The following is a 57,671-nucleotide window of genomic DNA, read 5'->3' on the forward strand; positions in this document are numbered from 1 at the left end:
CATGACTTCTTCGCGTCTAAAAATGAAAAGGAGTATCGCAAAACTACTTTTCAAGGTAGTTTTGCGACACCCCCTTTTTAAGATATAGTAACATAAGTAATAATAAAGGAGATGCGAAGATGTCTTTAACTCCTATGATGCAGCAATATATGCTTGTAAAAGAAAAATGTAAAGATTGTATATTATTTTTTAGATTAGGTGATTTTTATGAAATGTTCTTTGATGACGCAGAAATAGCATCTAGAGAACTGGAGCTAGTACTAACAGGAAGAGACTGTGGTCTTGAAAATAGAGCACCAATGTGTGGAATTCCCTTTCATGCGGCTGATTCTTATATAGGAAGACTTGTTAATAGAGGTTTTAAAGTTGCAATTTGTGAACAGTTAGAAGACCCTAGCTTAGCCAAAGGCATAGTTAAAAGAGATATAATTAAAATAGTTACTCCTGGAACTTATACTGATTCAACTTTTTTGGAGGAAAATACAAATAATTATCTTATGAGTATTTTCCTTAATGAAGATAAAATAGGAATTTGTTTTGCTGATATATCTACCGGCGACTTTTATAGCACAGAATTTAATTTAAATTATGAATTGGTGCTTGATGAACTTTCTAAGTTTTCTCCAAAAGAAATTTTAGCAGATGAAAAAATGGACAAAGACCTAAAAAATAAAATAGAAGAAAGATTCAGTATAATATTTTCTGAAAAAAACGAAGATTATTTTAAAGCAGGGTACCATGAGAAGCTAAAACAATTTAGTAATCTAAATGATAAAAATATCAGCTTGGTTTCAAAGTTTGCTGCAAACGGACTAATAACCTATATACAAGAAACTCAGAAGCTTAATTTAACCAATATCAACAAAATTGAGTATTATGATGTCTGCGACTATCTTAATATAGATATTAATACAAGAAGAAATCTAGAATTAACTGAAACATTAAGAGATAAAACAAAAAAAGGTTCCCTATTATGGGTAATCGATAAGACTCATACATCTATGGGAAGCAGGACTTTAAGAAAATGGGTAGAACAGCCTCTTTTAAACAGGCTTGCTATAGATAATAGGCTAAACGCCGTTAAGGAGCTTACAGAGAATTTATCTATATTAGAGGATTTAAAAATAGAGCTTAAAAACATTTATGACATGGAAAGAATTGTTGGAAAGGTTTCTAATAAAAGTGTAAATGCAAAGGAGCTTGTTGCACTTAAAAACTCTCTTGGTAAAATACCAGTTATAAAAGAAATCATAAATAATGTAGAATCAAGTAAACTGCTTGATATATATGAAAACTTAGATGAACTAAGAGATATATATGAACTGCTCAATTCATCCTTATTAGAGAATCCAGGACTTTCAATTAAAGAAGGAAATATAATTAAAGAAGGTTATAATTCCTTAATAGATGAACTTAGAGAAGCTAAATTTAAGGGAAAAGAATGGATAGCACAGCTAGAAAGCAGTGAGAGAGAACAAACTGGAATTAAGTCTTTAAAGGTAGGCTTTAACAAAGTTTTTGGTTATTATATAGAAATAACTAATGCCAATAAAGGTCTTATCCCAGAAGGAAGATATATTAGAAAACAGACCTTGTCAAATGCAGAAAGATATATAACACCTGAGCTAAAGGAAATGGAAGATAAAATCCTTGGTGCTGAGGATAAATTAATAAACTTAGAGTATCAGCTTTTTATAGAAATTAGAGATAAGGTTGAAAATGAGATAGATAGAATGAAAAAAGTTGCCTCAAATATATCTCAGCTTGATTGTTTAAGTGCCTTAGCAATCACAGCAATGGAAAATAATTATTCTAGGCCAAGAATTACAGAAGATGGAATTATTAATATAGAAGAAGGAAGGCACCCAGTTATCGAAAAAATAATACAAACAGGAAGCTTTGTTTCAAATGATACCTCAATTGACACAAAAGAAAACATGCTTCTTCTTATAACAGGACCCAATATGGCAGGAAAGTCAACTTATATGCGGCAGGTTGCTTTAATTACACTTCTTGCACATATAGGAAGCTTTGTACCAGCTAAAAGTGCTTCTATTTCAGTTTGTGATAGAATTTTTACAAGAATAGGTGCATCAGATGATCTTTCTGCAGGAAAAAGTACATTTATGGTTGAAATGTGGGAGGTTTCAAACATTTTAAAATCCGCAACAAATAAAAGTCTGGTATTACTCGACGAAGTAGGTAGGGGGACAAGTACCTATGACGGACTGAGCATTGCTTGGGCTGTAATAGAGTATATCTGTAAATCTTCAAAAATAAAATGCAAAACATTATTTGCAACACATTATCATGAACTAACAAAGCTAGAAGCATCTATTAAAGGGGTTAAAAATTACTCAGTAGCAGTTAAAGAAATAAATAACGAAATAGTTTTTCTTAGGAAGATCGTAGAGGGCGGAGCAGATCAGTCCTATGGAATTGAGGTTGCAAAACTGGCAGGGTTACCTGAGGAACTAATAATAAGAGCTAAGGAACTATTACAGGAACTTGAAAATAAAGATAATATAAAAATAAATGGGAATTTTGATATTAAGGAAGAACATTTAAGCTTAGAAAACAAAAAGAATCAAAGAGATAGAAGTCATAAAGAAGCAGCAGTAGATTCCTTAGATAATATTATGCAGCTTAATTTTCAGGATATTTCAAAGAATAATTTAATTAAAGAAATACAAGACCTTAATATATTAGAGCTTACTCCTATGGAAGGCTTTAATAAGCTTTATGAAATTATAAACAAGGCAAAATCCTTGTAATTTTAGATTAATTAAAAGAGACAGTAGTACTCTTAATGAAGCGATGGGCTAATTTAGTACTGAGAGAGGTGATAAATTGAAACGAATTAATGTCTTGGGTATGGAAACTTCAAACAAAATAGCAGCAGGAGAAGTAGTTGAAAGACCCTTTTCCGTAGTTAAAGAATTATTAGAAAACAGCTTAGATGCTGGTGCTGAAAATATTACTATTGAAATATCTGAAGGGGGACATAAGTTAATTAAGATTATAGATGATGGTTATGGTATTCACCCGGAGGATATAGAAAAGGCTTTTTTACCTCATGCAACAAGTAAAATAAATGAAATTGAAGACATTTATAAAATAAACACCTTCGGCTTCAGAGGAGAGGCACTTGCAAGTATTGCAGCTGTTTCCAAGGTAAGACTTATAAGTAGATCGGAGGCTTTTCAGTTTGGTAAGGAGATATCAATTGATGGTGGTATAATAAATTATATAAAGGATGCGGGTTGTAATGTAGGTACTACTATAGAGATAGAGGATTTGTTTTATAATGTTCCTGCAAGACTTAAATTTCTAAAATCACCTCAAAGGGAAGCGGCATTGATAAATGATATTGTTGAAAGACTTGCACTAGTAAACCCTAAGGTCTCCTTTAAAATACTGAATAATGGAAGCAAAGTATTAACTACTTTTTCAACAAATGAAATTAAAGATACTATAAGGGCAATTTACGGAAAGAATATTTGTGAAAATATAATAAACTTTGAAAAGCACGTGGATATTGCCTCTGTTTATGGATATATTGGAAATGCCGAAATAAGCAGAGGCAGCAGAAACAATCAAAGTATATTTGTTAATAAGAGATATATTAAACATAAATCCATTACCTCAGCAGTGGAAAATGCATTTAAGTCTTTTTTAACTATTAATAAGTTTCCTTTTTTTGTTTTATTTATTGATATCTATCCGGAGCTTATAGATGTAAATGTACATCCTACTAAATCTGAAATTAAATTTAGTGATGATAGGTTTATTTATAAGCTTGTTTTCGACACTGTCCATGAGGCATTAAGACAAGGAGTAAAGGATACCTTTAATATACCAGTTCAAAGTATCTTAAGCATTAATGAGAGAAACTATGATGAAAAGACATCTGTTCAAATACCTATTGATTTAAAAGTAAATAAAAGTGAAGATATGCTATTACCATCAGGTGGAAATAGTATTAGCAAGGATTCAAGGGTAGATATTTATGAAGATATAGGCTTTTTTAATGAGAACAAAAACTTATATGAAGCTCAAACAATATCTAAACCTAATAACATCATAAAAGATTCTCCTACTAAAGAGGCAAAGTTTCCTTACCTTGAGGTAATTGGACAATTTAATAACACCTATATCTTAGCTCAAAAGGGCGATGAGCTATATATTTTAGATCAGCATGCTGCTCATGAAAAAATATTGTTTGAAAAATATAATAAAAGCTTAAAAGATAGAGAAGTAACTGCACAAGTATTGGCTGCGCCAATAGTTTTAGAATTGAATTTTCAAGATTACTTGATTTATGATGAAAATAAAGAAATATTTAGGAATGCTGGTTTTAACATTGAAAAATTTGGAGAGAATACTATAAATATAAGAGAGATTCCAATAATTCTAGGTGAGATACAAGTTAAGAATTTGTTTTTAAATATTATTGATAATTTAAAGACTATGGGAAGTGGGGAAGCCTCAGAGGTAAAATATGATAAAATAGCAAAGCTTGCTTGTAAGGCAGCTATAAAAGCCAAGAATAAACTTTCTTTGATTGAAATGAAGCACTTAATTGAAGAATTAAGGTATATTGATAATCCGTTCACCTGTCCCCATGGAAGACCGACAATCATTAAAATTACCTTAAATGAACTTGAAAAAAGGTTCAAGAGAATACAGTAAAAGATGGAGGTAATGGTATTGAAGGATTTAATTATAATAGCCGGGCCCACTGCAGTAGGAAAAACTTCTATTTCTATAAAATTAGCTAATAAATTAAATGGAGAGATTATTTCAGTTGATTCCATGCAAATTTATAAGTACATGGATATAGGCTCTGCTAAAGTAACTAAAGAAGAAATGGGTGGAATCCCTCATTATTTAATTGATATAATTGATCCTAAAATTAACTACAGCGCAGCACAATTTAAAAGGGATGCCGAAAAATACATTAATGACATTACTTCAAGGGGCAAGGTACCCATGCTAGTTGGCGGAACTGGATTATATATTAACTCACTTATCTATAACTACAGCTTTACTGAGGCGGTTAAGGATGTAAACTTTAGAAGAGAGCTAGAAGAATTAGCTCTTGAAAAAGGAAAGAATTATGTCCATGGATTATTAAAAGAAGTAGATACTGATTCTTATAATAGACTTTATCCTAATGACTTAAAGCGTGTTGTTAGAGCTCTTGAGGTACATAAGCTGACAGGAAAGACAATTGGTGAATTTAATAATAACGAAAACATATTTAATATTCCTTATAACCTGCACTATTTTGTTCTGACTATGGATAGAAGCATTTTATATGAAAGAATCAATACCAGGGTAGATATTATGCTTGAAAAGGGACTAGTAGATGAAGTTATTAAACTTAAAGAAATGGGATATACTTCAGATATGCAGTCAATGAAGGGTATAGGCTATAAAGAGATTCTATTTTATTTAGAAGGCCGGATTAGCTTTATTGAAGCCGTAGACATGATTAAGCAGGGGAGCAGAAACTATGCCAAAAGACAGTTAACTTGGTTTAGAAAAGATAATAGGGTCAATTGGATTGATAAGGGATCTTTTAAAAATGAGGATGATATAGTGGAGTATATTTTAAACTATATTCAATCAAAAAAGAATATAATTTATTAAAGGAATTTTAAGAAAAATATAGAATTAATAATTAAAAATATATTTACTGTAATAAGGAGGGGTATTTAATGAATAAAACAGCTAACAATCTTCAAGACATATTTTTGAATGGTGCCAGAAAGAATAAAATACCTGTTACCATATATCTTACAAACGGATTTCAAATTAGAGGCAGTGTAAAAGGCTTTGATAGTTTCACAGTTGTTTTAGATTGTGATGGAAGACAGATGCTTATTTATAAGCATGCAGTTTCTACCATTACGCCGCTTAAGCCAATATTGTTTAACAATCCACCTAGCGAAGAAGAGTCTATGTAACATAAAGTTCTAAAAATATTAAGAGTATGTCTAGCAAAAGGCATACTCTTTTACATGCCTTCATAATTGCCTATTTATTTTATTTGTGTTAATATTATTTTTGGACTAAACAAGAAAAAATATAGATTTAGTTTAATATATGTGCTTAGAAGCAAAACATAGGAAGATGCGTTTTGGAGGATAAAAATGTTAGAGGTTACAAAAGATTTAATTAAAAATAAATATAATATAAGTGATTATATTTTGGATTTATATGAAGGAGCTCTAAAAGAAGTAGAGGGACAATTTAAAAATTATGATGAGATAAGGGAATATAATCAGATTAAAGTTTTAAATGCGCTGCAGGAAGAAAGAATAAGCGATGCCCATTTTACAAATTCTAGCGGCTATGGCTATGGCGATATAGGTAGAGATGCTCTTGACAGAGTATATGCTAGAATTTTTGGAACTGAAAGTGCCCTTGTAAGGCCTCATTTTGTTAATGGAACACATGCAATTGGAGCAGCTTTATTTGGTAATTTAAGACCTAATGATACAATGCTATCTATTTGTGGTACTCCTTATGACACTCTTCATAATATAATTGGAATTAGTGATAATAGAAACATAGGATCCTTAATGGAATATGGTGTAAAATATAAGCAAATTGATTTAAAAGAAAATGGTAAAGTCAATTTGGAAGAAATAAAAAATCAATTAGAAAAGGATAGCAGTATAAAGCTTATACATATACAGCGTTCAACAGGTTATGGCTGGAGAAAATCCTTACTTGTATCAGAAATAGGAGAGATTATAACATTTATTAAAAAAATTAAACCTGAGATTATTTGTTTCGTAGATAATTGCTATGGGGAATTCATTGATAAATATGAACCAACTCATGTAGGTGCTGACTTAGTGGCAGGTTCTCTTATTAAAAATATTGGGGGAGGTATTGCTCCAACAGGAGGATATATAGCTGGTAAAAATGAATATGTAACTCAGGCTTCCTACAGGCTTACCATACCTGGAATAGGAGGTGAATGCGGTTCAACTTTCGGAGTTATGAGACAGTTATTTCAAGGATTATTCTTAGCTCCACATGTAGCTATGGAGGCTGTTAAAGGGGCCATATTTACTTCTAAAATAATGGAACTTGCAGGTTTTGAGGTTCTACCTAAATTCGATGATAAAAGAAGTGATATAATTCAAGCTATTAAGTTTAATGATAAAGAAAAACTAATCAATTTTTGCAAGGGTATACAAGCTGGTTCACCAATTGATTCCTTTGTACAATGTGAGCCCTGGGATATGCCTGGTTATGAAGACCAAGTTATTATGGCTGCAGGAGCCTTTATTCAGGGAGCTTCCATAGAGTTATCTGCTGATGCACCAATTAGAGAACCCTATATAGCTTACCTTCAAGGCGGACTAACCTTTGACCATGTAAAAATAGGGGTTTTAATTTCTCTTTCAAAAATTCTATAAAATATAAATGGCATCCATATGAGAAATTACTTATTAATTTATAAATAAGTAATTTCTCATATGGATGCTATTAATTTCATTAATATTAGTAGCTTCTATAAATTCCTGCAAGTTTGCCAAGTATTTGGCAGTCCTTCACGATTATAGGCTCCATTGTGCTATTTTCTGGCTGCAGCCTAATATGATCTTTTTCCTTAAAAAATCTCTTTAAGGTAGCTTCGTTTTCAATTAATGCAACTACAATTTCTCCATTTGAGGCAGTATTACATTTCTCAATTATAGCCATGTCACCATCGTAAATTCCAGCTTCAATCATACTTGTTCCTGATACATTTAGTATAAAAAGTTCGTTGTTATTTTTTATAAAATTTAGTGGTATGGAAAATGTATCTTCTATGTTTTCAACCGCTAGAATGGGAAGCCCAGCTGTTATTTTTCCTATAATAGGTATATCGATTATTTCTCTCTTTGTAACGCTTTCTTTCATTAATTCTATGGCCCTAGGCTTAGTAGGATCTCTTTTAATTAGTCCTTTCTTTTCTAACCTTTCTAGGTGACCATGAACTGTAGAGGTGGACCTTAAGCCTACTGCATCACATATTTCTCTTACAGAGGGTGGGTAACCTTTATTAAGTACTGAATTTTTTATGTATTCATATATTTCATGCTGTTTATTATTTTTACCTTCAAGCATATTTATCACCTCACAATCTTTACAAAGATTATATCATATCATTTTAACAATATCAAACTAGTGTTCTTTTTTATGGTTGATTTGTTAAAAATACTTTGATATAATTGCTACGTAAACAATAGTTAAGGTGGTAAATTTTATGAATAAATTATGTGTTTTTAATAAAGCCAAGGTCTGTGATGATTGCGGTGAGTGCGATATATGTGATTTAAATCCAAAGAAGAAATGTAATAATTGTGGTAAATGTCTAGAGCTAGAAGGCTACGACATGAAGGCCATTAATATTGATGAAATCTTTGAAGATAATAAGGAGCTTATGGATTACGAAGAAAATGATAAGCTTCATATTGAGGGAAATAGTGTTTCAGAAGATGAAATAGAGTGGGATTACATTGATGATATCAGAGAAATAAAAGATTTGATGGATGATGAAGAAACATTAGAAAGTTATGAGGAATTTCCTGGCTTCATTAATTTATCAAAGCATAAAAATTAAAGTAACAGAAATAAAGGGAGGGGAGAGTAAGAAAAAATCTTACTCTTCTGTATTTAAAGGGTTTAATTTTACAGCTTCCCTTAATTTTTCATCATCAACATGGGTATAAATTTGAGTTGTAGACACATTTCCGTGACCAAGTATCTTTTGAAGACTTCTAATATCAACATTTCCATATTTGTACATTAAGGTTGCAGCAGTATGTCTTAATTTATGAGGGGAATATTTATCATTATTAAGACCTGCTGCCTTTATGTATTTAGCGACTATAAGCTCCACAGATTTTTTATTTATTCTACGTTTCTGACTGCTTATAAAAAGGGCATCCTTATAGCCGGGTAAAATATCCATGGAATTTCTTTCGATTAGATATTGAGAGATTGCCTTTAAGCAGGCATGATTTAAATAAATAGTCCTTTCTTTATTTCCTTTTCCTATTACAGTTAATATATCATCTTTAATTTTAGATATATTAATACTACAAAGTTCTGAAAGTCTTAAACCGCAATTAAGAAAAAGTGTAATAATACAAAAGTCTCTCATAGGATATTTAGAATTCTCATCAATTGAAGCTAAAAGCTCCTTACTTTCATCTAGTGTAAGATATATTGGGTTTCTTCTATCAGTTTTTGGAGTTTCTAGGTCAGAAGCAGGGTTCTCATTTAAAATTTTAGTCTTTGTATTTAGATACTTAAAAAAAGATTTAATTGAGGCTACTTTTCTAGCTCTAGCATAGGCACTGTTATTTCTATTTCTTTCAACATAGGCTAAAAATGCATAAAGATCTGAAAGCTTTATAGACTTTATAAAATTATCATCAATATCACTTATTAGTATATCTTCTAAAGGTGTATCTTTTGGATAGAACTTTTTATAAATTTTTAAAAATTTAAGCAGGAGAGATAAATCTATTCTATAACCATCAATAGTATTATTGGATCTACCTCTAATTACAGATAAATAATTCAAGAATTCCTCAAGCCTTTCAGGTATTACGGTTTCATTTAAAATTACAGCTTTAGCTTTATATGGCAGTACAATTGTATTATCATTTCTATTTACAGAAATAAGCTGAGCTTCAGAATGATTTCTGTTTAGTCCAAGATTTTTTAATATAATCTGTATCTGCCTTGTACTTACTCCAAATATATTTGATAAATCAGTAGTATTGTAATTATTTTTATGAAATTTATATATATCCTCTATTACAGGGTAGAAGTTATTGCTTTTAAATTGAAATTTTAGCTCTTCTATTTTATCTACATCTTCTTTTAACAATTTTGTTTTGCTTAATATTTCTTTATCTTTGGAATTATATTCAATTAATTCATAGCGGTTTTTCATAATAAATCTCACCTCATGAATATTATACCAAATATTACTTCGCAAGTCTAGCTAATTTCGCTAAATATACATTTAGCGAAATTCGTTGCTACGAATTTCTCGACAAAAACAGATATATATCGTTAAATTTGATTCTATGCCATTATTCTCTATATACTTATAATATTGCTCAAAAAACATTATTGGTTGATTATAAGTGGTTTTAAGCTGTTTTAAAGCTATAAGCATATTTTTACATTATCTAACATATATTTTTATATCTATCAATTGACATACGTTATCATTTATCAAAGTAATTACCATTATCTGTATTATTTATTAAACAAAATAAATTAGTACAGGAAATGCATAAGTATACCATATTATGTAAATCACAACCTGTTAATTATTCTGGGTATAATTGTTAATTTATCAATCATTAAATGTTATAAAAAAAGAAGCTGAAACAACGTGCTCAGCTTCTAAAAATCTATTATTTTCTAATTTTATTTTTACTTTTTTTTAAACAGATATAACTGATGTTATACCTAATGCAGCTTTATTTTTTTCTAGAATTGGATTTATATAATGTGTTATAAAATCCTCAACTTGACCGGGAGCTCTACCTATAAATTTTTGAGTATCTAGTATTGACATAATTTCTTCTTCTGACATATTAAAAACAGAATCTGTAATTATTCTGCTAAGCAAATCATTATTTAGACCCTCTTGCTTTACTCTTTTTGAAGCTTCCATGGAATGGGTTCTAATTCTTTCATGAAGTTCTTGCCTATCACCGCCGCGTTTTACAGCTTCCATTAAGATATTTTCTGTTGCCATAAAAGGAAGTTCGTTATTTACATGGGAAGCTATTACTTTATCATATACCACCAAATTCTCAGAAACATTTATATATAAATTTAACACACCATCTAGTGCTAAAAAAGACTCAGAAACCGAAAGACGCTTATTTGCAGAATCATCTAAGGTTCTCTCAAACCACTGGGTTGAAGCTGTAATTGCAGGATTTAATGCATCTACAACTATATATCTTGCTAATGCACCTATTCTTTCGCATCTCATAGGATTTCGCTTATAAGCCATGGCACTTGAGCCGATTTGATTCTTCTCAAAGGGTTCTTCAATTTCTTTCATACTTTGAAGTAGTCTTATATCATTGCTGAACTTATAAGCACTTTGCGCGACTTCAGAAAGCGTGTTTAATGTAATTGAATCAACCTTTCTGGAATAGGTCTGCCCTGTAACTGGAAAGCTTTCTTTAAAGCCCATTTTTTCTGTTACTAACCTATCTAAGTTTTTAACTTTTGCTTCATCTCCATTAAAGAGCTCCATAAAACTTGCTTGTGTTCCTGTAGTGCCTTTAACACCTCTAAACTTAAGTGAATTTATTACAAATTCAAGATTTTCTAGATCCATTAATAGATCTTGAATCCATAAAGTAGCTCTTTTCCCTACTGTAGTTAATTGTGCAGGCTGCAGATGCGTAAAACCTAGTGTAGGTAATGACTTATACTTAAGAGCAAACTTAGATAGATTATAAATAGTCTTTATAATCTTATTTTTAATAATAATAAGAGCTTCTTTCATAACAATTAAATCTGTATTATCTCCTACATAGCAGCTAGTAGCTCCTAAATGAATTATACCTTTAGCACTTGGACATTGAACGCCATAGGCATAAACATGACTCATTACATCGTGTCTAGTTTCTTTTTCTCTATTTTCTGCTACTTCATAATTTATATTTTCAATGTTTGCTTTTAATTCTTCAATTTGTAATAAGCTTATATCAAGACCTAACTCTCGTTCTCCTTCAGCAAGAGCAGTCCAAAGCCTTCTCCAGGTTTTGAATTTCTTTTCGTCAGAAAACAAATAGGACATTTCTTTTGAAGCATACCTACTTGTCAAAGGTGAATTATATTCTTCTCTCATATTAAATTTTCCTCCTTTTAGTGGTCACACTGAGTAGATTAGCCCGCTCGCTCCCCTTCGGGCACTGGGTAACTTAAGATGTTCGCTGACCCTCACTAATTACCCGTAAAAGTCAATTTAGGACTTTTACCTCGCAAACTACTCGTATAAGGTCATTTAGAACTTTTACCTCCGTATAATAATAATATTACTAACAACAATATTCATATTATATCATAATAATATTTAATTTTATAGCTTTAATATTCGTAATTAATATTTGAATTTAATTATATAAGTATTATTTGTTAATTTTAATAATATAATTTACTAGATAATTATATTTGGAGGGAATTATGTATAAAGTAAATTTAATAGACAAGGTGTCATGTATACTTGTTATATTTGGGGCCTTAAACTGGGGACTCTTTGGCCTATTTGGGTTAGATTTAGTACGCACAATTGTGGGAAATCATCTGCAGTTATTGGCAAGAATAATATACATACTAATTGGTGTTGCAGGAATTGATATTCTATTATTTTTGTTAAAGACTAGAAAAAAGATAAAATAAATAAAGGCTCAATTGAGCCTTTATCTATTTTATATTATTCTTCTAAGGATTCTATTAATTTAACTACTTCTTCTGCAGCTAAGTTCTCATCATCGCCTGAAGCTATAACCTTTACATTTGAGTTTTTAGTCACTCCTAAGGATAATACGCCTATTAAACTTTTTACATTAGCTTTTCTTCCGTTAAATTCTATACTTACGTCAGACTTAAAAGAAGAAGCTTTTTTAACTAATAAAGTTGCTGGTCTAGCGTGAAGTCCTGTTGAATTTTTAACTATAACCTCTTTTGTTACCACTTTCATCACCTCTACCTAATTATAATACCTAACATTTCTATTATAGCATTTTTTTATAATTTTACAATGATAACTTTACTATTTTAAAGTAATGCAGAAAAAGGCAAAATGAATTAGCTGATTAATTTTACCTTTTTCTGTATTATATGATTTAAAATACTATTTTATTATTACTATATATAACGTTTTATTATATTTATAGGATGTTAAGAAAATGTTGAATTCTGTTTAAACCTATTTCAATATTATTTAAACTAGTAGCATAGGACAATCTAACATAATTATCAACACCAAAGGCACATCCAGGAACTACTGCCACATTTTCTTTTTCAAGTAGTATGTCTGAAAAGTTTAGTGAAGTTTCAATTAGCCTTCCATCAACTTTTTTATCTAATATCTTAGATATGTTTATCATTACATAAAATGCACCCTCAGGTTTTATACAGGAAATATATTTCATTTTGTTTATTTTATCTACCATGTAGTTTCTACGTTTTTTAAATTCTTCAATCATATGTTTCATAGAATCCTGATTCCCAACTAAGGCCTCATAAGATGCATATTGAGCAATAGAATTTGGATTTGAAGAATAGTGGCTTTGAATATTTGTCATTAACTTTATTATTTTCTCACTTCCGCAAGCTGCATAACCAATTCTCCAACCTGTCATTGCATAGGATTTAGATACGCCATTTATAGTAATGGTTCTATTATAAGCATCCTCTGATAATGCACCAATGCTTATATGCTGTATGTCGGAATTATAAATTAATTTTTCATATATTTCATCAGAAATAATAATTAGATCATTTTCTTTTGCAAACAGTGCAATATCCATCAATTCTTCTTTAGTATAAACTGTACCTGTTGGATTTCCTGGACTATTTACAATAATAGCTTTAGTATTTGGTGTAATGGCTTTCTTAAGCTTGTCTACAGAATATTTAAATTTATTTTCTTCAGTTGTTTCAATAAAAACTGGCACTCCATCTGCAAGTTTAACTAGTTCGGGGTAACTAACCCAATAAGGACATGGAATAATTACCTCATCACCGGGGTTTAAGATTGCTTGAAATGCATTTGCTAAGCATTGTTTTGCACCTGTTGATACTATTATTTGTGAAGGTTTATAAAACAATTTATTATCATCACCAAATTTCTTGCAAATAGCTTCCTTTAATTCTTTTATTCCAGAGGTAGGAGTATATTTTGTATAACCCTCTTTTATTGCCTTAATAGCAGCTTCTTGAATATTTAATGGAGTATTGAAATCTGGCTCTCCAGCACCAAAACCTATAACATCAATACCTTCTGCCTTCATTTTTTTAGCCTTAGCATCAATTGCCAGTGTTAATGAAGGTGAAATCTGCTCTGCTTTTTTTGATAAATTCATTGTAAAGCCCTCCCATGTTAAGTATACTTTAGTTTTAAAAATTTATTAGTTAATTCTTCACTTAATCCGCAGCTTCCAAGAAGAAGTTCCTTTTGATGTTCCACTCCGTGGCAGTCACTTCCCCCAGTTATAGCCAAAGAATATTTCTTTGCAAGATTATAAAATTTATTTGTTTGGGTAATTGAATGTGCAGGATGATACACTTCAAGCCCTTTAAGTCCATACACTTTAAATTCTTTAATTAAAGCCTCTATTTGTATACCTTTATAAACTTCCCCAGGATGAGCTAAAACAGGAACACCGCCGCAATTACAGATTAATTTTAAAGCATCCTTATAATTAATCTTGTATCGCTCTACATATGCTGGCTTTCCCTTTATAAGAAATTGATGAAAAGCTTCTTTTGTATTATTTACATAACCTTTAGCAACTAAAGCTTTTGCAATATGTGGTCTGCCAATACAACTATTATTTATACTTATTTCATCAAAGCTTATATTCATATTTAGCAGTTGTAACTTAGAAATAATATCTATAGCTCTATTTTTTCTATAAACTTTAACTTTTTCTAAATTAGATATCAAATCAATATTCTTATAATCAATAAAGTAGCCTAAAATATGAATTTCTCTACACAAATATTCCGTACTAAGTTCCACACCAGGAATTACTTTCACCTCAAAATTATCTGTTATATTGTCAATAGCATTTTGAGAGTCAATAGTATCGTGGTCTGTAATAGATATACATTTAAGTCCTTTATTATATGAAATTTTAATTATTTCCTCCGGCCATAATGCTCCATCTGAATATCTAGAATGAATATGTAAATCTGAAAACTGCATGATAAACACCTGTTTTTTAAAAAATGAAGGAATACTTTCACTTTATTATAATATACCATTTAGTATTCCTGTTGTAAATGATTTTTATAAAAAGCATCTTTAATTTTATTAATATGCATATAATATAAGCCACTGAAAAATTCAGTGGCCTAAAATTATATGTTTATTTTGCATATTCAATTGCACGAGTTTCCCTAATAACATTAACCTTAATTTGTCCAGGATACTCTAGCTCGCTTTCTATTTTCTTAACAATATCTCTTGCCAATTCAATAGAAGCTACATCATCAACTTCTTCAGGTTTAACGAGAATTCTTATTTCTCTGCCTGCTTGTATTGCAAAGGATTTTTCTACACCTTCATACTCGTTTGCAATTTCCTCTAGTTTTTCAAGCCTTCTTATATAGGCTTCTAAAGTCTCTCTTCTTGCTCCAGGTCTTGCAGCAGATATTGCGTCAGCTGCTTGAACTAGCACAGCTTCCATAGAAAGAAACTCCAAATCTCCATGGTGAGCACCAATTGCATTTACAATTATTGCGGACTCATGATATTTTTTAGCTATTTCTGCCCCTATTAAAGCATGTGGTCCTTCAACTTCGTGGTCTACAGCTTTGCCTATATCGTGAAGTAAACCTGCTCTTTTAGCTATATTAACATCCAAGCCTAATTCGGCGGCCATCAATCCTGCTAAATAAGCAACTTCAATGGAATGTTTTAAAACATTTTGGCCATAGCTAGTTCGATACTTTAGCCTTCCAAGAAGTCTTATAAGCTCCGAATGTAAACCGTGTATTCCAGTTTCAAAAGTTGCTTGTTCGCCTTCTTCTTTAATGCTGTTTTCAACTTCTTTTTTAGCTTTTTCAACCATTTCTTCAATTCTTGCAGGATGAATTCTACCATCTACAATTAATTTTTCTAAGGCTATTCTTGCTACTTCTCTTCTTATTGGATCAAAACCGGATAGAATTACAGCTTCTGGAGTATCATCGATTATTAAATCAATACCAGTCAAAGTTTCTAAGGTTCTAATATTTCTACCCTCTCTACCTATAATTCTTCCCTTCATCTCATCATTTGGAAGATTAACTACATGAACAGTTGTTTCAGCAACATGGTCTGCAGCACACCTTTGAATAGCACAAGTTATGACTTCTCTTGCTTTTTTATCCGCTTCTTCTTTTGCTCTTGTTTCAATGTCTTTAATCATAATAGCGGCATCGTGTTTCGTTTCTTTTTTAATTTCATCTAATAAAATTTGTTTTGCTTCTTCTGATGTTAAACCAGAAAGTCTCTCAAGCTCTTCTCTTTGCTGAGTGTATAGATTTTGAACTTCTGACTCTAAAGCTACAATTTCTTGCTGTTTCTTATTGAAACTCTCATCTCTTTTTTCCAGCATTTCACTTTTTTTGTCTAAAGATTCTTCACGCTGCATCAATCTTCTTTCGAGTCTTTGAATTTCATTTCTTCTATCTCTTGACTCTTTTTCAAAATCAGTTCTTAGTTTATGAGTTTCTTCTTTAGCTTCTAGAATAACTTCCTTTTTTAATGATTCGGCTTCTTTTGAAGCTCCCTCAAGAATTTGTTTAGCTTCTTCTTCGGCCTTTGAAATCTTCGCCTGAGATATATTTTTTCTTACATAAATCACAGTAAATAAAACTACTGCAATAGTGATAATAATGCCAAATATAGTCCCTTGTGATAATGGCATATTTAACACCTCCTTTGCTTTTTTTACATATAAAACTATGAAATAAAGCCTAAAAAGGTGTCATATTTATTTAATTGGTAATACTTTGAATGTGCTAAACCAGTATTTGTATTCTATTTTATATTAGTTTCAATATGATGTCAAGACAAATAAAATAACCTAAGCCTTCAAACATGCATATTAAATACACATAAAATGATTGCTATGCCTGCTGTTGCTTTTTATTGTTAGTAACCTTTTCTTCTTTTAGATCATTTGCTTTAGTACCAGATATTGGAAGATTATATTTTTCTCTAATTTTATTTTCTACTGTAAGTAAAATATCTTCATTTTCTTTTAAATATTGCTTTGCGTTTTCTCTTCCTTGACCTAGTCTTGTATCTTGGTAAGAGAACCAAGCCCCACTCTTTTGAATAATATCTTCTCTAACTCCAACATCTAATACATTTCCTTCTCTTGATATACCATGACCATACATAATATCAAATTCAGCCTGCTTAAATGGTGGAGCAACTTTGTTTTTTATAACCTTAACTCTTGTTCTATTACCGACAACGTCGTCTCCTTGTTTAATTGTATCAATCTTTCTTATATCAAGCCTTACAGATGAATAAAATTTAAGTGCCCTACCACCAGGTGTAGTTTCAGGATTACCAAACATTATGCCAACTTTTTCACGTAACTGATTTATAAAAATGGTTACACATTTTGATTTGTTTATGGATCCAGCAAGCTTTCTTAGTGCTTGAGACATAAGTCTTGCTTGAAGTCCTACATGGGAGTCACCCATTTCTCCATCTATTTCTGCTCTAGGAACTAAGGCAGCTACTGAGTCAATTACTATAACATCTATTGCCCCAGAGCGAATTAGAGCTTCAGTAATTTCAAGTGCCTGTTCTCCAGTATCAGGCTGAGATATTACTAGATTATCTATATCAACACCCAAAGCTTTTGCATAAGCAGGATCTAAAGCATGTTCTGCATCTACATAAGCTGCAGCACCACCATTTTTTTGTGCTTCTGCAACTATGTGTAAAGCTATAGTTGTTTTACCTGAAGATTCAGGTCCGAAAACTTCTATAATTCTTCCCTTAGGGACACCGCCTATACCTAAAGCGATATCTAAATCTAGACATCCTGTAGAAACGGCATCTAGATTCATAACATTATGTTCACCAAGCTTCATTATTGAACCTTTACCAAATTGTTTCTCAATCTGTCCCATAGCAATTTCAATGGCTTTTAATTTTTCACTATCCATATGTATTCCCTTTTGGGTTCACATCCTTTCATTTTACGAACATAAGTTCTGTTTAATTATATAATATAATTTATTTTTAGTCAACTCTATATAAAAAGTTCCTAAGTATTTTTTAGGAACTTTTTAAAATTATAACCAAGTTACAAAATATTAATCATTTATCTGTTCTAATTACATCTTTATTCTTAATAAAATAATCAAATCCTGATAATAAAGTGACAATTACTGCTAGATACATTATTAAATTAGAAATTTCAGCAAAATATAAACCCCTGTAATTTAAACTTATTAGTGCAAATACAATAGCAATTATTTGAATTACAGTTTTAATTTTTCCCCACCAGCTGGCAGCTATAACTATTCCCTCAGCTGCAGCCAATGATCTTAATCCAGTAACTGCAAATTCACGTGCAATTATAATTACTGCAACCCATGTTGGTATTAATTGAAATTCAACTAGAGATATTAAAGCAGCTGTAACTAGCAGCTTATCAGCTAAAGGGTCCATAAATTTTCCAAACCTTGTTATTTGATTCCTGCTTCTAGCTATGTAGCCATCAAGTTTATCTGTAAGAGCAGCAAGGACAAAAACAGCAGTTGCAATTATCTTGCCATAGGGTATAGAATTTACAGCTACAAAAACTAAAAATATCGGAATTAAAAATATACGTATTAGAGTTAGTTTATTGGCAAGATTCATTACATTCAACTCCCATTAAATCATATTCTTCATTTGAGGTTATTTTTACATTTGTAATAGTTCCAATTGTTAACTCATTATTACTCTTAAAATAAATCTCTCCATCTATATCAGGAGCCATTTCATAGCTTCTACCATGATAATATTCGCCGCTTTTACCTTCAACAAGAACCTCATAGTCTCTGCCTACTTTCTCACTATTTATGTGAGCAGAGATTGACTGCTGAAGAATCATTAATTCTCTTTCACGCGTAATTTTTACTTCTTCTAAAACTTGATCCTCCATTTTACTTGCCGGAGTATCTTCTTCTCTAGAATATTTAAAAACACCAAGTTTATCAAATTTAACTTTTTCTACAAATTCTTTTAATTCTTTAAACTCTTCTTCTGTTTCTCCTGGGAACCCAACAATTAAGGATGTTCTTAAAATTAAACCTTGTATGTTTCTTCTCATTTCAACAATACTTGTAATAATATCTTCCTTACGGCCTCTCCTGTTCATTCTCTTTAAAACATTATTGTTTATATGTTGAATAGGCATATCTATATATTTGCATACCTTAGGATTTGAAGAAATTTCATTAATAAGTTCTGGTGTTATTTCTTCGGGATAACAATATAATAGTCTTATCCACTTAAGTCCCTCAATTTTAGATAGTTCTCTTATTAAAACGTCTAAACACTTCTTCCCATAAAGGTCAATACCATACATTGTTGTGTCCTGAGCTACCAAAATAAATTCAACTACACCTTGGCTAGCTAAACTTGAGGCTTCTTTTAAAATATCTTCCACTTTTCTGCTTCTATATTTACCTCTGATTTTGGGAATAACACAATAGGTACAAAAATTGTTGCATCCCTCACCAATTCGTAAATAAGCTGTAGCTTTTCCAGTAGTAAGTACACGATCTCCCTCTGTAAGTGAACTATCACTATAATCAATTTTAAAGGTTTTCTCTTTGCTGGCTAAAAAGTCATCAATACTTTGAAGCAGGTTATCATAATTATTTACACCTAACATAATATCAATTTCTGGCATTAATGTAAATAGTTCCTCTTTATATCTTTGACTTAGACAACCAGTAACTATCAAAATGTCACATTTATGCAACTTCTTGTACTTTGCCATTTCTAATATGGTATTTATAGATTCTTGCTTGGACTTTTCTATAAATCCACAAGTGTTTACCAGTATAATATTTGCTTCTTTTGGGTCTATAACCAAATCGTATTTTTTACTTAATTTACTAATTGCCATTTCAGAATCAATTCTGTTTTTATCACAGCCTAAGCTTACCATTCCAAATTTTAGTCTTTCCACCACTTATGTTCCTCCCGAAAATATGATGCATACATAGTTATTTTAAATCTCTTTATTTAAATTCACAAGTGGTATATTATAAATATTTCAATTTTTAACTGTTTTTATTGATATAATCTCCATTTATGGCGCTTTCTTTATCAATTAATAATTGTCTTGGCTTACTTCCATCTTTTCCTGATATAATTCCTAATTGTTCCATTTGTTCTATAATCCTTGCAGCCCTATTATAGCCTATTCTTAATTTTCTTTGCAGCAGAGAAGTGGAAGCTTGGCCCAAATCTGCAGCAATTTTTACTGCTTCACTTAAAAGACTATCTATATCCTCACTGCCTTCATTACTAGTAGTTGTATTTAGTTCTTCCATAATTTCAGTGCTATATTCATGTAAGGTTTCTTGCTTCTTAATAAAGTTAACTACTTTCTCAACCTCTTCCTCAGATATAAAGGCTCCTTGAATTCTCATTGGTTTAGGAGCACCTACAGGGTAGAAAAGCATATCCCCCTTTCCAAGCAGTTTTTCCGCACCTGAGGAATCTAGGATTGTTCTAGAGTCTATTTGACTTGAAACAGCAAAGGATATTCTTGATGGTATATTTGCCTTAATAACACCTGTTATAACGTCTACAGAAGGCCTTTGTGTTGCTATAACAAGATGCATCCCTGCTGCCCTTGCCATTTGTGCAAGTCTGCCAATATAGTCTTCTACATCATTTGGGCAGACCATCATTAAATCTGCAAGCTCATCTACGATTATTACTATCCAAGGCAATTTATCCTGAAGTTTACCTTTGTCTACTAGTTCATTAAAGCCTTCAATATTTCTAACATTATTATCAGCAAACAGCTTATATCTTCTGGTCATTTCATTTACAGCCCAGTTAAGTGCTGCAGAAGCTTTTTTAGGATCAGTTACAACTGGTATAAGAAGATGTGGAATCCCATTGTATACGCTTAATTCTACAACTTTAGGATCTATCATGAGTAGCTTCACGTTTTCTGGGGAATATTTATATAAAAGACTTATTATAAGGGTGTTTATGCACACACTTTTACCAGAACCAGTAGCACCTGCTATAAGCATATGAGGCATTTTAGTTAAATCGGAAACTACACAGGCACCAGCTATATCTTTCCCTAAGGCGAAAGAAAGATTTTTATTAGAACCAGTAAATTCAGATGATTCTAGTACTTCTCTTAAAAATACAGGTGTGAGTTCTTTATTAGGAACTTCGATTCCTACTGCTGACTTACCTGGTATAGGAGCTTCCATTCTTACACCAGAAGCAGCAAGACTTAAGGCAATATCATCGGAAAGGTTAACAATTTTACTTACCTTTACACCTGCACTTGGTTGAATTTCGAACCTTGTAACCGATGGCCCCTTAGTAACCTGAACTACCTTAGCATCCACACCGAAACTATTCAAGGTCTCTTCTAGCTTACTTGCATTACTTATAAGTTCTTTTTTATCTTCTTTATTAAGCCTAGATAAAGTGTTTACATTAAGGAGATCTGTAGTAGGATATAAATATTCCAAATCAACATCTAAGGAATGTTTATTAATTTCGTCCTCTAGCTCACGGTTTAAGTTTTCAGAAGTGTTGTCTTCTACTGCAATTTCCTTAGGGCTTTCCACTGGTTCTTCAGAAGATTTCATAAAATCAATTATTTTAATTTTATTGTTTAGTTTTTTAATATAATTTTCTTTATTTGAGTCATAAGCTATTAAGGAATTAACAGCAGCCTCAGTATTATCCTTTGCAGGTCTCTCCTCCTTATCTTTTTTAATGATAGCTTTATCAAAGTTTAATTTTGTTATTATCTCATAAAGTGATAATTTCCAAATTAAAATAAAAGATACTATATATAGTGCAATAAATATTACATAACTTCCTATAAAACCAAACAACTTTATTAAAGGAATATCAATTATATAACTTATGATACCACCGTGCATAATACTGCCAGAATTATATATTTTAGAGATGCCATCCATAACATTTTCGGAATTATAGTAAGGTTCCATATTTGCTATTTGAATTAATAAGAGAGTATTTATTAATAGTAAAAGTATTCCATAAAACTTTTTATTAAAATTAATATTTCCCTTTTTTATAATTAGGCAAAAACCAATGAATATTATAAAGAAAGGAAATAAATAAGCACCTAAGCCTAACATACCAATCAAAAATTTTCTTGTAACTCTGCCAATTATACCTGCTGTATTAGACGAAAAAACACTAAATACTGAAAGAATTCCTATAGTAATATAAAATAAACCTAAAATATCATTGTTAATACTTGTCTTTGAACTTTTTTTAGCCAACTTATTCCCTCCTACCTGTACAAAACCTTTTCCTCGTTCCATATTTTATATTCTACATTATTTTTGATTTTCCTTTTATAGATTTTCTAAAAAAATAATCATAGGAGTAAACCTATGATTATTTTGAAGTTTCTTTTTTAGCATCAATTAATTCATCAAGTTTTTTTAACGCATCACTTATGCCGCCAACTTTGTCTATTAAACCATATTCAACAGCTTGATTTCCTATAAGAATGGTTCCCATATCATTTAATAAATTGTCAGTTTCACTCATAAGCTTTTTTAATGTTACTTTATTAATTTTACTTGTTCTAGTAATAAATTCATTTATTCTTTCCTGCATTTTATTAAAGTATTCGAAGGTTTGAGGAACTCCTATTATGAGTCCATTCATCCTAATAGGATGAACAATCATAGTTGCTGATGGAGATATAAAGGAAAAACTAGCTGATGTTGCTAATGGAACACCTATAGAATGACCTCCGCCTATTACTAAAGATACAGTTGGTTTAGTAATGCTGTTAATCATTTCAGATATGGCAAGACCTGCTTCCACGTCTCCTCCTACTGTATTTAAGATTATTAGAATACCTTCAACATTTTTATTAGTCTCTATGGCTATTAGCTGTGGAATAAGGTGCTCATATTTTGTGGCTTTGGTTTGGGGTGGCAGCATTTGATGACCTTCAATTTGACCAATTATAGGGAGTATTTGAATTCTTTCGTCATTCTTAGGAATATTTTGCACACCAAGATCCTTTATATTTTCTAATTCCTTATTTTCCATTTCTTCTGACATATACATACCTCCTAGGTTTAGAAATCCAATTATATGAAATATTTGTTCGTAAAATTTGGATATCCTTAAACTTAGTTTTACCTAGGAAACTCTATATATACATGTATTAATTTTATCCTAAATTAAATTCTTTATGGAGCGCGTTAATCGCATTTTCAGTATTTTTTGTTTCAACTAAACACCAAATTGTTGTATGAGAATCAGCAGTTTGTAGTACCTCAATATTAGCCTTTGTTAGAGCCTTTAACACTCTTGCCATAACACCTGGCACACCTCTGATTCTGCTTCCTATTAAAGCTATTTTACTGCATTCATTAATAGAATAAAACTTTAATTTATGATTATTCATTATATCGATGAATTTATTCATATCTTTTTTGTCAATAGTAAATATATTTTCGTTAGGAAATACATTTATTAAATCAATACTAATTAAATTTTGAGCCAGCAAATCTAGAATTTCATAGTATTTATCATTTAAATCATTATCTTGAAGTTTTACCTGAATTTGAACTCTTGAGCTCATATGTGTTATTCCAGTGATTATACCATCATCTTCTATTGCCCCAATACTATTAATTGTAGTTCCCTCACAGTTGTTTAAGGTGTTCTTTATGACTAAAGGTATATTGCCCTTCATAGCTATATTAACTGCCCTAGGATGTATTACTTTAGCTCCTTGGTCAGCAAATTGAAAAACTTCATTATAGCTAATTTCCTTAATTAAGGTTGCGTCTGAAACAATTCTAGGATCTGCAGTCATGATACCATCTACATCAGTATATATTTGAATTTCCTCAGCATTTAGAGCTACACCTAAAATTGAGGCTGTAACATCGCTTCCGCCTCTACCTAAGGTTGTTATATAGCCATCTTCAGTGCTTCCTTGAAAACCAGTTATAACTGGTACTTTCCTTTGGTTTAAAATATTTAAAAGTTTATTTGTATCTACTCTTAATAAATTGGCATTATTAAAATTTGAGTCTGTAATTATTCCAGATTGTCCACCAGTTAAAGGAATGGGGTCTAATCCGGATTTACTAAGTTCATCACAAAGTACAACCGAGCTTATTAGCTCTCCACAACTCATAAGTAAATCTAATGCTAAAGGATTTTTATCTCTAAAATCTTTATGAACTAAAGATAATAAGGTGTCTGTTGCATAGGGTTCACCAGCTCTACCCATAGCAGAAACAACTATTATAGGACTATAACCTTCTTCTATGGCACTAATTATCTTTTTAACTACTAATAATCTTCTTTCATGGGTTGATACTGATGTACCACCAAATTTTTGTATCAAGATTTTCATGTAAAACCTCCATTAAGCCCTCGTCTTTTTAAGTACACTTTCATCTACATCAATAATTATAGTTTTAGAGCCAATTTTTTTGACATAATCCCATGGGACTTCAATGAATTCATTTCCACCAAAAAAACCGAACCTTGTTTTAGAATCATTAAGAATTAGAAACTTTAGGTTTCCTTTCTCATCAATAACAATATCATTATTAGATAAGTAATTATACTTCTCACCATCATTGATGTTAATTATTTCATATCTTTCCATTTCACTATAGTATTTTATATTATCGTTCATTATAGTTCACCGTACCTTTCATCTTTTTAATAAAATATATGAAAGGTACGAATAGTTTATTACTATACTCCTGTAGAGCCAAAACCATTTGAGCCTCGAGTAGTTTCTGTAACTTCCTCAACAATTTCTATTATTGGCGTTACAATTTTATTAATGACCATTTGTGCAACTCTATCACCTTTATTAATTGTAAACTCCTCTGAACTTAAATTTATTAATATTATTTTTATTTCTCCACGATAATCCCAATCAATTGTTCCTGGGGAATTTAGGAGAGTGATGCCGTGTTTAGAGGCGAGGCCGCTGCGGGGTCTTATTTGAGCCTCATAACCTTTTGGAAGCTCTATGCATATTCCTGTAGGCAAGGTTACTCTTTCAAGTGTTTTTAATGTTATTGGCTCATCTATAGCTGCGTATAAGTCCATTCCTGCAGAACCTATTGTCATATAACTTGGAGTTGGTAAGTTTTTAAATTCTTTCACTTTTTTTATTTTTAAAAGCAATTGTATCACCTTCTATTTTATTTATGACTGCATCCATAGTTATCCCCTGACCAACAAAGGCAGAATTTTGGATACCTTTCGTAAATGTTTTATTCATAATATCCATAAGATCATTTATAGTTACAGCATCTATTTTATTAATAATATCTACTGGCTTATTAATCTTATTTAAAAATAATACGGATTTGCCATTACTAAACATCCTACTGCTAGTACTTTCTAGACCCAAAATATAATTTCCCTTTAACTGCTCTTTTAATTTTAAAAGCTTTTCTTCACCAATATCCTGTTTAGTAAAATTATAAAGCTCATCATTGATCAAATCTATAACTTCCAGCGCATATTTCGAATTTAACCCGGTGTATATGCTAAGAACACCAGTATTCATAAAAGATGAAAGATAGGAATAAATGGTATAGCATAGGCCTCTTTCTTCTCTGATCTTTTGAAATAAAATTGAAGAGGCACCGCCGCCTAACATATTGTTAAGTAAAAGCAGACCATAAATGTCTTCATTTCCAGTTTCTAAACCATGTAGACCAAGGCTTATATGAAGCTGCTCAATATCTTTGAACTTATATAGATGATTTCTATATATAGCTGGCTTTGAATAGTCAGTTATAAGGTGTGATTTATTATTCCAATTACCAAAAAACTTATCTACTAAGGATTCAGCATAATTTAAATTCACATTACCTGAAATTGAGATTACAGCTTTTTCAGGTATATAGTACTTCGAAATGTAATCTAAAATTTGTTCTCTAGAAAATGAGCCTACAGTTTCGGAGGTACCAAGTATTGGAAGCGAAATAGAGTCTTTTTCCCATATAGCCTCACTGTGTAAATCAGACAGCACATCTTCAGGCTGATCCTCACTCATATTTATTTCTTCAATAACAACGCCTTTTTCTTTTTCTATATCCTCAGGTGAAAATTTGCTGTTAAAAAGCATATCTGACAAAATATCCATAGAAAGTTCTAAATGAGAATCAAGTGCTTTAATATAAAAGCAGGTTGCCTCTTTTCCTGTAAAAGCATTTATCTGCCCGCCAACATCTTCTATTTCCTCTGCTATTTGCTTAGCAGTTCTGTTATTTGTGCCCTTAAAAAACATATGTTCTATAAAGTGTGAAATACCATTATTTATTAAATCTTCGTTTCTTGAGCCGTTTTCTATCCAAACACCAACACTTATTGAATTAACATATTTTATATCTTCAACTACAACTCTTAATCCGTTATCTAATGTAAAAATATTATACATCTTATCCTCCTGTTATTCCTCATGCTGGTATTTTTTATAGTCAAAATAAATAGTAATTTATTCAATTACTTGCAAAAAATAAAAAGGCAGTGATGCCCTTCTATTTTTCAACTTCAACTTCTTCGCTTTCTGAGTCTTTTATAGCATCTTTTCTTGAAAGATTTATTCGTCCTTGGTTATCTATTTCTGTAACCTTAACTAATATTTCATCTCCAACTGAAACAATGTCTTCAACTTTATTTACTCTAGCAAAGTCAAGCTTTGATATATGAACAAGACCTTCCTTACCAGGAAGTATTTCTACAAAACAGCCAAAGTTAGCAATTTTAGTTACTTTTCCAAGATAAATTTCTCCTGGCTTAACATCTCTTGTTAAATCATCAATGATTTTTAATGCTCTTTGAGCACTAGGACCATCATTTGACATAACAAATATCTTTCCATCATCATTTATATCTATCTTTACACCAGTTTCAGCTATTATCTTATTAATAGTCTTTCCACCAGTTCCAATAACATCCCTAATTTTCTCAGGGTCTATGGTCATAGTGTAAGCTCTAGGTGCATAAGGAGATAATTCTTTTCTAGCTTCAGGAATACAAGCATTTATTTTCTCTAATATAAATAGTCTAGCTTTTCTAGCATCATCTATAGCTTTTTTAATAACATTTTTAGAAAGACCATGAAGTTTTGTATCTACTTGTATTGCTGTAATTCCATTTACAGTTCCGGCAACCTTAAAGTCCATGTCTCCAAAGAAGTCTTCAATGCCTTGAATATCTGTAAGTATTTCTTCTTGTGATAAATCTTCGCTTGTTACGAGTCCCATAGCTATTCCAGCGGCAGGTCTTTTAATTGGGACACCTGCATCAAGTAATGCTAAAGTACTTGCGCAGATACTTGCTTGTGAGGTAGAACCATTTGAACTTAGCACTTCAGAAACTAATCGGATTGTATATGGGAATTCTTCTTCTGAAGGTATTAATGGCTCTAAAGCTTTTTCTGCTAAAGCACCATGCCCTATTTCTCTTCTTCCAGGTCCTCTTAAAGGTTTTACTTCACCAACACTATAGGAAGGGAAATTATAATGATGAATATATCTCTTAAATTCTTCATCACCAAGACCATCTAATATTTGAACTTCTCCAAGAGCGCCAATGGTTGCAACAGTCATTACTTGAGTTAAGCCTCTTGTAAAAAGACCTGTGCCATGAGTTCTTGGTAATAATGAAACCTCGCATCCTAAAGGTCTAACCTGATCAAACATTCTTCCATCAGGTCTTCTCTTATCATTAAGTACCATATTTCTTACTATTTGCTTTTGTAATTTGTAAGTTATTTCCGCTATATCAGCAGCATTATCAGGATACTTCTCAGAAAATGCTTCAGAAATCTTAGCTTTAGCTTCGTCTATAGCTAAGTTTCTCTTATCCTTATCAGTTATGTACATAGCTTCCTTTATTATTTCAAAGGAAAATTCTTTTACTTCTGTTTCTATATTTTCTGGTATTTTATAAAATTCTGGTACTTTCTTTTCTTTACCAAATTTCATTACGGCTTCTTCTTGGAAACTTATAACTTTTTGACATTCATCAAATCCAAATAAAATGGCATTATACATAACTTCCTCTGGTATTTCATCACCACCAGCTTCTATCATGATAACTTGATCTTTTGTACTGCAAACAGTTAAATTCATACTGCTTTTTTCTCTTTGAATAGCAGTAGGATTTGTAATGAAGTTCCCATCAATTAGACCTATTGAAACAGCGGCTACTGGATCAGAAAATGGAATACTAGACATGCATAAAGCTGTTGAAGCAGCATTTACTGCTAATATATCAGGGGTATTGTCTGACTCTACTGATAGAACAGTACATATAACCTGAACATCATTTCTATAGCCTTTTGGGAAAAGAGGTCTAAGAGATCTGTCTATTGCTCGACCGTGCAGTATTGCATTTTCAGAAGGTCTGCCCTCCCTTTTTATAAATCCTCCAGGAATTTTACCTACGGAATATAGTCTTTCTTCATATTCAACACTTAAAGGAAAAAAGTCTATACCATCTCTAGGTTTAGCAGAGGCATTTACATTTACAAGTATAACTGTATCGCCATAGCTAACAAGTAATGCGCAGTCGGATAACGCTCCAACCTTGCCATGATCTATTTTTAAAGTTCTTCCAGCAATTTTAGTTTCTAAAACATTACTCATATATTTACCTCCTTTCAAAGTTCACTAATATTAGTATTTACCTAAATTTATATATTATAAAATATTAGTCTAATAAATTTAAAATAATAGAGCGGAGTTGACCCGCTCTTCATTATCTTCTTAATCCAAGTTTTTCAACAATATCACGATATCTTTGAATATCTTCTTTCATTAAATAATTTAAAAGACCTCTTCTTTTACCTACCATCATAAGAAGACCTCTTCTTGAGTGGTGATCCTTCTTGTGCTCTTTTAAATGTTCAGTTAAGTGGCTGATTCTGTCTGAAAGAAGAGCTATCTGCACTTCTGGAGAACCTGTATCCCCTTCGTGTCTTTTGAATTTTTCGATAATTTCTAGTTTTGTTGCCTTTTCCATTATATACACCTCCAAAAATTAGGCCCTTTAATCCAGGCATTACGTTGGCAATTCGCAATTCATAGATTAAGGTTCACGAATGTTATTATAACAAATAAAAAATATATTGTAAATTATTTTTTAGCATTTATCTGTAAAATTTTCTATTTTTACGTTTTCTACAAAAGATCTATCCTTTGTAAGCTGCTCAATAAGTTCCTCTAAGGAATTAAATTTAATTTCATCTCTCATTCTTTTAATAAAATATATTTTTATGTCTTCACCATAGATGTTCTTATCAAAATCTAAAATATAAGTTTCAATAAATATAGTTTTAGTTTTCAGCTGAACCGTAGGATTTACCCCTACACTTGTCATGCCCTTATAAAAACAGTTTTTATATTCTACTAAAGTAGCGTAAACTCCATTTTTGGGCAGTATAAAACTTTCGTCATAATTAAGGTTTGCAGTTGGGAAACCAAGTTTTCTGCCAAGCTGTTTCCCTCTAGCAACAGTACCCTTTAACATAAACGGCTTTATAAGCATATTATTTGCTTCAGTTATTTTACCATCATGAATCAAGGTTCTTATTCGCGAACTGCTAACAACTTCATTTTCATAAGTTACTGAATCAATTACATAAAGCTCAAAACCCAATTTTTTGCTGTACTTTTTTAATAATTTAATATCACCAGTATTCTTAAACCCAAATCTATAATTAAATCCAACAATAAGTCCTTGAACATTATAATGCTTAATCATATTAATAATAAAGTCTTCAGGTGAAATTTTCATATAATCGTTATTAAAGTTTACTAGATTTACAATGTCAACCTGTAAACTTTCTAATAACTTTAGTTTTATATCATTATCCATTATTAACTTAGGTGCTTTTGATTTGCTAATAATGTTTAAGGGATGGTTTTTAAAGGTACACACCATACTTTTTACATTATTTTTTTTAGATAATTCAATAGTCTTATTGATTAGTCCCATGTGCCCCATGTGTAAACCATCGAAGCTTCCAAGAGCTATATAGGTTTTATAATTTAGCTTTATATTAAAATTATCTTCTATTATTATCATAAGTTAGGCTCCTAAACTAATAATTTTACAACTTTAAATCCAAATTCATCCCTTTTCCCTAGGCCTATAAACTTAGAATTATCTATATAAACTCTAAATAATTTATTAAAGTCAATTTTATCGATTATATAAGGATTATTGATTTTAACTCCATTAAGCAGCAAATTTTCATGTTTACAGGAGAATATAAGTTTATCATAGGATTCCAATGCTACATCTATAGGAGTAAGCAAGCTTTCTAAATTTTCAGAGGTTAATTCCTCTAAAGCATGGGAATTAACTTTTTTAAACTGTCCAGTTTGAATTCTCTCTAGATTCCACATGGTACCGCCTACCCCAAGCTTATCACCTATATCATTACATAAACTACGTATATAGGTTCCTTTAGAGCAGGTAACCTTAAACCTAATCAAGGGTAAATTTATATCTAAAATATTAAGATCATAAATACTTATAGGCCTTTTTTCACGTTCTACAACCATACCTTTTCTAGCAAGCTCATACAGCCTTTTACCATTAATTTTTATAGCCGAATACATTGGAGGCTCTTGCATAGTGTTACCTATAAAAGTATTTATTACATCTATTATTTCATCATTTGATAAATTAACTTCATTTTTTTTAAGTATAGTTCCTTCTCTATCATAGGTGTCAGTTTTAATTCCAAGCATTAGGTCTGCTACATACATCTTATTCTCAGACATAATATAATCAACTATTTTAGTTGCACGTCCAATACAAATTGGCAGCACGCCAGCTGCAAGAGGGTCTAAAGTCCCAGTATGACCAACTTTTTTCGTTTTAGCTAATTTCATAACTTTTTTAACAACATCAAAAGAAGTTACACCTAAGGGTTTATATACATTTATTATTCCATCCATTATACCAACTCATTTTCAACAGCATTTAATATAATTTTTTCAACCTCAGTTATATTTTTATCTATGGATAAGCCCGAAGCACGAGTATGTCCACCACCACCGAAGGCTTCAGCTATTTTTCTAACATCAACAATTGACTTTGATCTTAAACTAATTTTTACTCCTTCAGACATTTCCTTTAATAATATAGCTACTTCAACTGTATCTATTTCCATACCTATTGAAATAATATCTGAAGTATCAGAAGCTTTATTTGAAAAATCATTTAGTAAATCACTCGTAAGTTTCATAACACAAATTTTATCTTTATGTGTAAGGTACATGGAATTAATTACGCTGCCATATAGCTTAACTCTTTCATATTTCTTGTTTTCAAAAATTAATCTATGAACTTCACTAAAGTTAATACCGGTTTTAATTAATTCTCCAATGATATTGTGGGTTTCAGTAGTTGTATTAGAATATTTAAAACCACCAGTATCAGTTACTATGGAAGTATAAAGACATAAGCTTATATTTTCATCTATTTTTACCTTAAGTTCTTTAAGTATATTATAAACTATTTCACCTACTGCAGAGGCACGTGTGTTAACAAAATTTATGTCACCGTATAGTTCATTTGTTATATGATGATCCACGTTTATTAGATAGTAGTTTTTAGGGAATTCACTTAAGTTAACAGAAATCCTGTCATAGCTTCCACAATCTAAAATTATTATACAATCAGTACCATCTTTAATAGTGCTGGAGGCATTAATAATACTTTTAATACAAGGTAAATAGCCATATACTTCTGGTACTTTATCATCGCATAGGATATAAACCTCTTTATTAAGTTTCATTAAGCCTTGCATTAGTCCAAGAGAGCTCCCGATGGAATCACCATCGGGAGAGGCATGAAAGGATATACCTATTTTTTTGCTTTCAAGTATGGATTTAATAACCTTATTTATTATCATGAGAAGATTTCTCCTTTATACTTTCAAGCAGGGCATCTATATGCATGCCATGTTCTATTGTATTGTCAAGTTCTATAATAACTTCAGGTGTATGCCTTAGATTAACTCTTTGCCCAATTTCTTTTCTCATGAAACCAGTTGAGCTTTTTAAGGCAGTAAGTGTATCTTTTTTCTCATCTTCCTTGCCGAAAATACTTACAAATACTTTAGCATATCTTAAATCTTTTGTTACATCAACTTTTGTTACACTAACCATAGCAGTTAATCTAGGATCCTTAATGTCATCTCGAATAATATTACTAAGTTCTCTTTTAATTTCTTCATTAATTCTACCACTTCTATATTTAGCCATAAAACCATCTCCTACTTAATTATAATTGCTTTGGTTTTATTTCTTCCATTGTGTAGCACTCAATTATGTCTCCATCTTTTAGATCATTATACTTTTCAACACTTAAACCACACTCATAACCTTGGTTAACCTCTTTTGCATCGTCTTTAAATCGCTTTAAAGATGCCAAAGCAGATTCGAAAATTACAATTCCATCTCTAATTACACGTACACTGCTGTTTCTTACAATTTTACCATCTAGTACATAGCAGCCAGCAATAGTGCCTATATTTGAAATTTTATATGTCATTCTAACTTCTGCCTTACCCAAAATTAATTCTTTATATTCAGGGTCTAACATTCCTATCATTGCTTTTTTAATATCTTCAATAGCATCGTAGATAACTCTATAAGTTTTAATTTCAACCTTTTCTTTTTCAGCAAGATTAGCAGCATTTGTATCTGGTCTTACATTAAATCCAATAACTATGGCATTAGAAGCAGTAGCTAAGATAATATCAGATTCAGTAATTGCACCTACATCACCATGAATTAATCTTACCTTTACATTGTCTGTTGATAATTTTTCAAAGGATTGCTTGATAGCTTCTACAGAACCTTGAACATCTGCTTTTACTATTATATCAAGCTCTTTAACCTTTCCTTCTTGAATCTGGCTGTAAAGGTCTTCCAAGGAAACCTTATTTGAAGATTGCAAATGCTCAGCCCTTTGCTTTTGAAGTCTTTTTTCTGCCATAGCCCTTGCTGTTTTCTCATCCTTAGTTACATTAAACTTATCACCTGCAGCTGGAACTTCTGATAAACCTAGAATTTCAGCTGGTATAGATGGACCTGCAGATTTTATCTTTTTTCCTTTATCGTCAAACATAGCCCTAATCCTGCCGTAAGTATTACCTACAAGTATTGAATCTCCTACATGTAAAGTTCCGTTTTGAACCAGAAGTGTTGCTACGGCACCTCTACCTTTATCCAGCTTAGCTTCTACTACTGTTCCTTTTGCATTTCTATTTGGGTTACCAACAAGTTCAAGGATCTCAGCTTGTAAAAGTATCATTTCAAGTAAACTATCTATACCTTCTTTAGTATGAGCTGATACTGGTACACATATTGTATCACCGCCCCAGTCTTCAGCAACTAAGCCGTATTCAGTAAGTTCTTGCTTAACTCTATCTATATTTGCACCTGGTCTATCCATTTTGTTAATAGCTACAATCATTGGTACATTAGCTGCTTTGCAGTGGTTTATAGCTTCTTTTGTCTGAGGCATAACTCCGTCATCAGCAGCAACAACTAATACAACAATGTCCGTAATCTGAGCGCCACGAGCTCTCATTGCTGTAAAGGCTTCATGTCCAGGAGTATCTAGAAAAGTAATCTTTTCTTCATTAATAGTTACAGTGTAGGCACCTATGTGCTGAGTAATACCACCAGCTTCTGTTTCTGTTACTCTTGCCTTTCTTATAGCATCTAGTAAGGAAGTTTTACCATGGTCTACGTGACCCATAACTGTAACTATTGGCGGTCTTTTTACAGCATCTAAATCTTCTTCTATGTCTTCCTCTGCTTCAACTTTAACTAACTCTACTTCTTTTTTTATTATTGAAATATTAAACTTTTCGGCAACTTTTTCAGCTGTATTGAAATCTATCTCTTGATTAATAGCTGCCATTACACCACAAAATATAAGCTGCTTAATTACCTCAGTTGTAGGTTTATTAAATTTTTCAGCTAATTCTTTAACTGTAATAGTTTCGCCTATTTCAATTATTTCATCTGCTTCTTCTGCGCCTATTTCTTTTTCATCTTGGTCTTTAGACTTCTTTTTATTTTTCTTAACCTTAATCTTCTCTTCTGCAAGGTCTTCATATTTTTCAATTATATCTTCTTCAGTGTCTAAAGCGCCATCCTTAACTGATGATGCCTTCTTATTCTCTGCAAACAATTCCTTAATTAATTCAGCATCTTCATCTTCAATTACACTCATGTGATTTTTTACTGTTATATTAAATTCTTCAAAAAGTAAGGTTATTAAATCCTTACTGGAAATATCTAATTCTTTTGCCAATTCATAAACTCTTATTTTTGACATATATTCACCCCCAGGTTTAAATTGTACTTTGCTCTTTTAACTGAAGTATAAGATTATCACTCATATTTTTATTTGTTACTCCTAGTATATTAATTTCATCTCTTCCAACTGCATTACCTAATTCTTTACTATTATATGCCTCCACATAAGGTAGAGAACAATTGGTACAATGCCTTATAAATTTTTCTTTAGTATTACTCGAACAGTTCTCTGAAATAATTATAAGGAATAATTTATTACTTTTAATTATTTCCTCGCATTTATTATAGCCTTCAACTAAATTGCCAGATTTCTTAACGATGCCTAAAAATTGAAGAAATTTATCCCTCATAAGCTATTTCTTCCTTTAAATTATTATAAATTTCTTCGCTAATTTTAATTTCTAGATTTTTCTCTAATCTCTTGGACTTAAAAGCCTTATTTAAACATTCCTCATTCTTACATATATAGGCACCACGACCTGGCTTTTTACCGGTTAAATCTATAGATACCTCATTATCTTTATTTTTAACCACTCGAATAAGTTCTTTTTTAGGCTTCATTTCCATACAACCAGTGCACATTCTTTGAGGTATTTTTTTTACCTTCATAAAATCACCTACTCTTCTTGAGCTTGCAATTCAAGGGCTTGTGTTTTACTCTTTATGTCTATTTTCCATCCAGTTAATTTAGCAGCTAATCTAACATTTTGCCCCTCTTTACCAATTGCTAAAGATAATTGACTATCATCAACTATAACACGAGCAGATTTACTTGATTCATCAATGGAAATATCAATAACTTTTGCAGGGCTTAAGGCATTAGAAATATAAACTTCTGGGAGTTTGTTCCACTTGATAATGTCTATTTTTTCATTTTTTAGTTCATTTACTATATTTTGAACTCTAACTCCCTTAGGGCCTACACAAGCTCCCATAGCATCAACGGCTTCATCATTTGAGTTAACAGCTATTTTAGTTCTAAAACCAGCCTCTCTAGCAATACTCTTTATTTCAACGGTACCATTATATATTTCAGGTACTTCTAATTCAAAAAGTCTTTTGACAAGTCCCGGATGAGTTCTAGATACAACTACTTGTGCGCCTTTAGTAGTATTTTTAACTTCAACAATATATAATTTTAACTTATCATTAAAATTATAGTCTTCACCAGGCATTTGCTCATTAGGCCCTATTACAGCTTCTATTTTACCTAAATCTACAAAGACATTGCCTTTATCTTTTCTTATTACTGATCCTGTTATAATATCATATTCTTTGGTAATGAATTCATTGTATATGATATTTCTTTCAGCCTCTTTAATCCTCTGAACTACTACTTGCTTTGCTGCTTGTGCAGCAACTCTGCCAAATTTTTTAGGAGTTACTTCAATATCAACCATGTCATCTAATTGATATTTAGGATTAATAGCTTTTGCATCACTTAGTGAAATTTCTTCTATTTCATTTTCAACATTTTCTACTACTTTTTTTTGAGAGTAAACATGAATTTCGCCATTTTCCCTATTCATAGTAACTTTTACACTTTGTGTTGCATTTGTTACATAGTTCTTTTTGTAAGCTGCAACCAATGCATCTTCAATAGTTTCAAAAAGTAGGTCTTCACTAATTCCCTTTTCTTTTACAATTTCTTTAAGCGCTTCAATGAATTCTTCATTCATGACTTAAACCTCCTTACATATCCCCTTTTAAACTGATAGTTTTAATTTTATTTTTAGGTATATTAAAATTTTCATTTTCAGAGGTAATAATCACCTCTTGAGAATTATAATCCTTTAAGGTTCCCTCATAGATTTTTTTACCATCGAGTAATTTTAACAATTTTATTTGAACTTCACTACCTATGTATTTGGATAGATGGGAGTCAGTATATAAAATTCTTTCTATACCAGGAGAAGAAACCTCCAAATAATAGGGTTCATTTATAGGCTCTTCAGTATCTAACATATCACTAACAGGTCTGCTTACCTTTTCGCAGTCATCTAATGAAATTCCATTAGGACTATCAATATAGATTCTAAGATAATTTTCTCCTGATTCCTTTACATATTCAATATGATAAAGTTCTAAGTTTTTATCCATGACTATTGGAGTGATAAGTTTAATAAGTTTTTCTATTAAAGCATCATTATTCATGTTATTCCCTCCTTTATACCAATAAGTTAGCACAGCGTTTAATATAAAAGTCCTAAAATTAAACGCAACATAAGTTGCGTTTAAAAAGAAAAAGCGGGTTTTATGACCCACTCTTACGACGTAATTAACTGTGAAATAAACATAACAAAACTAACAAGCTTATATTAGCACAATTTATTAAAAAATTCAAGAAAAATTTGCTTTTTCTACTAAAATAGAGCTAATTAATTTGGTTTACTGTCTAAATTTATAAATGTCCATTTTTATAAGTTTTATACATATTTAATTAAAGATTTTCTATTTCTTTAATTAGTTCTTCTACTAAAGCTTCTTCTTTTACCTTTTTAATAATGGTACCATGCTTAAATATTAAACCTTCGCCATTACCACCTGCAATTCCAATATCTGCTTCTCTTGCTTCTCCTGGACCATTTACAGCACAACCCATAACTGCAACTTTTACATGTTTATTCAGATATTGTAATTTTTCTTCTACTTCTTCAGCTATTTTAACTAAATCAATCTGAGTTCTGCCGCAGGTAGGGCAGGATATGAATTCTACACCGTTTTTGTTGTAACCAGTTGCTTTTAATATTTCTTTACCTACTTTAATTTCTTCAATGGGATCACCCGTAAGAGATACTCTAATTGTATCTCCTATGCCTTCGCTTAATAGACTGCCAATACCAATGCTTGATTTTATTGTACCTCTCCAAATTGTACCAGCTTCAGTGACTCCTATATGTAAAGGATAATTAACCTTGCTAGAAACTAATCTGTAGCTTTCAATCATCTGGATTACGTTTGAAGATTTTATGGATATGACTATATCATTAAAGCTAAGTTTTTCTAATATATCTACATGCCTTAAGGCACTTTCTACCAAAGCTTCAGGACAGACCTTACCGTACGTCTTTAAAAGATCTTTTTCAACGGATCCAGAGTTAACGCCTATTCTTATGGGTATCCCCTTAGCTTTTGCCGCTTCTGCAACTGCTTTTACTCTTTCAATGTTGCCAATATTTCCTGGATTAATTCTTAAGGCTGATACTCCATTATTTATTGAATTCAAAGCCAGCTTATAATCAAAATGAATATCAGCTACAAGTGGAATATGGATTTGTTTAACTATTTTATAAAGTGCATCAGAAGCTTCCATATCTGGTACTGCACATCTTATTATTTCACAGCCAGCTTCCTCAAGCCCTAAAATTTGAGAAACCGTAGCTTCAACATTTCTTGTATCAGTATTAGTCATAGACTGTACAGTCACAGGTGAATCACCACCTATATATATATCACCAATTTTAAATTTTCTTGTATTTTTTCTAATCATTTTTCTCACCCGCATTCTTTATTCTGTAAGTAGCAAATATTCATGTTGCGCCACATGTATTCTTTTTTATGCTTGATAATATTAATTATAACGTCATCGCATTTCTTTTAGCTGTAAGTGCTTACACTATCAAGTACTAAAGTTTAATAGGATAAAATATATCTTTCATAAACACAAGCAGCATAAGTGCCATAAGAACTGCAAAGCCTATATAATTTACAATACCTATTTTATTATCATCTATTTTCTTACGTGTAATAATTTCAAATAACAATATGAAAATCCAGCCTCCGTCTAGTGCAGGAAATGGTATTATATTAAAAATTGCAAGCTGAACACTTAAAAGAGCAGCAAAGCCCATAAGAGGAATAATTCCTGCTTCTGCAGCTTTTGTAGAAACCTTTAAAATAGTTATAGGGCCACCTATATCGTTAGCTGAAGCCTTACCTGTAACTAAAGTTTTAAGTACACCAAAGGTTTGTTTAATTATGGTACCTGTTTGGGTAATACCATAAGTTAAAGATTTACCTATTCCTGGATTTTTTAAAACTTTAGGATAAATTCCAACTATATATCTGTTTTCTGTCTTATCCATAGCAGGAACCACATTTATTTCTTTTGTAGTACCATTTCTATCTATCAGAATGCTTAAATTTGCTCCGTTAGCCAAATATACCTCAGTAGAGAAATCGTCCCAAGTACTTATTTTTTTATTGTTTATACTAATAATTTTATCACCTTGCATAAACCCAGCGGTATAAGCTGGCTTATCCTGCTCTACCTTATCAACTACCGGTACAGCAAAACCGCTTATTGAACCTATTATTGAAAAAAGAACTATTGCAAAGATAAAATTCATTATTGGACCAGCGGCTATTATACTAAGTCTTCTTCCTGCTGATTTACTTGAAAAAGATCTATCATCATTAACTTTTTCCTCTTCCCCAAGCATTTTTACATATCCGCCTATAGGAAATGCTTTAACTAAATATTCAGTTTCCTTACCCTTTACTCCAAAAAGCCTTGGGCCCATGCCAAGAGAAAATTCTTCAACCTTCACTCCATTTAGTTTTGCCAAAGTAAAATGGCCAAGTTCATGAACTATTACTAGCATGCTAAAAGCTAAAACTGCGCCCAGAATATAAATAATAATCATAAAAATCCTCCTTAATCCCCGTATGTTTCTAAAATAAAGCTTTTTACTTTTTTATCAATTTCAAGAATATCTTCTATTTTAAAATTATTAACGTAAGTAAACTTATTCATACATTCTTCTATAATATCTCCTATATTTAGAAATGTTATTTTTTCCTTTAAGAATAAATTCACACAAGCTTCATTAGCCGCATTTAAAATAGCAGGCATTGTACCTCCTGTTTTACCAGCTTCATAAGCTAGTCTTAAACACTTAAAGGTATCAGTATCAGGTTTTTGAAAAGTCAGACTGCTAAGGTTGTAAAAGTCCAGCTTTTCAACTACCCCAATTTTTCTTACTGGGTAATTAAGAGCATATTGTATAGGAAGTTTCATATCTGTCGGTCCTAGCTGTGCTAATACACTTCCATCAATATATTCTACCATAGAATGTATAATACTTTGCGGATGTACTACAACCTGTATATTTTCATAGGATGCATTAAACAGCCAATGTGCTTCAATTACTTCCAAACCTTTATTCATTAGTGTTGCAGAATCAATAGTTATTTTGCTGCCCATTTTCCATTTAGGGTGATTTAATGCTTCCTTTAGAGATACATTTTGTAATTCTTTTAAGGTCTTTCCTCTAAAGGGGCCACCGGAAGCAGTTAGAATAATTTTAGAAACTTCCTTATCATTACTGCCACTCAGACATTGAAAGATAGCGCCATGTTCTGAATCAACAGGCAGTAATAAGACATTATTTTTTTTTGCTGCTTCTGTTACAAGTGATCCACCAACAACTAATGTTTCTTTATTAGCTAGGGCAATATGTTTTCCTGCATTAATAGCCTTTAAAGTAGGAATTAGGCCAACCATACCTACAACTGAAGTTACAACTATATGAGCTTCAGGAAGAGTAGCAATTTTATTAAGACCATCCATTCCAAAGGTTACTTCAATATCTAAATTGTTTGTCCTGCAGTAGTCTTTTACTTTACTAAAGGCTATTTCTTCCGTCATTGCTACAAATTTTGGATTAAATTCATTAATTATATTTATAACTTTATCATAGCTTTTATGTGCAGAAATTCCTAAAAGTTGAAAATCATTTCTGTTTTGTCTTAAAATATCAATTGTTTGTAAACCTATAGAGCCAGTTGCACCTAATATACTGATATATTTCAAATTATTATCCTCCTTAAATATATTATGAAAATATAAAATATATTAATATTGGACTATCTTATTTTAATTTTCATAAATATTGCTGTCTTTATTAATTAGCTAATATAACTATTATATTATAAAACAAATTAAGCAGCTATAATATGTTATTATTATACTGCTTAATTTGTTTTATATAAACTATTTACTAAAGTTTAATTATAAGATCAATGTAATAATATACAACAAGAGCGGCAAAAAGAATACTGTCAAATCTATCTAAAATACCGCCATGTCCAGGTATTAGGTTGCTGTAATCTTTAACATTAACTAACCTTTTAATAGATGAAGCTGTCAAATCCCCAAATTGGCAGAAAACTCCGCAGAGAGCGCCAATTAAAATATAATGATAAAGAGGGATGCTTACTCCAAAGTGAGTAAAGACAATCCCTAGTATACCACAGGCTATAGTGCTTCCAAGCAAACCACCTAAAGATCCTTCAATAGTTTTATTTGGACTTACCTTTGGGCACAGCTTATTTTTTCCAAAGGCTCTACCTACATAATAAGCTGTTGTATCACAAAGCCAGGAAGAAATGAAAACAAGCCATATAAGATAGTTTCCCTGACTTTTATAATTTATTAATACTAAGAAACTAAAAAATACTGCTATATAAACAAAGCCGAATAGTGTACATGAAACATCTATAAAATTGTATTTTGTATTTAAAACTGGAATACACAGCATTATAAAAAGAGCAGCTATAATAATTAAAAGAATTAAATGAAAATTGGTGTTATGATTTAAAAATATGTAATATAAAATACATGAAGTATAGGCAATAGATTTTAATGCATTAATATTTTTATTCTTAATAACATTAAAAAATTCATACATTCCAATTAGTGATACTAGCAAAGTGAAGTACTTTAAATAAACCCCACCAATAAAAATAAAAATAACTAAGGGTGACAATGTTAAAGCCCCTAAATACCGTTTATTCATAAATGCACTCCTTATTTAACTCCACCGTATCTTCTATCTCTTTGCTGATAATCGTATATCGCTTGGTGGAGATTCTCAACTTTAAAATCAGGCCATTTTATATCAGAAATCCAAAACTCTGAATATGCTGCTTGCCAGAGTAAAAAATTACTTAGTCTAAATTCACCGCTTGGTCTTATAATAATGTCTGGATCAGGCATTCCGGCAGTATACAAATATTTTGAAATAAGTTGTTCAGATATTTGGTCTTCATTAAGTTTTCCAAATTTAATGTCTTTATATATTTTTTTAAAAGCTGTTGTAATATCATCTCTACCACCGTAGTTTAAAGCTAGATTTAAAACAAGACCCTTATTATTTTTAGTATTAGAATAGGCCTTATCTAATTCTTTTTGGCAGACTTCAGGTAATTTTGATATATCACCTATTGAGTTAATAACTACATTATTTGAGTTAAGTTCTTCAAATTCTTTTCTTAAATATTCAACCAAAAGCTTCATTAAAGTGTTTACTTCTTCAATAGGTCTAACCCAATTCTCAGTAGAAAAAGCATATAATGTTAAATATTTCACTCCTAAATTGTTACATTCCTTAACTATATCACGGATTGTTTCAATTGCAGCTTTATGCCCCAATGTCCTGGGCAGATTTCGTTCTTTAGCCCATCTGCCATTGCCATCCATAATAATACCTATGTGTTTAGGAATCCTACTCATATCAAGGTTATGAGTTACATGAGTATTATTCTTTTTATTGGATTTTAAAAACCTGAGCATCATAATTACTTCCTTCTCTATCAATGTTAAGTCATATAATATATATTTAGATCGCGAAATTAAATTCAGTTATAAATATTATGATCTATCATATATTTACTAATATTCCTATTTTAAAATATTAGTTTAGAAATAAAACCTGCAATTGTGCAGGTTTTATTTGTATAAACTAAACTGACATAATTTCTGTTTCTTTTACTTCAATTATTCTATCTATTTCTTTAATAAATGCATCCGTTTTCTTTTGAATATCTTCTTCAGCCTTTTTCAAATCATCTTCAGGGATCTCATTATTTTTCTTTAAAGCCTTAACCTTATCATTGCTGTCTCTTCTTATTGATCTAACTGCAACTTTAGCTTCTTCTCCTGTTTTCTTTACGTTCTTAACAAGATTTTTTCTAGTTTCCTCAGTTAATTCTGCAATAATCAATCTAATTACAGTGCCATCATTTGAAGGAGTAAGTCCTAAATCTGATTTTAGAATAGCTTTCTCAATTGCCTTTAAAGTGCTTTTTTCCCAAGGTTGGATTAGGATCACCCTTGGTTCTGGGGCTGAAATATTTGCAACTTGATTTATTGGCATCATACTTCCGTAGTACTCAACTTCAATTCTGTCTAAAATTTGCGGATTTGCCCTTCCTGCCTTCATAGAAGCAAGCTCTTTTTTTAGTACTGTAATTGTTTTATTCATTTTATCTTCGGCAGCATTAATTATGTCCTTAATCATAGAAATACCTCCTTATATTATTTTGATACGATCGTACCAATTTTTTCTCCAAGCACTGCTCTTTTAATATTTCCTGGCTTATCAAGTCCAAAAACTATTATAGGTATATTGTTATCCATACAAAGGGATGTTGCAGTAGAATCCATAACTTGTAAACCACGTTCTAAAACTTCAATATATGTAAGCGCATCATATTTCACTGCACTCTGATATTTATATGGGTCTTTATCATAGACACCATCAACTTTCTTTGCTAATAAAATAGCATCGGCTTCAATTTCTGCAGCTCTAAGTGCAGCAGTAGTATCAGTAGAAAAGTATGGGTTACCTGTTCCGGCTGCAAAAATTACAACTCTGCCTTTTTCAAGGTGCCTCATAGCTCTCCTTCTAATGAAAGGCTCAGCAATTTCTCGCATTTCAATGGCAGTTTGAACTCTTGTATTTACTCCGATATTCTCTAAGGAGTCCTGTAAAGCTAATGCGTTAATGCAGGTAGCCAGCATTCCCATGTAGTCAGCCGTAGTTCTATCCATTCCAGCTCCGCTCCGACCGCGCCATATATTTCCACCACCAACTACAGCACCAATCTCGATTCCTAAATCTGCTAGCTCTTTAATTTCTTCTGCTATCCTTTTCGCTACATTAAAGTCTATCCCAAATCTATCTTGACCTGAAAGTGCTTCGCCAGAAAGCTTTAGTATTATTCTTTTATACTTTGCGGTTTCCATATAATTATACCTCCAATTTAGTAGAAATTACATAGTTTTATAATAATTTCTAATTTATAAGATTATTTTAAAAAAAGAGAACACAAGGTGTTCCCTTTTTTTATATTAGCCCTGTTGCATTTGTTTACGTACTTCTTCAGCAAAGTCTTCTACTTTCTTTTCAATTCCTTCGCCTTTTTCAAATCTTACAAATCTAGTAACAGTGATTGGAGCACCAATTTCCTTAGATTTTTCTTGTAAGTATTTTGTTATTGTATAATCTGAATTTCTAATCCAAACTTGCTCAATTAGGCAATTTTCTTTATAGTATTTTTGAATTCTGCCTTGAACCATTTTTTCAGCAATATTTTCAGGCTTTCCTTCGTTCATAGCTTGAACTTTGTATATTTCTTTTTCTTTTTCTAAAGTATCAGCATCTACTTGCTCTTTATTTAAGAATAATGGGTTCGCAGCTGCTACTTGCATTGCAATATCCTTAGCAACATTTAATACAACATCACTATCTTTTTCACATGCTACTTCAACTAAAACGCCTATTCTTCCGCCGCCATGAATATAGCTGTGAACTAAGCCTTTATCTATTGAAAATCTAGTAAATCTTCTAACAGCCATATTTTCGCCAAGTTTAGCTATTAAAGCTGTTACAGCATCTTTAATTGTAATATTATTATCAGCTATATATTTTTCTTCTACTAATTCTTCTACAGTTTTAGCATTAGTTGTTGATACTTGCTTAGCTATATTCTTGCTTAAGTTAGCAAACTCTTCGTTAGCTGAAACGAAGTCAGTCTCACAATTTATTTCAACAATGGCACCTGATTTATTACCTTCAGCTAAATAAGTCTCAACTAAACCTTCAGATGCAACTCTACCAGCTTTTTTAGCGGCAGCAGCTAATCCTCTTTCTCTAAGATTCTCTATTGCTTTTTCCATATCTCCATTAGTTTCAGTCAACGCTTTTTTGCATTCCATCATTCCAGCGCCAGTTCTCTCTCTAAGTTCTTTTACTGCTTGTGCGGTAATCATTCTCAATTCCTCCTATAAAACGTTAATTTAAAAGGTAAATGAAAAATAATTCACCTACCTTTTTATTCTTAGTAAATTAGCATTATTCAGCTAATTGTTCACCTTGTCTTCCTTCAATTATTGCATCGCAGATTTTAGCAGTTATTAATTTTACTGCTCTGATAGCATCGTCATTACCAGGAATAACATAATCTACTTCATCTGGATCACAGTTTGTATCAACTATTGCAACTACAGGTATACCAAGAATTTTAGCTTCAGAAATAGCATTTTTCTCTTTTCTTGGATCAACTACAAATAATGCGCCAATATTTTGTCCGTCCATATTTCTTATTCCACCAAGATTTTTCTCAAGCTTTTCTCTTTCATTCTTTAATTTTATAACTTCTTTCTTAGGAAGAACTTCAAATGTTCCGTCTTCTTCCATTTTATCTAATTCTTCAAGTCTTCTAATTCTTGCTTTAATAGTTCTGAAGTTAGTAAGCATACCACCTAACCATCTATTATTAACAAAATGCATTCCGCTTCTAACTGCTTCCTCTTGAATTGCTTCTTGAGCTTGCTTCTTAGTTCCTACAAAAAGAACATCTTTTCCTTCTTCAGATACGCTTTTTACAAAATCATATGCATCTTCAATTTTTCTTACAGTTTTTTGTAAGTCGATAATATAAATACCGTTTCTTTCTGTAAATATATATGGAGCCATCTTAGGGTTCCATCTTCTTGTTTGATGTCCAAAATGAACACCAGCTTCTAATAATTGTTTCATTGAAATAACTGACATAAATTTTTCCTCCTTGTTTTTTACCTCCACTATCTTCATATTTATAAATAGCCACTCAAGGAACCTATTATAAATTAGATAATGTGTGTATTTATTCCTAAAGTAGTATATCATATGTTTTATCCATATTCAACTAGAAAATAAAATATATTTAAAATGGCATCCGTAAGAGTAATAACTTATATTTAAATAAGTCATTACTCTTATGGATGCCATTAATATTATTTTATCTTTTTTAATTCATCGATTAATTTATCATTTAATATCTTAATATGTGTACCCTTCATACCTAAGGATCTTGATTCAATAACGCCAGCACTTTCAAATTTTCTAAGAGCATTTACTATTACAGATCTAGTTATACCAACTTTATCTGCTATTTTAGATGCAACTAAAAGTCCTTCATCACCCTCAAGTTCATTAAATATATGCTCTACAGCTTCAAGCTCAGAATATGAAAGAGTGCCAATAGCAAGCTGCACTACAGCTTTTTTTCTAGCTTCTTCTTCAATTTCCTCATTCTTTGATCTAAGTATTTCAATACCAATTATTGTAGAACTATATTCAGAAATAACTAGATCCTCCTCAGTAAATTCATTGTCAAATCTAGCTAGAAGCAAGGTTCCTAATCTTTCTCTATTTCCGTTTATAGGAACTATAGTGCTTAGTTTATTCTCAACATTACAATTTTTTTCTTCCTCGAAAACGCAAAGACCTTCATTTGGCAAATTAGCCATGGTTTCATGAACGTTTAATAATTTACTGTTATAATCTTCTGGAAATCTCATTTCATTGATAATTTTATTCTTTACTATATCACATTCAAAATCAGAAGATAAATTATAACCTAATATTTTGCCTTTTCTACTTATTATATACACATTGCATGCTAATACTTCGCTGAGTAAATTGCATATATCATCAAAGACTACAGGCTCGGTACCTGACTTTTGCAATATTTTGTTTAACATACGTGTTTTACTTAACAATGATGACATTTATTTTCCTCCTTACTTTCTTAATAAAACCAATTAGTGCTCTTTACTCTTACACACAATTGAAACCGTTAACATGGGTTAATTCTATTTTAAGATTTTTTTAAAAATTTAGAATTGTTTTATTAAATTTCTCATATATAATAACATATAAAAAAATATATTTCAACAAAATTTTTAAAATATTCGACATTTTATTTTATTATTAACTCATATCACCTTTAATTTCCTTATGTTTACATTCAGGATTTATACATTCATAAATTATACCCTTTGTTTTGGAATATTTTTTAACCATATTTCCGTTGCAGGAAGGACATTTCTCACTTACAGGCTCGAACCAGCTTACAAAATCGCAATTTGGGTAGTTGCTGCAGCCAAAAAACTTTTTTCCTTTTTTACTTTTCTTAACTAAGATATCCCCGCCGCATTTTGGACATTTAACATCAAGTTTTTCAACAATTGGTTTAGTGTTTTTACATTCTGGATAACCCGGACATGCAAGGAAATCTCCAAAGCGCCCATGTTTTATAACCATGAATCTTCCGCACTTATCGCATTTTACATCACTGACTTTATCTTCAATTGTAATTTTAGAAATCTCTTTTTCTGCAATCTCAATTGACTTTTTTATGGGGGTAAAAAAGCTATCAACTATCTTATTCCACTGTTCTTTTCCTTCTGCAACATTATCTAACTTATCTTCAATTTCTGCTGTAAACTCCACATCAACAATTTCCTTAAAGTAATCACTGACAATAGTATTTACAATGATGCCTAATTCTGTTGGAAATAAAGTTTTCTTTTCTCTATCAACATATTTTCTATCAAGTAAAACTGATATAATAGGTGAATAAGTACTTGGACGACCTATACCGTTATCCTCTAAGGTTTTTACTATTGTAGCTTCTGAAAACCTAGCTGGCGGCTGAGTAAAGTGCTGTTTTCCTTCAATAACTTTATCTTTCATTTCTAAAACTTCACCTTCAGTTAAGTCTGGTATATTAATGGAACCTTCTTCCTCTTCTGATAGGTATTCATATAATTTCATAAATCCATCAAATTTAACACTTGAACCATTGGCTCTAAATTCATAAATACCATTACTTATTTCCACAGTAAGTGTATTTAATATGCTAGATGCCATTTGACTTGCCATAAATCTATTCCAAATTAATGCATATAGTTTATATTGCTCATCTTTTAAGCTGTCTTTTACTAGAGTTGGAGCTAGTTCAATATGAGAAGGTCTTATAGCTTCATGAGCATCTTGTATATTCTTTTTGCTTCTATATATTCTTGGCGAGTTAGGTAAATAATTTTCACCATAGGAATCTAGTATAAATTCTTTGGCAGATGCTTGTGCTTCCTCTGAAATTCTAACTGAGTCAGTTCTCATATAGGTAATTAAACCAAGGGTCCCGTGACCTTTTATATCTACTCCTTCATAAAGCTGCTGAGCAACGGACATGGTTCTTTTAGTTGAAAAATTAAGTTTTTTATAGGCGTCCTGCTGCAGTGTACTTGTTGTGAATGGAGGAAGAGGATTCTTGTTTTTTTGAGACCTTTTAATCTTATTTGTAATAAATTCTCCTTTTTCCAATTCACTTATTATGCTAACGCATTCTTCTTTAGTGCTTATTTCCACTTTTTTATTGTCTCTAGATACAAGCTTTACGAGAAAGTTTTTCTTATTGTTCTTTTTATGCAAATCACATTCTATAGACCAATATTCCTTAGGGATAAATTCATTAATTTCAGCTTCTCTGTCACAAATCAACCTTAATGCAACGGATTGTACTCTACCAGCACTTAGCCCCCATTTAACTTTTTTCCATAGTATAGGACTTATTTCATAGCCTACTAACCTATCTAAAATCCTTCTAGCCTGCTGAGCGTCTACAACATTAGGATTTATCGCCCTTGGTGACTTAAGTGCATTTTTTACGGCTCCCTTTGTTATCTCATTAAATTCAATTCTGCATTTTTCCTTTTCGTCTATATTTAAGACTTTAGCTAAATGCCAGGATATAGCTTCACCTTCCCTATCTGGGTCTGTTGCTAGAAAAACTTTGTCGCTTTTTTTAGCTGCTTTTTTTAATTTATCTAATAGTTCTCCCTTTCCACGAATTGTAATGTACTTAGGAGTATAATCATTGTCAACATCCACTCCTAACTGACTTTTTGGTAGGTCTCTAACATGACCCATAGATGCTTCTACAATATAATTTTTCCCTAAATACTTCTCAATAGTTTTAGCCTTTGCAGGTGACTCAACAATAACTAATCTTTGACCCATATAATTACCTGATATAAATTTTGTAAGAAATTTCATATCAGGATCTTCACCCCCTAAAAATTATGATTACCATGAATTTATCATTATTAAATGACTTTATTATTTCTAACATAATAGTTTCCAGCTAAGCACAATATTTCATCCTTTAGCTGCAATTCAAATAATACCTCATATAAATGTTTAATGTCAACCTTAGTGATTTTAATTATGTCATCAAAATGTATGGGAGAATCGCTAATTACCTTATATATCTTTTTTTCAATATTACTTAATTCTTCCTGCTTTTGTATTATATTACTAGAATAACATAAGTTCAATAGATCAAAAACATCTTCTATACATGTTAAAGGAAAAGCTCCATCCTTAATAAGTTTATTACAGCCTTTACTTTGCTCTGAAAAGATGGAGCCCGGCACTGCCATTACGTCGATTCCAACATCTAAAGCAAGTCTAGCTGTTATAAGAGATCCACTTTTAAGTCCAGCCTCTATTACTATTACTATATCACTTAGCTCACTAATTATTCTGTTTCTTATTGGAAAATTAAGAGCTAAAGGAGGTGTTCCAGGTGGAAATTCTGAAATTACACAGCCATTATGAACAATACTTCCATATAAAGCCACATTTTCAGAAGGATAAATAATATCTAGTCCACTACCTAATATTGCACAGGTATAACCATGATTTTCTAGAGAATATTTGTGTGCTGTTGTATCGATGCCCTTTGCCATTCCACTTATAATATTTATATTATTTTTTGAGAGCTCAGAACTTAATATTTCAGCCACCTTTAATCCATAATAAGTACATTTTCTAGAACCTACCATAGAAATATTATTCTTAAGCTTTATTTTACTTATATCACCTTTATAATAAAGTACACTTGGTGCATCCTCGTATACTTTTAACTTCTCCGGATATAAGTTGTCAAAATAATTTATTACCTTAATATCATATCTATAAATTATATCTAATACCTTATTTATGGCTTTATCATCATAGTAGCTAAGAAGCTTCTTTTGAAGGACTTTATCCTTAAATTTATTTTCATAGCATATTTCGTATAAATATTTTAAATCCTTATATTCCTTTAAAATATTTAATTTTTGTTTATAGTTTAAATTTATCATTGAAAACCAGATGCAATATTTTATCATCTTATTCTAGTAATATATAAATATTAATTTATATATAATCCTTTCTATAAGTATCTTTCATAAGTCAAATAATGTTCTCTTCTAAAAATTTTCTATAGTTTATTGCTTCTACAACATCAGTATATTTAATGGCTTTATTTCCATTTAAGTCGCTTATAGTTCTTGAGATTTTTAATATCCGGCTGTAGGCACGATTACTTAAATGATATTTATTATATATTTTCTCAAGTAGAATAGAGCTGTCCTTATCCAATTTACAATGCGCAGATATTTGTTTCATATTCATTTGAGCATTACAATTAATTTTAGAATTTATAAACCTTTCTTTCTGAATTTTTCTTGCAGCATCAACTCTATTTTTAATGGCGATAGAGGATTCAGCCTTGTTTTTTGCAGTTATTTCCTTATAATTCAGTGAATTGACATAAACAAAAATGTCTATTCTATCCAGAAGAGGTCCGGATAATTTAGAAATATAACGTTTTCTTTCATAGTCAGAACAATTACATATCTTTGAAGCACTGCGATAATAGCCACAGGGACATGGATTCAAGGATCCCACAAGCATAAAACTTGCTGGATATACAACACTTCCATTTGCCCTTGAAATTTTAATAGATCTATCTTCTAAAGGCTGTCTTAAAACCTCTAAAACTCCTTTTTTAAACTCAAGTATTTCATCTAAAAATAACACTCCATTATGAGCTAGTGAAATTTCACCAGGTGTTAAGTTGTTACCTCCACCCACTAAGGAAATATTAGAACTAGTATGATGAGGGCTTCTAAAAGGCCTGTTTCTTACTAAGCCTTCTTCTTTTAAATTTCCAGAAACACTGTAAATTTTTGTTACCTCTAATGCTTCCTCATAACTTAGACTAGGAAGTATTGAGGGTATTCTGTAAGCAAGCATACTTTTGCCTGAACCAGGAGGCCCCCAGAGAATTAGGTTATGCCCCCCAGCTGCTGCAATTTCAATTGCCCTTTTACAGCTTTCCTGCCCTATTACATCTTTAAAATCATATTCAAAATTATTATTATCCCTTTCGCCTACACTTTCAAAATAAGGCAGCATGTCTTTATACTCTAGAAAGTTTACAATTTGTCTTAGAGTATCGAAGGTATAAATATTACACTGCTGTACTATGGCACATTCCTTTGCATTACCTGAGGGAACAATAAAGTTTCTAATATTATTTTCACTTCCTTCTAAAATAATAGGAAGAGCACCTTTAACCTTCTTAATGTCACCTGAGAGTGAAAGTTCTCCTATAAAGAGATAAGTTTCATTACTGCATATATTTACTTGCCCTGTAGCCATTAAAATTCCAATTGCTATTGGTAAGTCGAATTGTGAACCGTCTTTTCTAATATCTGCTGGAGCTAAATTTACTGTAATTCTATTGATTGGAAATTCATAACCAGAATTTATAATTGCAGCTCTTACTCTTTCTTTTGATTCCTTAACTGATACATCCGCAAGTCCAACTATATTTAAGCTCGGAAGACCTTTTGCAATATCAATTTCAACAGTTACCATAATTCCACTTATTCCGCTAAATGCTGCTGTAATAACCTTAATTGCCATATGTTAACCTCCCATAAGAATTTTATATATAAATTTTACTTTCTATGTTTCTCTAAAAATAAAGTATTGACAATAATAATAAATATATAACTCATAAATAATTTTTTTGAAATTCATATCTTTTATATATGATTAAATTAAAATATAAAGTACATAATTTAGAGTGAGAATAGAGTGAGTAAGAATATTAAGGAGAACTTTATGCATGAGTGCAACAGGAAAATAGGCACCTTAGGAGAGTTATTAGCTGAAAAGTATATTAAGAAACAAGGATATATAATAATAGAAAAAAATTTCAGCTGTAAAATAGGAGAAATAGATATTATAGGAAAGGACAAGGAACATATAGCTTTTATTGAAGTAAAATCTAGATATAATACTGATTATGGAAGGCCTGCAGAAGCAGTAAATTATAATAAAAAGCGAAAGCTGTATAAGGCTGCAGAATTTTACATAATGAAAAATAAGCTATATAATTTTTCCTTTAGGTTTGATGTTATAGAAATTTTATTAAAATTAGATAGTAATACCTATGAACTTAGACTTATAAAGGATGCTTTTCAAATTTAATAGTTTATTTTTAACTGGGCGATTAAATTACTTATAGAAAAAATCATAAAAAATAGTAGTTCCAACTGCAAGTGGATAGCTACTATTTCTTAGTTAACTATTTGTTTATTATTAATTTCCCCAAAAAGCACTTTCTATGTATTTCACAGGGACCATAGATTTTTAAGGCTTCAATATGTTCTTTTGTACCATATCCCATATTTTCCTCAAAGCCATAATTAGGATAAATTTTTGAATAATCTTTCATTAAATTATCCCTATAAACCTTAGCTATAATAGAGGCACAGGCAATACTTGCACTTTTTTCATCACCTTTTACAGCATAGTTATTTTTTATGTTGAAATTTTTAATAGGATACCCATCAGATAAAACTAGACTGGGCCTTTGATGAAGAGAGGCTACAGCCATCTTAAAAATTTCATTATTGCAAAAGGCTATTCCCTTAGAATCAATTGTGGTGTTCTCTAATTGTGAAATGCTATATGCTATTGCCTTATCTTTAATTATCTCACTAAGTTCTTCTCTAAGTCTACTAGTAAGTTTTTTTGAATCTTTTATTCCAAGAAGCAGATCCTTTTGGGTTTTGTAATTTAAATCTAAAATAACGGAAGCAGCCACTATGGGGCCTGCTAGAGGCCCTCTGCCGACTTCATCTACACCTGCTAGGTATCCAGAACTAATGTAGCTTTTATCAAAATCATACATTTTCTTTACCCTATCAATTTCCTTTATTCTAAGGCTTATAAAATTTTTGATTTTTAATGCTAAGCTTTGAACATTTTTTCTTGAATCTTTCTCTAAATTCGAAGCAATTTCGAGTAATACTGAGGTATCAGTTTTAAACTCAATACAGCTATTCTTAAAATTGTCTACTTCACTTTTAATTTCATTAAAGCTAAATTTAGAAAAATTACTTAAGGATTCATAAATTGTATTCTCCATTATTTCACCTTGTTAAGGCCTTTCCAATGAAATTTTACCTAATTTACCGCCTCTAAACTCATCAAGTAGTAAAACTGAAACTCTATTATAATCTATTGCCCCACCAGAGGATATTGCACCTCTTTTTCTCGCAATATTATTTAGGTTTTCAAGTGGGTCTTCTTCTAATGAGTTTAGCTTATATCTCTCCATAAGCCTTGCCGGATAAAGCTCTTGAAGTACAGAAACAAGCTTTAGAGCTAATTCTTCAATATCCATTATTTCGTCCTTTATTGCTCCAGTAAAAGCTAAGTTAAGAGCAACATTTTCGTCTTCGAATTTAGGCCATAGTATACCTGGAGTGTCCATAAGTTCTATTCCGATTTTTGTTTTAATCCATTGTCTGCTTTTAGTAACTCCTGGTCTATCTCCTGTTTTAGCTATATTGTTTTTAGCTAATCTATTAATAAAAGAAGACTTACCTACATTAGGAATTCCTACCACCATAACCCTAGTGGTTATATTAATTAAGCCCTTAGCCTTTAATCTATCATGTTTCTCTTTTAATATATTGTTGATTGTAGGTTTTATTAGATTAAGTCCCTCTCCAGTAATACTGTTCACCGAAATAACTGCTACATTGTCCTTTGAAAGCTTTTTTATCCATTCCTCAGTTATTTTTGCTTCACTTAAATCACTTTTATTAAGTAAAATAAGCCTAGGTTTATTTCCGCAAATTCCATCAATTTCTGGATTTGCACTGGAGGTAACAATTCTTGCATCTCTTATTTCTATTACTACATCTACTAGATTAATATTTTCTTTTAATTCTCTTCTTGTTTTGGCCATATGACCTGGAAACCAATTTATTGCCATAGTTAATTAAGCTTCAACTCCTTTATTATAATTAAGTATTTATCTTTAATTTTATAAATTCCTATAGAATGAAAAAAGGGCTTAAGAGCCCTTTTTATATTAATTCCTTAACTTTTGCTGCCTTACCAACTCTACTTCTTAAATAGAATAGTTTAGCTCTTCTAACTTTACCTTTTCTTACGATTTCAACCTTGTCTATTATAGGGGAGTTCATTGGGAAAGTTCTTTCAACGCCAATGCCTGAAGAAAGTCTTCTTACAGTGAAAGTCTCTCTAATTCCTCCATTTTGTTTCTTTAGAACAACACCTTCAAATACCTGAATTCTCTCTCTAGTACCTTCTTTTACTTTAACGTGTACTTTGATAGTATCACCAACGTTAAAGCTAGGTAAATCTGTTCTAATTTGTTCAGCTTCGATAGCTCTTATTATATCTAACATGTGCATTCCCTCCTACTATTTATTTGACGTTCGTGATCGTTATATGTATCAGAGGACCGCCCGTACTAGCACAAAATGAATTTTATCACAAATAGTGAGTAAATGCAATAAAATTATTTTTTACTACTTTTTTAAAAGCTTAATATCTTCCTTTGTTAAGTTTAATTTAGAAAAAAGATCAGGACGCTTTTTCTTAGTTATTATTAAGGACTCAAGTCTTCTCCATTTTCTGATATTATCATGATGTCCGGATAGTAAAACCTCAGGAACCATTAAGTTTTCGAAACATTCAGGTCTTGTGTATTGAGGATATTCAAGTGCACCAGCGTAAAAGGATTCCTCTTCATAGCTCTCGCTGCTGGATAATACATTAGGAACAAGCCTGCATATACTATCTATTATTGGAATTGCTGCCATCTCTCCTCCAGTAAGTACAAAATCACCTAAAGAAACCTCATCATCCACAAAATTATAGACCCGTTCGTCTATACCTTCATAATGACCACAAAGAAAAATTAGCTCCTTCTCTTTAGAAAGCTCTTTTGCAGACTCCTGATCAAATCTTCTGCCCCTGGGTCCTAAAAATATTACCTTACCATTATTAGCTTCTTTAACAGCCTTAATGCAAGCAACAATAGGCTGAGGGGTCATAACCATACCTGCACCTCCGCCATAAGGATAATCATCAACTTTCTTATGTTTATCAGCAGAATAATCTCGTATATTTACAGCATTTATTTCAATAATATGCTTTTCCATAGCCCTTCCAAGTATACTTTGATTAAATACATTGAACATGTCTGGGAAAAGTGTTAAAACATGAATCTTCATTGCCATACCTCTAAAGGTTTTATAATTATTTCTTTATTTTCTATTGATATACTTATAACTATATGTTTTAAGGCTGGTATAAGCAGTTCGTTTTTACCTTTTATCCAATATACATCATTACTTGGAGTTTGAATTACATCAGAAACTACTCCAAGCTCTACCTTGTTTTCATCATAAACTCTGCAGCCTATTATATCAGCTATGAAGTATTCACCTTGTGATAATTCTACTGCATTATCTCTATTAACTTCTATATACTTATTTTTTAATTTTAAAGCATCTTCTATAGTTTCAATGCCTTCTAGCTTCATAATAACCTTATCAGCTTGTAGCTTGCACCAAACTACTTTTTTAAGAACATTATCTATATAAATCTCATTTAGTTTCCTAAAGCGTCTAATGTCATCAGTTAAAGGAAAAACCTTTAGTTCGCCTTTTAATCCATGTGTATTAATAATCTGACCAATTGAAATAAACTCTCTCATTATACACTCACCTTCTTATAAAGTATTAAAGATATTAAACTCCTCATCTTAATTTTTGTTTTTAAAAAATCAGGCCTTAGATACCTGATTTTTTAAAAACAAACGTAAAAATAAAGCTTTAACCTATAAAATAAGGGATTAGGTTTAACCTAACCCCCTATATTATTTCTACAACAACTCTTTTATTATCTTTAATAGCTGCTGCTTTGACAACAGTACGGATAGCTTTAGCTATTCTTCCCTGCTTGCCAATTACCTTGCCCATATCATCTGGTGCAACTTTTAACTCAAGTATAGTGCATTGTTCTCCAGTCACTTCATTTACTTGAACTGCTTCTGGGTTATCAACTAAAGATTTAGCTATTATTTCAACTAGTTCTTTCATAGAACACACCCCCAGTGATTACTTGGAAAGTTTTTCGTTAATTCCAGTTTTAGTGAATAGTCTCTTTACTATGTCTGATGGTTGAGCACCATTCTTAACCCATTGTATAGCCTTTTCTTCATCGATTTTTATAGTAGTTGGTTCTGTAGTTGGGTTATAGTAACCTATTTCTTCAATGAATCTTCCATCTCTTGGAGATCTTGAATCAGCAACAACAACTCTATAAAAAGGAGCTTTTTTAGCACCCATTCTTTTTAGTCTTATCTTTACTGCCATTTATTTCACCTCCTTTAAAGGATATGCTTTAGCTTATTTCATAAAAGGTAACTTTCCAAACATACCCTTTTTAAAGCCCTTTTGCATATTTTTTGTTTGTTTCATAAGTTTTTTCATCATGTCAAATTCTTTAAGAAATTTATTAATTTCTTGTATATTTGTACCTGAACCTAGAGCAATTCTCTTTTTTCTAGAAGGAGAACTACTAACTAAGCTAGGATTTTTTCTTTCTTTAATGGTCATAGAATGAATAATTGCTTCTTTTCGTTTAAGCTCTTTCTCGCTCTGACTTAAGTCAACACCTTGAAGTTCTTTAGAATTAAAACCTGGAATCATTTCAACTAATTTATTTATAGGGCCAAGCTTTTTCATCTGGCTCATTAATCCTAAATAGTCCTCAAGATTAAATTCCTGGCTGAACATCTTTGAACTAAGTTCTTTAGCAGACTTTTCATCAATTGCTGCTTGGGCTTTTTCTATTAGTGAAAGTACATCGCCCATTCCAAGAATTCTAGATGCCATTCTGTCCGGATAAAAGACTTCTAAATCATTCATCTTTTCTCCAAGTCCAACAAATTTAATTGGCTTACCACTCATAGCTTTTATAGAAAGTGCGGCACCGCCTCTTGTATCACCATCTAGTTTTGTAAGAATAACACCTGAAATGTCCAGCTGCTCATTGAAACTTTGAGCAACATTAACAGCGTCTTGGCCAGTCATTGAATCAACAACAAGGAGTATTTCACTTGGATTAACCGAAGCCTTAACATCTTTTAACTCCAACATAAGCTCTTCATCTATGTGAAGTCTACCGGCCGTGTCTATAATAACTACGTTGTTATTGTTACTTTTAGCATATTCTATGGAGGCTTTTGCGATATTTACTGCGCTAACATTGTCACCCATAGTAAACACAGGTACATCAATTTGCTTTCCAACAACCTGTAGCTGTTTTATTGCCGCCGGTCTATATATGTCACAAGCTACAAGTAAGGGCCTTTTATTAGACTTTCTCATTTGCAGCGATAATTTACCTGCCATGGTAGTTTTACCAGCACCCTGAAGTCCAACTAACATAATAACTGTAATATCGTTATTTATGTATTTGATAGTACTTTCTGTGCTTCCCATTAAAGTTGTTAGTTCTTCATTAACAATTTTAATAACCTGCTGACCTGGAGTTAAGCTCTCCATTACTTCATTTCCCAAACATTTTTCACTAATGCTGTTTACAAAATTTTTAACAACCTTGTAATTAACATCGGCTTCAAGTAAGGCAAGCTTTACTTCTCTCATGGCATCTTTTATATCTTTCTCGTTAAGCTTCCCTTTGCCTTTAAGCTTTTTTATAGTATCTTGTAGTTTTGAAGCTAATCCTTCAAAGGCCATGATAATCCTCCTAAAGACTTTGTATTATATCTTTTTTAATTTCCTCGATTTTAGTTGTTACTTCTGTATCTGAAATATAATCCTTTAAAACTTCAAGTTTGCTTGTAACTTTATTTTTATTTTCATTTAAAAGATCATCTTTATATTTTAGCTTTAGCTTATCTTCGTATTCCAGTAATAACTTATGACATCTTTTAATAACATCGTGTATTGCTTGCCTGCTAGTATT

The 57,671-nt window shown here is 31.3% G+C and carries 57 protein-coding genes (1 of these 57 running past the window's edge); 8 read left to right on the top strand and 49 right to left on the bottom strand.

The features are described 5' to 3' along the window. The first annotated feature begins 119 nt into the window (after positions 1-119). From mutS to ACJDUG_RS08060, 5 genes are all read left to right on the top strand, one after another. On the top strand, positions 120-2,774 hold the full coding sequence (mutS, locus tag ACJDUG_RS08040; RefSeq protein WP_406769386.1) for a DNA mismatch repair protein MutS: 2,655 nt from the start codon (positions 120-122) through the stop codon (positions 2,772-2,774). Between the two features lie 100 nt (positions 2,775-2,874). Next, on the top strand, positions 2,875-4,692 hold the full coding sequence (mutL, locus tag ACJDUG_RS08045) for a DNA mismatch repair endonuclease MutL (RefSeq protein ID WP_406769601.1): 1,818 nt from the start codon (positions 2,875-2,877) through the stop codon (positions 4,690-4,692). 18 nt (positions 4,693-4,710) lie between these two features. Continuing rightward, positions 4,711-5,655 (top strand): tRNA (adenosine(37)-N6)-dimethylallyltransferase MiaA, encoded by a 945-nt coding sequence (gene miaA / locus ACJDUG_RS08050; protein ID WP_406769387.1) that lies wholly within the window; start codon positions 4,711-4,713, stop codon positions 5,653-5,655. A 68-nt stretch (positions 5,656-5,723) separates the two neighbouring features. After that, the gene (gene hfq, locus ACJDUG_RS08055; protein WP_406769388.1) at positions 5,724-5,972 is read left to right on the top strand and encodes an RNA chaperone Hfq; all 249 of its coding nucleotides are present in this window, start codon (positions 5,724-5,726) and stop codon (positions 5,970-5,972) included. Between the two features lie 186 nt (positions 5,973-6,158). Then, the gene (locus ACJDUG_RS08060) at positions 6,159-7,439 is read left to right on the top strand and encodes a methionine gamma-lyase family protein (protein WP_406769389.1); all 1,281 of its coding nucleotides are present in this window, start codon (positions 6,159-6,161) and stop codon (positions 7,437-7,439) included. Between the two features lie 85 nt (positions 7,440-7,524). Here ACJDUG_RS08060 and lexA read toward each other — a convergent pair whose 3' ends face one another. Continuing rightward, positions 7,525-8,133, bottom strand: a complete 609-nt coding sequence (gene lexA / locus ACJDUG_RS08065) for a transcriptional repressor LexA (RefSeq protein WP_406769390.1) — start codon at positions 8,131-8,133, stop codon at positions 7,525-7,527. 139 nt (positions 8,134-8,272) lie between these two features. Between lexA and ACJDUG_RS08070 the strand changes: the two genes are divergently transcribed. Beyond that, the gene (locus ACJDUG_RS08070) at positions 8,273-8,629 is read left to right on the top strand and encodes a hypothetical protein (RefSeq protein WP_406769391.1); all 357 of its coding nucleotides are present in this window, start codon (positions 8,273-8,275) and stop codon (positions 8,627-8,629) included. A gap of 39 nt (positions 8,630-8,668) precedes the next feature. Here the strand turns inward: ACJDUG_RS08070 and ACJDUG_RS08075 are convergent, their stop codons facing one another. Further along, positions 8,669-9,640, bottom strand: a complete 972-nt coding sequence (locus ACJDUG_RS08075) for a tyrosine recombinase XerC (RefSeq protein WP_406769602.1) — start codon at positions 9,638-9,640, stop codon at positions 8,669-8,671. Between the two features lie 834 nt (positions 9,641-10,474). Further along, positions 10,475-11,905, bottom strand: a complete 1,431-nt coding sequence (gene purB, locus ACJDUG_RS08080) for an adenylosuccinate lyase (RefSeq protein WP_406769392.1) — start codon at positions 11,903-11,905, stop codon at positions 10,475-10,477. A 335-nt stretch (positions 11,906-12,240) separates the two neighbouring features. Between purB and ACJDUG_RS08085 the strand changes: the two genes are divergently transcribed. After that, positions 12,241-12,456 (top strand): DUF378 domain-containing protein, encoded by a 216-nt coding sequence (locus ACJDUG_RS08085; protein WP_406769393.1) that lies wholly within the window; start codon positions 12,241-12,243, stop codon positions 12,454-12,456. A 34-nt stretch (positions 12,457-12,490) separates the two neighbouring features. Here ACJDUG_RS08085 and ACJDUG_RS08090 read toward each other — a convergent pair whose 3' ends face one another. The 37 genes from ACJDUG_RS08090 to ACJDUG_RS08270 all read right to left on the bottom strand — a co-directional run bounded on the left by ACJDUG_RS08090 (position 12,491) and on the right by ACJDUG_RS08270 (position 51,269). Then, complete coding sequence (locus ACJDUG_RS08090; RefSeq protein WP_406764871.1) at positions 12,491-12,751, bottom strand: HPr family phosphocarrier protein; 261 nt, start codon at positions 12,749-12,751, stop codon at positions 12,491-12,493. Positions 12,752-12,947: 196 nt separating this feature from the next. Then, positions 12,948-14,144 carry a pyridoxal phosphate-dependent aminotransferase gene (locus tag ACJDUG_RS08095; protein WP_406769394.1) on the bottom strand — a complete coding sequence of 399 codons (1,197 nt, stop codon included), beginning with the start codon at positions 14,142-14,144 and terminating at the stop codon, positions 12,948-12,950. Between the two features lie 17 nt (positions 14,145-14,161). Beyond that, a complete protein-coding gene (locus ACJDUG_RS08100) occupies positions 14,162-14,989 on the bottom strand; it encodes a PHP domain-containing protein (RefSeq protein WP_406769395.1) in 828 nt (275 codons plus the stop codon). A 163-nt stretch (positions 14,990-15,152) separates the two neighbouring features. Beyond that, on the bottom strand, positions 15,153-16,697 hold the full coding sequence (gene rny / locus ACJDUG_RS08105; protein ID WP_406769396.1) for a ribonuclease Y: 1,545 nt from the start codon (positions 16,695-16,697) through the stop codon (positions 15,153-15,155). Between the two features lie 202 nt (positions 16,698-16,899). Further along, positions 16,900-17,958, bottom strand: a complete 1,059-nt coding sequence (gene recA / locus ACJDUG_RS08110) for a recombinase RecA (RefSeq protein ID WP_406769397.1) — start codon at positions 17,956-17,958, stop codon at positions 16,900-16,902. A 154-nt stretch (positions 17,959-18,112) separates the two neighbouring features. After that, positions 18,113-18,658 carry a CDP-diacylglycerol--glycerol-3-phosphate 3-phosphatidyltransferase gene (pgsA, locus tag ACJDUG_RS08115; RefSeq protein ID WP_406769398.1) on the bottom strand — a complete coding sequence of 182 codons (546 nt, stop codon included), beginning with the start codon at positions 18,656-18,658 and terminating at the stop codon, positions 18,113-18,115. Further along, positions 18,642-19,979, bottom strand: coding sequence for a 30S ribosomal protein S12 methylthiotransferase RimO (gene rimO / locus ACJDUG_RS08120; protein WP_406769603.1), 1,338 nt, complete (start codon positions 19,977-19,979; stop codon positions 18,642-18,644). Before rimO ends, pgsA begins: the two co-directional genes overlap by 17 nt. Before the next feature lie 94 nt (positions 19,980-20,073). Then, positions 20,074-22,308 (bottom strand): DNA translocase FtsK 4TM domain-containing protein, encoded by a 2,235-nt coding sequence (locus ACJDUG_RS08125; RefSeq protein WP_406769399.1) that lies wholly within the window; start codon positions 22,306-22,308, stop codon positions 20,074-20,076. Positions 22,309-22,426: 118 nt separating this feature from the next. Beyond that, on the bottom strand, positions 22,427-23,107 hold the full coding sequence (locus ACJDUG_RS08130) for a ClpP family protease (RefSeq protein WP_406769400.1): 681 nt from the start codon (positions 23,105-23,107) through the stop codon (positions 22,427-22,429). 112 nt (positions 23,108-23,219) lie between these two features. Next, positions 23,220-24,419 (bottom strand): aspartate kinase, encoded by a 1,200-nt coding sequence (dapG, locus tag ACJDUG_RS08135; protein WP_406769401.1) that lies wholly within the window; start codon positions 24,417-24,419, stop codon positions 23,220-23,222. A gap of 12 nt (positions 24,420-24,431) precedes the next feature. Next, positions 24,432-24,707, bottom strand: a complete 276-nt coding sequence (locus ACJDUG_RS08140; RefSeq protein WP_406764861.1) for a YlmC/YmxH family sporulation protein — start codon at positions 24,705-24,707, stop codon at positions 24,432-24,434. Positions 24,708-24,769: 62 nt separating this feature from the next. Continuing rightward, complete coding sequence (gene dut / locus ACJDUG_RS08145; RefSeq protein ID WP_406769402.1) at positions 24,770-25,189, bottom strand: dUTP diphosphatase; 420 nt, start codon at positions 25,187-25,189, stop codon at positions 24,770-24,772. Beyond that, positions 25,176-26,474 (bottom strand): M16 family metallopeptidase, encoded by a 1,299-nt coding sequence (locus tag ACJDUG_RS08150; protein ID WP_406769403.1) that lies wholly within the window; start codon positions 26,472-26,474, stop codon positions 25,176-25,178. The genes dut and ACJDUG_RS08150 overlap by 14 nt, the downstream gene beginning before the upstream one ends. Positions 26,475-26,574: 100 nt before the next feature. After that, the gene (locus ACJDUG_RS08155; RefSeq protein ID WP_406769404.1) at positions 26,575-28,689 is read right to left on the bottom strand and encodes a polyribonucleotide nucleotidyltransferase; all 2,115 of its coding nucleotides are present in this window, start codon (positions 28,687-28,689) and stop codon (positions 26,575-26,577) included. A 112-nt stretch (positions 28,690-28,801) separates the two neighbouring features. Next, positions 28,802-29,065, bottom strand: a complete 264-nt coding sequence (gene rpsO, locus ACJDUG_RS08160; protein WP_406769405.1) for a 30S ribosomal protein S15 — start codon at positions 29,063-29,065, stop codon at positions 28,802-28,804. A 120-nt stretch (positions 29,066-29,185) separates the two neighbouring features. Next, complete coding sequence (locus ACJDUG_RS08165; protein WP_406769406.1) at positions 29,186-30,130, bottom strand: bifunctional riboflavin kinase/FAD synthetase; 945 nt, start codon at positions 30,128-30,130, stop codon at positions 29,186-29,188. A gap of 11 nt (positions 30,131-30,141) precedes the next feature. Beyond that, complete coding sequence (gene truB, locus ACJDUG_RS08170) at positions 30,142-31,011, bottom strand: tRNA pseudouridine(55) synthase TruB (protein ID WP_406769407.1); 870 nt, start codon at positions 31,009-31,011, stop codon at positions 30,142-30,144. After that, entirely contained in the window at positions 31,011-31,970 is a 960-nt protein-coding gene (locus ACJDUG_RS08175) for a DHH family phosphoesterase (RefSeq protein ID WP_406769408.1), read from the bottom strand. The genes truB and ACJDUG_RS08175 overlap by 1 nt, the downstream gene beginning before the upstream one ends. Then, positions 31,957-32,322, bottom strand: a complete 366-nt coding sequence (gene rbfA / locus ACJDUG_RS08180; RefSeq protein ID WP_406769409.1) for a 30S ribosome-binding factor RbfA — start codon at positions 32,320-32,322, stop codon at positions 31,957-31,959. Before rbfA ends, ACJDUG_RS08175 begins: the two co-directional genes overlap by 14 nt. Positions 32,323-32,341: 19 nt before the next feature. Further along, the gene (gene infB / locus ACJDUG_RS08185; RefSeq protein WP_406769410.1) at positions 32,342-34,411 is read right to left on the bottom strand and encodes a translation initiation factor IF-2; all 2,070 of its coding nucleotides are present in this window, start codon (positions 34,409-34,411) and stop codon (positions 32,342-32,344) included. A 16-nt stretch (positions 34,412-34,427) separates the two neighbouring features. Continuing rightward, on the bottom strand, positions 34,428-34,742 hold the full coding sequence (locus tag ACJDUG_RS08190) for a ribosomal L7Ae/L30e/S12e/Gadd45 family protein (protein WP_406769411.1): 315 nt from the start codon (positions 34,740-34,742) through the stop codon (positions 34,428-34,430). Then, on the bottom strand, positions 34,732-35,001 hold the full coding sequence (rnpM, locus tag ACJDUG_RS08195; RefSeq protein ID WP_406769412.1) for an RNase P modulator RnpM: 270 nt from the start codon (positions 34,999-35,001) through the stop codon (positions 34,732-34,734). The genes ACJDUG_RS08190 and rnpM overlap by 11 nt, the downstream gene beginning before the upstream one ends. Before the next feature lie 8 nt (positions 35,002-35,009). After that, positions 35,010-36,071, bottom strand: a complete 1,062-nt coding sequence (nusA, locus tag ACJDUG_RS08200; RefSeq protein ID WP_406769413.1) for a transcription termination factor NusA — start codon at positions 36,069-36,071, stop codon at positions 35,010-35,012. A 13-nt stretch (positions 36,072-36,084) separates the two neighbouring features. Continuing rightward, the gene (gene rimP / locus ACJDUG_RS08205) at positions 36,085-36,546 is read right to left on the bottom strand and encodes a ribosome maturation factor RimP (RefSeq protein ID WP_406769414.1); all 462 of its coding nucleotides are present in this window, start codon (positions 36,544-36,546) and stop codon (positions 36,085-36,087) included. A gap of 286 nt (positions 36,547-36,832) precedes the next feature. Next, complete coding sequence (gene ispG / locus ACJDUG_RS08210) at positions 36,833-37,882, bottom strand: flavodoxin-dependent (E)-4-hydroxy-3-methylbut-2-enyl-diphosphate synthase (protein WP_406769415.1); 1,050 nt, start codon at positions 37,880-37,882, stop codon at positions 36,833-36,835. Positions 37,883-38,018: 136 nt separating this feature from the next. Next, a complete protein-coding gene (gene rseP / locus ACJDUG_RS08215; RefSeq protein WP_406769416.1) occupies positions 38,019-39,038 on the bottom strand; it encodes an RIP metalloprotease RseP in 1,020 nt (339 codons plus the stop codon). Positions 39,039-39,049: 11 nt separating this feature from the next. Next, positions 39,050-40,207 (bottom strand): 1-deoxy-D-xylulose-5-phosphate reductoisomerase, encoded by a 1,158-nt coding sequence (locus tag ACJDUG_RS08220; protein ID WP_406769417.1) that lies wholly within the window; start codon positions 40,205-40,207, stop codon positions 39,050-39,052. Positions 40,208-40,394: 187 nt separating this feature from the next. Next, a complete protein-coding gene (locus ACJDUG_RS08225; RefSeq protein WP_406769418.1) occupies positions 40,395-41,192 on the bottom strand; it encodes a phosphatidate cytidylyltransferase in 798 nt (265 codons plus the stop codon). An 11-nt stretch (positions 41,193-41,203) separates the two neighbouring features. Next, positions 41,204-41,968 (bottom strand): isoprenyl transferase, encoded by a 765-nt coding sequence (locus ACJDUG_RS08230; protein WP_406769604.1) that lies wholly within the window; start codon positions 41,966-41,968, stop codon positions 41,204-41,206. A gap of 169 nt (positions 41,969-42,137) precedes the next feature. Then, positions 42,138-42,695 (bottom strand): ribosome recycling factor, encoded by a 558-nt coding sequence (gene frr / locus ACJDUG_RS08235; RefSeq protein WP_406769419.1) that lies wholly within the window; start codon positions 42,693-42,695, stop codon positions 42,138-42,140. A 17-nt stretch (positions 42,696-42,712) separates the two neighbouring features. Beyond that, positions 42,713-43,423: a UMP kinase gene (gene pyrH / locus ACJDUG_RS08240; protein ID WP_406769420.1), complete on the bottom strand. Its 711-nt coding sequence runs from the start codon at positions 43,421-43,423 to the stop codon at positions 42,713-42,715. A gap of 105 nt (positions 43,424-43,528) precedes the next feature. Continuing rightward, positions 43,529-44,449 carry a translation elongation factor Ts gene (gene tsf / locus ACJDUG_RS08245; RefSeq protein WP_406769421.1) on the bottom strand — a complete coding sequence of 307 codons (921 nt, stop codon included), beginning with the start codon at positions 44,447-44,449 and terminating at the stop codon, positions 43,529-43,531. An 82-nt stretch (positions 44,450-44,531) separates the two neighbouring features. Further along, positions 44,532-45,233 (bottom strand): 30S ribosomal protein S2, encoded by a 702-nt coding sequence (rpsB, locus tag ACJDUG_RS08250; protein ID WP_406769422.1) that lies wholly within the window; start codon positions 45,231-45,233, stop codon positions 44,532-44,534. A gap of 221 nt (positions 45,234-45,454) precedes the next feature. Beyond that, positions 45,455-46,231: a GTP-sensing pleiotropic transcriptional regulator CodY gene (gene codY / locus ACJDUG_RS08255; protein ID WP_406769423.1), complete on the bottom strand. Its 777-nt coding sequence runs from the start codon at positions 46,229-46,231 to the stop codon at positions 45,455-45,457. Positions 46,232-46,433: 202 nt separating this feature from the next. Next, the gene (topA, locus tag ACJDUG_RS08260; protein WP_406769605.1) at positions 46,434-48,527 is read right to left on the bottom strand and encodes a type I DNA topoisomerase; all 2,094 of its coding nucleotides are present in this window, start codon (positions 48,525-48,527) and stop codon (positions 46,434-46,436) included. Between the two features lie 86 nt (positions 48,528-48,613). Then, entirely contained in the window at positions 48,614-49,657 is a 1,044-nt protein-coding gene (dprA, locus tag ACJDUG_RS08265; protein WP_406769424.1) for a DNA-processing protein DprA, read from the bottom strand. A 91-nt stretch (positions 49,658-49,748) separates the two neighbouring features. Further along, entirely contained in the window at positions 49,749-51,269 is a 1,521-nt protein-coding gene (locus ACJDUG_RS08270; protein WP_406769425.1) for a YifB family Mg chelatase-like AAA ATPase, read from the bottom strand. Positions 51,270-51,470: 201 nt separating this feature from the next. Here ACJDUG_RS08270 and ACJDUG_RS08275 point away from each other — a divergent pair, with 201 nt between their 5' ends. Next, positions 51,471-51,839, top strand: a complete 369-nt coding sequence (locus ACJDUG_RS08275) for a YraN family protein (RefSeq protein ID WP_406769606.1) — start codon at positions 51,471-51,473, stop codon at positions 51,837-51,839. A gap of 97 nt (positions 51,840-51,936) precedes the next feature. On the opposite strand, the gene ACJDUG_RS08280 is transcribed toward ACJDUG_RS08275, so the two are convergent. The 9 genes from ACJDUG_RS08280 to ACJDUG_RS08320 form a co-directional block, all read right to left on the bottom strand. Then, positions 51,937-52,782, bottom strand: coding sequence for a ribonuclease HII (locus tag ACJDUG_RS08280; RefSeq protein WP_406769426.1), 846 nt, complete (start codon positions 52,780-52,782; stop codon positions 51,937-51,939). A gap of 12 nt (positions 52,783-52,794) precedes the next feature. Next, complete coding sequence (gene ylqF, locus ACJDUG_RS08285; RefSeq protein WP_406769427.1) at positions 52,795-53,637, bottom strand: ribosome biogenesis GTPase YlqF; 843 nt, start codon at positions 53,635-53,637, stop codon at positions 52,795-52,797. Positions 53,638-53,731: 94 nt separating this feature from the next. Next, a complete protein-coding gene (gene rplS, locus ACJDUG_RS08290) occupies positions 53,732-54,076 on the bottom strand; it encodes a 50S ribosomal protein L19 (protein WP_406769428.1) in 345 nt (114 codons plus the stop codon). Positions 54,077-54,199: 123 nt separating this feature from the next. Continuing rightward, on the bottom strand, positions 54,200-54,907 hold the full coding sequence (gene trmD / locus ACJDUG_RS08295; protein ID WP_406769429.1) for a tRNA (guanosine(37)-N1)-methyltransferase TrmD: 708 nt from the start codon (positions 54,905-54,907) through the stop codon (positions 54,200-54,202). Then, the gene (gene rimM / locus ACJDUG_RS08300) at positions 54,904-55,392 is read right to left on the bottom strand and encodes a ribosome maturation factor RimM (RefSeq protein WP_406769430.1); all 489 of its coding nucleotides are present in this window, start codon (positions 55,390-55,392) and stop codon (positions 54,904-54,906) included. The genes trmD and rimM overlap by 4 nt, the downstream gene beginning before the upstream one ends. A gap of 157 nt (positions 55,393-55,549) precedes the next feature. Continuing rightward, complete coding sequence (locus ACJDUG_RS08305; RefSeq protein WP_406764829.1) at positions 55,550-55,777, bottom strand: KH domain-containing protein; 228 nt, start codon at positions 55,775-55,777, stop codon at positions 55,550-55,552. An 18-nt stretch (positions 55,778-55,795) separates the two neighbouring features. Then, positions 55,796-56,053, bottom strand: coding sequence for a 30S ribosomal protein S16 (gene rpsP, locus ACJDUG_RS08310; protein ID WP_406769431.1), 258 nt, complete (start codon positions 56,051-56,053; stop codon positions 55,796-55,798). A gap of 33 nt (positions 56,054-56,086) precedes the next feature. Next, positions 56,087-57,442, bottom strand: a complete 1,356-nt coding sequence (gene ffh / locus ACJDUG_RS08315; RefSeq protein ID WP_406769432.1) for a signal recognition particle protein — start codon at positions 57,440-57,442, stop codon at positions 56,087-56,089. A gap of 10 nt (positions 57,443-57,452) precedes the next feature. Further along, on the bottom strand, positions 57,453-57,671 hold the 3' portion of the coding sequence (locus ACJDUG_RS08320) for a putative DNA-binding protein (RefSeq protein ID WP_406769433.1). It continues 129 nt past the right edge of the window; only the last 219 of its 348 coding nucleotides appear in the window; its start codon lies beyond the right edge, outside the window; it ends in the stop codon at positions 57,453-57,455.

The organism is Candidatus Clostridium stratigraminis (genome assembly GCF_045310675.1).
Lineage (GTDB): Bacteria > Bacillota > Clostridia > Clostridiales > Clostridiaceae > Clostridium_AT > Clostridium_AT stratigraminis.

Coding starts and splice junctions, on each gene's coding strand:
- mutS (WP_406769386.1), top strand. CDS start 120: ATGTCTTTAACTCCTATGATGCAGCAATATATGCTTGTAAAAGAAAAA.
- mutL (WP_406769601.1), top strand. CDS start 2,875: ATGGAAACTTCAAACAAAATAGCAGCAGGAGAAGTAGTTGAAAGACCC.
- hfq (WP_406769388.1), top strand. CDS start 5,724: ATGAATAAAACAGCTAACAATCTTCAAGACATATTTTTGAATGGTGCC.
- ACJDUG_RS08060 (WP_406769389.1), top strand. CDS start 6,159: ATGTTAGAGGTTACAAAAGATTTAATTAAAAATAAATATAATATAAGT.
- lexA (WP_406769390.1), bottom strand. CDS start 8,133: ATGCTTGAAGGTAAAAATAATAAACAGCATGAAATATATGAATACATA.
- ACJDUG_RS08070 (WP_406769391.1), top strand. CDS start 8,273: ATGAATAAATTATGTGTTTTTAATAAAGCCAAGGTCTGTGATGATTGC.
- purB (WP_406769392.1), bottom strand. CDS start 11,905: ATGAGAGAAGAATATAATTCACCTTTGACAAGTAGGTATGCTTCAAAA.
- ACJDUG_RS08085 (WP_406769393.1), top strand. CDS start 12,241: ATGTATAAAGTAAATTTAATAGACAAGGTGTCATGTATACTTGTTATA.
- ACJDUG_RS08095 (WP_406769394.1), bottom strand. CDS start 14,144: ATGAATTTATCAAAAAAAGCAGAGCAGATTTCACCTTCATTAACACTG.
- ACJDUG_RS08100 (WP_406769395.1), bottom strand. CDS start 14,989: ATGCAGTTTTCAGATTTACATATTCATTCTAGATATTCAGATGGAGCA.
- rny (WP_406769396.1), bottom strand. CDS start 16,697: ATGCCATTATCACAAGGGACTATATTTGGCATTATTATCACTATTGCA.
- recA (WP_406769397.1), bottom strand. CDS start 17,958: ATGGATAGTGAAAAATTAAAAGCCATTGAAATTGCTATGGGACAGATT.
- pgsA (WP_406769398.1), bottom strand. CDS start 18,658: ATGAATCTTGCCAATAAACTAACTCTAATACGTATATTTTTAATTCCG.
- ACJDUG_RS08130 (WP_406769400.1), bottom strand. CDS start 23,107: ATGTCAGAAGAAATGGAAAATAAGGAATTAGAAAATATAAAGGATCTT.
- dapG (WP_406769401.1), bottom strand. CDS start 24,419: ATGAAAATCTTGATACAAAAATTTGGTGGTACATCAGTATCAACCCAT.
- ACJDUG_RS08140 (WP_406764861.1), bottom strand. CDS start 24,707: ATGAACGATAATATAAAATACTATAGTGAAATGGAAAGATATGAAATA.
- ACJDUG_RS08150 (WP_406769403.1), bottom strand. CDS start 26,474: ATGTATAATATTTTTACATTAGATAACGGATTAAGAGTTGTAGTTGAA.
- ACJDUG_RS08155 (WP_406769404.1), bottom strand. CDS start 28,689: ATGAGTAATGTTTTAGAAACTAAAATTGCTGGAAGAACTTTAAAAATA.
- rpsO (WP_406769405.1), bottom strand. CDS start 29,065: ATGGAAAAGGCAACAAAACTAGAAATTATCGAAAAATTCAAAAGACAC.
- ACJDUG_RS08165 (WP_406769406.1), bottom strand. CDS start 30,130: ATGATAATAATAGAAGATAATTTTAATATAAAGCTAAATTATAAAACC.
- truB (WP_406769407.1), bottom strand. CDS start 31,011: ATGGATGGAATAATAAATGTATATAAACCCTTAGGTGTAACTTCTTTT.
- ACJDUG_RS08175 (WP_406769408.1), bottom strand. CDS start 31,970: ATGATAATAAATAAGGTTATTAAATCCATACTTGAAAGCAAAAAAATA.
- rbfA (WP_406769409.1), bottom strand. CDS start 32,322: ATGGCTAAATATAGAAGTGGTAGAATTAATGAAGAAATTAAAAGAGAA.
- infB (WP_406769410.1), bottom strand. CDS start 34,411: ATGTCAAAAATAAGAGTTTATGAATTGGCAAAAGAATTAGATATTTCC.
- ACJDUG_RS08190 (WP_406769411.1), bottom strand. CDS start 34,742: ATGAGGGATAAATTTCTTCAATTTTTAGGCATCGTTAAGAAATCTGGC.
- rnpM (WP_406769412.1), bottom strand. CDS start 35,001: ATGAAGGTAAAAAAAATACCTCAAAGAATGTGCACTGGTTGTATGGAA.
- nusA (WP_406769413.1), bottom strand. CDS start 36,071: ATGAATGAAGAATTCATTGAAGCGCTTAAAGAAATTGTAAAAGAAAAG.
- rimP (WP_406769414.1), bottom strand. CDS start 36,546: ATGAATAATGATGCTTTAATAGAAAAACTTATTAAACTTATCACTCCA.
- ispG (WP_406769415.1), bottom strand. CDS start 37,882: ATGATTAGAAAAAATACAAGAAAATTTAAAATTGGTGATATATATATA.
- rseP (WP_406769416.1), bottom strand. CDS start 39,038: ATGATTATTATTTATATTCTGGGCGCAGTTTTAGCTTTTAGCATGCTA.
- ACJDUG_RS08225 (WP_406769418.1), bottom strand. CDS start 41,192: ATGAATAAACGGTATTTAGGGGCTTTAACATTGTCACCCTTAGTTATT.
- ACJDUG_RS08230 (WP_406769604.1), bottom strand. CDS start 41,968: ATGCTCAGGTTTTTAAAATCCAATAAAAAGAATAATACTCATGTAACT.
- frr (WP_406769419.1), bottom strand. CDS start 42,695: ATGATTAAGGACATAATTAATGCTGCCGAAGATAAAATGAATAAAACA.
- pyrH (WP_406769420.1), bottom strand. CDS start 43,423: ATGGAAACCGCAAAGTATAAAAGAATAATACTAAAGCTTTCTGGCGAA.
- tsf (WP_406769421.1), bottom strand. CDS start 44,449: ATGATTACCGCACAAGCAGTAAAAGAACTTAGAGAGAGAACTGGCGCT.
- rpsB (WP_406769422.1), bottom strand. CDS start 45,233: ATGTCAGTTATTTCAATGAAACAATTATTAGAAGCTGGTGTTCATTTT.
- codY (WP_406769423.1), bottom strand. CDS start 46,231: ATGTCATCATTGTTAAGTAAAACACGTATGTTAAACAAAATATTGCAA.
- topA (WP_406769605.1), bottom strand. CDS start 48,527: ATGGGTCAAAGATTAGTTATTGTTGAGTCACCTGCAAAGGCTAAAACT.
- dprA (WP_406769424.1), bottom strand. CDS start 49,657: ATGATAAATTTAAACTATAAACAAAAATTAAATATTTTAAAGGAATAT.
- ACJDUG_RS08270 (WP_406769425.1), bottom strand. CDS start 51,269: ATGGCAATTAAGGTTATTACAGCAGCATTTAGCGGAATAAGTGGAATT.
- ACJDUG_RS08275 (WP_406769606.1), top strand. CDS start 51,471: ATGCATGAGTGCAACAGGAAAATAGGCACCTTAGGAGAGTTATTAGCT.
- ACJDUG_RS08280 (WP_406769426.1), bottom strand. CDS start 52,782: ATGGAGAATACAATTTATGAATCCTTAAGTAATTTTTCTAAATTTAGC.
- ylqF (WP_406769427.1), bottom strand. CDS start 53,637: ATGGCAATAAATTGGTTTCCAGGTCATATGGCCAAAACAAGAAGAGAA.
- rplS (WP_406769428.1), bottom strand. CDS start 54,076: ATGTTAGATATAATAAGAGCTATCGAAGCTGAACAAATTAGAACAGAT.
- trmD (WP_406769429.1), bottom strand. CDS start 54,907: ATGAAGATTCATGTTTTAACACTTTTCCCAGACATGTTCAATGTATTT.
- rimM (WP_406769430.1), bottom strand. CDS start 55,392: ATGAGAGAGTTTATTTCAATTGGTCAGATTATTAATACACATGGATTA.
- ACJDUG_RS08305 (WP_406764829.1), bottom strand. CDS start 55,777: ATGAAAGAACTAGTTGAAATAATAGCTAAATCTTTAGTTGATAACCCA.
- rpsP (WP_406769431.1), bottom strand. CDS start 56,053: ATGGCAGTAAAGATAAGACTAAAAAGAATGGGTGCTAAAAAAGCTCCT.
- ffh (WP_406769432.1), bottom strand. CDS start 57,442: ATGGCCTTTGAAGGATTAGCTTCAAAACTACAAGATACTATAAAAAAG.